Here is a 57,671-nt window from a genome sequence, read left to right as displayed (position 1 = left end):
ATATGCAATAACAATCCAATTTGCATCCCAAGTATCTTCCTCATCGGTTACAAGGGAGTTTCCATCAGTGTCAATGCTATATCCTACTTGAAATTCATCTAATTGTTCAAAAGGAAATATATCAAAATTTACATATTCTCTAATTTTTTCATATTCTAAGTTAATAAGTTCTAAATTCCTCTTAATTTCTACTTTTTGTTGATAAGAATTAAATTTTATCATTGTCATTTTTACTACATCCCTATTCATACTTTATATTTATTCTTTTTTATCTGGTTTTTACTAAAAATCTAAGACAAGAATATTAATAATTGATATTGTTATTTTTTCTTTGCCTCATATAAAGATTCTGTATTTGGAAAATGTTTTTTAAACACTTTCACAATTTTATTATCACAAAGATATATCTTTGCTATATTCCCTATAGCTATTGGATTACCTAGGTTCAATTATTTTCTCTACTTAAAATAAATTACAATAATGCCCTATACTTTACCTAATAAATTCGATGTAATTATTGTAAAATCCTTTTGCTACTAAACTGCCCCTTTAGTTAAATAAAAAAGATCCTGTAAAACAGGATCTAAACAAACTTTAGAACATCGCAACATTCTTTAAAACGTAGCGACTTTATTATAAACATCGTATCTTTTTTAGAAACACTGTGACTTTATTTCAAATCGACATTAGAATCCATTCTATTAATGGTTATTTCAGTATTAGTTCTTTAAACCAATCATTTATGTAATCTACTGCGTCTTTGAATCTCATCTCATGTATAGGTATCGACTAGAACTTGTTGCACCATCTACTTTCCCCTCTCACCTATTTCCATTCATCTCTACTTGCAATACGGAGTGATTCTTCGATGTGTTCTGGGTTAAATTTTCTTCCTGAACCAGCAATTTTATTTAGTAATTCAAGTTTTTGTTCTGTCGTAAGTTCTTTTTCTTCTTCCTGTTGAGGATTTTCTTTTATACGATGTGGTTTAAAGTGAGATTGACTTCCTAAACGTTTCTTGTTCATAAATTCCCCACCTTCTGTTCGTATTTAGTAACATCTTAACACAAAAATTCTAATAATGAAGGTACTTATCGTAGTAAGAAAAGCACAAGACCAGCTCTAAAGAGAGATGGTCTTTTTCACTGAAATTCTTCCTCTATAAATGTTCCTATAGGTTTGATAACACATGATTCCTATTGAGGGTTTCATTTCGAAAAAGTTGATTTAACAATTTTTTTATTAACCTTTTCTTAAGTTCATTCTCATATTGTAAAATAAAGCAGCTATATTATTGGAGGATATGGCAATGAATATAAAATTCAGCTTATGAAGCAATGAATATAAGTTAATCCAAATATACAACTTTAAAGAAAATTGTTTTGCGAAGCAAAGGGGTTTATGTTAGAATTACAGAAGATTCAAGAGGAAAATGCAAGCAAAGAGCTTAAATATCAAGAGAAGATTCACAAAATGTGCATGAAAGAAGTTCGTGCAAAGAATGAGAAATCTTCATCTTCTGCTCAAATGTCTAAAGGTCAGAATGCTCCTTCAATGCCTGCATTTTAATCGGACGTTTATCTGCTAGGGAATCCTTCAGATTCTGTGGCAGTTAGGATTGTCTGATTAACAATCCATTCCTTGATTTGGTGTATGGGATACACAAAAACTATCCCAAAGTTTGGTTTTAGGATATCTTCGGATATCCTATTTTTTTATGTTTTTATTATTTATTTTCATAAAAAATATTTCTTATAAACACTAAAGATAGGATAAAACGCCCCCTAAATAGTTAGGCATTTAGAAGGCATTGCTTATTATCTTTTTTCTTGTAATTCTGTAAAAGCTTCTCTTAAAAAATGTGAAATTCCAACTACTTTTCCACGTATGTTTTTTGGTGAATACACATGCAAGTATTCTTTTGCACGAGTTATTACGACCTATGTGGTAATGTACCTTCACATTTATATGTAAACTTTCTCTAATTCTCTGTACTCTTACAATAATTTCAGTTGCACAAATCCATCATCGGTTTCTTTACTATCGTTCGTAGTATTCTTGGCTGCTTGCTTCATTCTTTCCTTACTTTCACGTTTGATGGCATTTATTTCTTTCTCTTCAATCTTAAGCTTTCTTTTCATGATCCGCTGCGGCAAACCTAATGGGAATAGTTCTCTCTCAAATGCTGTACGACTTTTTATATCCATTTGCATAACAGTACTCACAAAGCGTTCTGCAACATCATCAATCTCTTTCTTTGAAAATTGACTCGATTCATTGTAATCCTTCGTCAAAATGTCCATGTGGGAATACCAGTAATCTATTTTATTACGACGTATCCTTTCTTCTTCCCTATCTTTCAATAACTTTTCTTCATAACGAATTCGCTCTATTCGTTTTCTTTCCTCTGCTTCAGCTTTTCTCTTTTCTTCCATTTTGTGTTCATATTTATGAAGTAACCGTTCCAAAAACATTACTTGTTCTATATCAGTTCCATGCTCTTCATTCTTGTTATTTGAATGATAGCGTAGTTCTTCTATAAATTCATCTATCTCTCTGCTTTCAATCCATTCCTGATACAGCTCTTTTTCCATCGTATAATACTCTTCAAAATCATTTTTTTCTCTCAAATAACTATCTGGAAATCCATTATATAAATCGATTACGAATGCAGACCACTGTTTCTCTTCCATGCTCAATAACTTGAACCAAGCATACCAATCACTGATCGATTGTAACTGTAAATTCTTTTTCTCGTTTTCTAATCGCTTCAACAACAAAGAAAATGATGCAACATATTTCTTATGAAGTTCTCCTAAAAAATCATTTAACATTTGTTGAGCTAGTATTTCTTCTTTTCGTCGTTCTTCTTGTTGCTTTTCCAATTGTAGCTCCATAAATTTTTGTTTATATGCTTTTTGTAGCTCTTCTCGGGTCTGTCTAGCCAATGTTACACTATCAAGCGTATCTGTTATTTCTTGAGCCTTATCAAATTCAATACTTGAGTCAAAAAGTTCCTTCTTATGATAATCGCTTATATGTATTTGTCCTTTAAATTCCTCGTCTTCCTGGTTTCCATGATTTGAGTGTTTCTCATTTTCTTTGTATTGAGCAAACAATAGTTCTGTCTCCAGTAAAACAGGTACAATGTTTGACTCTGCTACTCGGCTTACCTTAAATTTATCGTCTTGTGTAGAATGCGGCCGATTCTCCAGCATCGCCTCAATTCTTAACCTTGCACTTTCCTTAGTTCGACGTATCAAGAATACATGTCCAATATGGTCTACCGCTAAAACTACGTGATATTGGTCCATTAAATAGTTAAAAGCTTTATTATCAGATCCAGTTACAAAAAAATACTCCTCTTTTCTAGTCGAGATGTATTCGTAATCATAAGCATTCGTCTCCGGATTAAAATTACTAACCCTTGTACCACTATAACCATCTATAACGATTTTATCGCCATTAAGTTCCTTTTCTTTTGGAGGAAAAAAACTATCTAAAATTAGAACCCATGCGGTAGGCACTTTTTCTTCGAAATATGTATTGATTCTCCGTGCAATATCCCCGATTCGAATGTTTGAAGCCTGGACTTCAATTGCTAATTTTAATTCTTCCTTTCCTTCTGCTAATTGCAACACTGCTACATCTGCTCGAACAAGGTTACTATGTCTTCTCTCTTCCTTTACAATATAACCTGCTTTTTCAAATAGATTATAGAGATATTTTTTAGTATGACCATGTGCTAATGATTCATAGGAAAAACACTCGCGATTTGGATGAAAGAAAAATGGTTTTCTGGCAAATGCATTATCCCTAACAGTTCCTTTGTTAAATGAGAGCCTTTCTTGGCATACAGGACATACTGCTGTATAAATTGCTTTTTTTCCCCTAATAAATTGGGCTTCTAGGTCTGTATCTATAATTGTGGAATCTAATTCAATATATTTATTGTTCTGAAACTCAATTTCATTACCACTTGGAAAAATATCTTTCCACCCTTCGAATGATTCTATATAGGCATACTGCATTTGAATGTCGCTCCTTTCTACTAATGTAATCTTATTTATCCCGACTAACAGGCAAAATGGCTTGCGTTTTATCCCACAACTTCCGATATACTTTATTAGTAGCTAACTTCTCTTCATGTTTTTTATTACGTTCATTTCTTTTGATAAATTGTTTTTCTAGATCCTCAAGTATTTCTTTTTCTTCTTCAGGATTTAATCCTCTTTCCTTAACTTCTTTAATTACTGATTCAGGGATATTTTTCACTTCCATTCACTCCATTTTATAAATTTTTAAAAACGTTTCTTGAAAATTACAAACTTTATTTTAAATCTATATCTATTCTAATTCTGTTCTGTATATATGTATCCACCGCATACTTCCGCATTCGTGCAAATGATGCTGTCTTAGAGCGAAATTCCTCATACTTCTCTACAAACATCCAACCTTGTTCAAACTCAGCTACATAGCCAATCAGCTGCCCTTTATATAAGACTTCATAACAGTTCTTTTTTGCTGCAGGTGGTGCTTGCTCCCGTTTTACATATGATATATATGCTTGGTTCGTACGACAGCCTGTGCGAAATATTCGATATGCAAGCTTTTGCTTTTCAATTATTTCTGCATCCTCAAGCAAGTCGCTATGCTGCTTACCTAATATCTTTAAAAAATGGCGCGCCTGCACTGCCGTATCAATCGACATATCTAAAAATTCTTGTTTATTCTCATACATGTCCTATCTCCCTTTCAGTAGTTTAGAAGCCTTTACAACTGGTTCCATTGCAGCGGCAATTTCTTCTAGCATATTTAAATAGCGTTTTATTTCTATTCCCTTATTCCCAGCAGCTTCACGTTCAACAGCAAAGTAGCACATATTATCAGTTTGGAATATACCTTGTGGTGGCTCCCTATACCCCTCTTTATATAAACTGACATAATCCACTGGATCTTTAAATTCCTTATCAATTAGATATTCTGGTGCAGGAAGTTGGATAGGAAGAATTACAACTTGGTTTGTTGAAATGATACGGATTAATGTTAAAGCTGAATCTTTCACGTTTTTTATGTTTTCATCTCGAAATACAACACGCGTGGTGTCTCGTTCTCCTCCAAAATTTAAGCGTACTGTCTCTGCACATTTCATCATTCTTGTGAACGAGGTATCGCTTTTATTTATCAATTGCTGAAGTGTTAGCTTTGAGTGTAATTGAACGGTTCCTATTACGATATCATCTATCAAGCCCTGTATTTGCTCTTGGGTCCTTTCATGTTCCAAAAAGCAAACAAACGGTTTGTTTTCAATTATTTCACCATTACGATTAAAATGATCATCAATACCTGCTTCAACCGTATTAGCACGTAACCGTATATGGCTCGACTTTATAATATTGAATAAGAGTGCTCTTAAATCCTTTTGGTGAACCACCATCTTTAGATTGGAATCATTTTGTTTTTCCCACTCCTCTTTTTTAAGCGTGCCATTAGGAGCAAAAAAATAATTGATTTTATATGTTCGTAACTCCCCTGTTACTAGAAATCTCTCAATGGTTTTTCGATTCAATTTTAATAATTTTGCTATATCATCAATTGTAAAAAAAGCTGGTTTATTATGTTTTATAAATTCTCTAATCATGGTTAACTTTGTAACCCTCTTTTTGCGACTTTTTTCTAATGGAATACTATATATCGCAAAGTCTATTACTCTATCTTCATCGTCGATTGTAAATAGATAGGCCATCATAAAACCTCCTGAGATTATCAATGTATATCTCTATTACTACACTAACTATCAAATCCCTCTTTGAAATTTCGTTATTCTATTTGGCTGGATACAATATATTAAATATAAATTTCTACAATCATATAGAAAGTGTGTTTACCATAATAACATTCTAGTAAGCCCACTTCGACAATAAATCAAAATTTCTATATTAACAGAATCAGTAAAATGCTTCCTGTAGCTTTGAATTCCTGTAAGTCTTATTTGATATACACATGGTATCGCTTTAACCATCTTTGCAATTCGGAGCGATCCGCTAATTCGACACCAGTACTTTCAGCAAGCCTCTTTGCAGAATCAGTAAAGTAACTATTTGTAACCACCATTGCAGCATGGCATCCATAATATGCTTTTGCACTATACACTTCTTGTACCGCCTTATTTCCAACATTTCCTTTATATCGTTTTGCTTGCACCGCATATTTTTTTTCGTTCATCCATACGATTACATCAGCACCTTGATCATTACTTGCAGTAGTTAATTTTGTCTTGTGCCCCATCAATTCAAATAATTCTTTCAAGTAGTATTCAAAAGTTCTACCGGTCATCCCATCACAGTGCGCGATTGTTAAGATGTTATGTATAGAACTAGGATTTTGCTTTTGATATGTATCTGATGCTTTTTTTAAGGAATTACTTAGCTTTTCTAACAAATCAAATGCATATTTGATAGCTCCTCTGACTTTAAGCAGAAAATCTCCTAATTTTGTTCCTTCAAGGAACCATAACCAGATGAATACCCAAACACCTAGCCCAGCCAAGAATCCCAAAATACACGCTATTACAAAGTGATGTGGGAACAAAATGAATGTGAGTATACAAAACACCATCACAACTATTAATGCCCAAATAGTACCAGGGTATTTGTTGTGTTTTTCTTCAATGAAGTGCAGAATTTTGCTTGTCATGTTGATGATAGCTCCTCTTTTTTAAATCGAATTAGACTGAATTCGATGATTAAAATATTTTCCATGTTAGCAACACTATACAACAATCAGGAGCTACATAGATGGATTGAAGAAGGAGCTGAATGGTTTTATGATGAATCACAACCAAAAACTGGGATTTAAAAAAGCAACTAGCTAATATTAATGTTACAATTTAAATTTTAACTTTCAATCATTCTAGATATATTGCTTTTATTAATTTTTTGAATGGGATTGTAACCAAAGGACTCCCTATCATTTTGAGGGTGGGGAGTTATTACGGTTACATAATATAGGATTAATATATCGATGGTATATTTGTTGGTCCATGTTCTGAAAATCTTATAATTTTAGCTGAAGAGACAATGGGTTTAAAATTTCCTTCTACTTATAGGGTTTTTTCAGAAAACCTTAGAGTTGGAGATTCATTCCCCAGTCTATTTTTTGTTGGGTCAATTCAGTACTTGGTTATTTTGATTGTAGATTACAATTGTATAAGAATCGGACTTCACCAAGTTTTTCAGTTTCCCTTCACTAAGAAACCTCTTTATCTCCTGCTCGACTTTTTTGGCGAAATCCTGTGCTTCTGCATCGGAACTGTTTAGGTGTGTATGAATACCTAGCGTAACAAGTTGATTCTGATTGTTAGTGGTAAGTTGAGTTGTAAATCCGTTATAGCCTTTCTCTTGGAATCCTTGAAACAGATTACCTTGAATGGTTTCCCATCTTTGGTCTTTTTGTACCTGTACCATGTTTTTCTGACTAATATTAACTGTATACGGTTGAATGCCTTGATGTTTTAACTGTTTGTTAATTTCCTTTCTTACTGTACTTGCCTTTTCTGTATCTGCTATTTCTAAATCAACCACCTTTGTTGGTTCATCTACAGAAGCACCGATAAAATCCTGTTTATCTACTACATGGAGAACTGCATTCATGACTTTTGCTTCCTCTCTACGAAAATCCTTCCTATCACTCTGTTGGCAGGTAGACAGTATACCGCTAAATAAAAGAAGTCCAACTAGCCCTGCTTTCATGTACATCTTAATTTACTCCTCCTTCTTTTCTGTTTAAGTTTTTGGTGAAACGATAGACTACGATAGGGTTAGAGATTCCCCATTTCGCTGAAAATACCCCCTTATTTTTTGTAAATAATTTCCAAAACCATTACCTTTGATATAAAACACGCTACAAACAATGCTAGAACCCATGCCTATCAACTTAAGAAATTGATTCTTCCCCAAAACGAAAAAAATGAGCTTTTTTGTTACAAGTTAGTACAAAATTTTGTTCTGGGAGGTACTATAAAACTTTAGCTTGATAGCGATGGGGCAACCTGTTCTGTTAGGTTGATGGACATGGGGTACAGACCGCAAATCGGAAAAACCCCACGTTAAGCAAATTTCAGCATAAAATGCTGGCGGTACAGTTATTAGAACGTGTGATTGAAGTTGATGCACTATCTGAAAGCTTACGAATGTTATTATTGAAGAGACTTTATAAATAAGAAGAGGTGTAGTATAGCATGTTAAATAAAAGATTATTATCAACATTAGCATTAACAACATTGTTGTTGGGGTTCGGTGCAGGTTGTACAAACCAACATGTAAGTAAAGAAACAAGTACGGTAAAAGTAGTAGAACAGAGTCAAAAGAAACAAGAATCTAATCAGACTCAAAATAAGACTGGTCTTACCCCTGTCAAGTGGACAGATTCAAAAAAGACTATGCAATCAGTGTGTTCCGATATTCGATTGGAGCACACTGATTCAGTTTTTTCTGAAATCGTTCATGATTATAGAACCAAATATAATCCTCAATGGCTCGATAGAGATCGTTTTCTGTTTTACATCCAGAAAAATACATATTCTCTGTTTTGACATGTGAAAAGAAGGATTCAATGCATGCATTATCTAGACAGTTTCCCTTGCGAGAATGACTACCTATTATCCCGAATGTTTTAATTTGATCATTGTATGTTTTAGATGTATACTGGAAACCCTGGTCTGAATGAAGGATTGCTCCTTGTACTTCTCTTGTTGTAGCCAGTTTTTTGACAGTATCACTCACCAGCTTCAAATCATTTCGTTTGGATAGCTCCCACGCGACGATTTCATTATTAAAAAGATCTTGGATGGCAGACAGGTAATAGAAACGATCTCCAAGATCTAGATAGGTTATATCTGTAACATAAAGACGGTTCGGTTTATTCGTTTTAAATACACGATTGAGTCGATTCGGTTGTATGATAGAGACCTTCCGCCCAAAGAAACGGCGTTTCTTTCGAATTACAGACCGAATATTCAGCTCTTTCATTAACCTATACACACGTTTATGATTCACATGAAACCCTTCTTTTTTCAGTGCTATTTGCAAGCGGGGACATCCATAAAAAGGACGTGTATGATGGATAGCCATTAAATGTTTCTTCAAGAGTTGTTCATATTGGTACCTTTTTCTTCGAACTTTCTCCGTTTCTCTCCATTTATAGTAGCCAGATCGGGAAACACCCGCAATCGTTACGATCCAGGTAATAGGATAATTCTTGTGTAATTCGTGAATGATTTCAAAACGTTTTACTTTTGGAACCCATCCTTCCCATGTAGATTTGGATACTGCTTTTTTAAGTATTCAACCTGCGCTTTTAAATAATCTCTTTCTTCCTCGATACTTATAAATGTTGTTTTAGATAAGCGATGAAAGGGATTGAGTTCTCTTGATTCTCCCCCTCGTTGATCAGCCAAAGGCTCACCCTGCTTATGCTTCTTTACCCAATCTTTCAATTGAGTAGGACTTCTAAGCCCTAGTTCATTTGCCAGAATCTGATAACTCTTTTCTCCATTTACATACAGCATGACTGCCTTACGTTTGAATTCTTCTGTATACGGTTGAAATGTTTGTCCTTTTTTAGCCAAAGAAAATCCCCTCCAAATAGAGTGTAACACTTACTTATCAAAAACAGTCTTTTTACACTGTCTACTCAAAAGGGATAATACCAGACTTCTAACGACCAAAAACAGTCTTATAACATAGAGGACATTGCAAAGAACTACAAAGGTCAAAAAGTAGTAGAAGTAAACGGAAATAAAGCTGATTTTACACAAGATCAATTAGATAAAGTACAGTTGAAGAATACAAATCCTACATGGCAAGAGTATTCAGATTTAGATAGTATGAACCGTGTAGGTACAGCAACAGCATTGTTAGGCAAACAAAAACCAACCAACAGAGAAAAGAGATGACCGTTTAAATACGAAACCTACAGGTTGGCATCAGAAGAAGTTGAATGATGGTAGTTACTTATATAACAGAAGTCACTTAATCGGATTCCAGTTGTCCGGACAGAATGATAACCCTAAAAACTTAATGACGGGTACAAAAGACTTCAATCAAAAGAGCATGGTAAAGTATGAAAACATGGTAGACAAAGAAGTAGAAAAAGGAAGCTATGTATTATATGAAGTAAAACCTGTTTTTATTGGTAGTGAAAAGGTTGCTCGTGGGGTACAGATGAAAGCGAAGTCTATGAACAATCAAAACTTAGAATTCAACGTCTTTTGTTACAATGTACAAGACGGTGTAGAGATTAACTATGAAGATGGTACTTCTAAACTAGTGGGTAAACAATAAGTATTCATTGGGATCCCGCCAGCATTTCGGAAAAAAACCACGCTAAGAGCATGCAAGATTTTATACAGTTTTTCGGCTAATCCAGTAACAAACGAGAACCCTAAAACCTACGCCAGGATAGGAATGTATAAAAAAATACATAAATCCATAGAACAAAAAAGAGGATCCCTTGTGAGAGTAGGGATCCTCTTTTTACTTGCTACTGATAATGAGACGTTATGTTAACCGAGCATGAATATTCTATTCATTAATTTTTTAGTACTCACCATAAATTTAATACAGCAAAATGGGGATATGAGGAAATATCAATAAGGTATGTAGAAGGATTCGATGAGACAAATAAAATTCCTGTTTGTTTTAAGTAATACTAACAAAAAAATTATGAAATGAATGCAATATAACAACCGACCATAATGAACCTGTCTTTTTAAACACAAATCCAAAAATTAATCCAAGAAGAAAAACATATATTTGACTCCATAAATTAAAAAAATCCCCGCTATAAATCCAGATTGGATAGTGTATTGCTAAAAATAAGAAGGATGTAATAAGATTGGCGTTCCAAAAAGGTAATCTTTTACTTATCTCTTGCAGAATTAATCCTCTAAACACAATCTCTTCTGTAATTCCTACTAAAAGAATAGCATTAAGGTAGTTGTCGAAAGATAATGTGAGGTTAAATGTTTGATTATTAAGCATATAAGTTTCAAGGACAAAATATAAACCGAGTAACAATGAAAGAACTACTCCCAAAAAAAGTCCTTTTTTCACATTAATATTTATTTTTAGGTAACCAATTGGATTAGTCTTTAAATAATATTTTATGTATAACCAAACTGGAACAATCCAAATTGAAATCTTAATTAATGCAGTCAAAAAAGCTGCAGTAGTATCCCCAAATAAATGAATATATTTTGCTAACCATAATTCTTTAAAAGTCCAAACAAGATAAAATATGAAAAGATACAATATAATTGGTTTTATATCACTAATTTTGTTTTCACTTTTTACACTTAATTTTGTTTCCATTTGTCCCCTCCTAAAATTCGATGTGTTTAAAATTTCCCGCCAATTAAATTTATTAAAAATCTTGTTCTACTAAGCTTCTTCATTATTTCAAGTACAACATTCCACAATCTGTATATTCATTTTAACATAAAATTTCCATTTTCTTCCGAAAAATAAGTTCGCTCAATATTAAGCAAACTATCTTAAATATATTATTTTTTTTAAATCAAGCTACCCCTTATAAAAACAACTTCCAATAACGAATTTTAAGTCAACTAGCTTCTTTTGTAGAGGCTAGTTTTTTTGCTTAGTGTGTTTTTTTTCAAAAATGCTGGCGATGCCCCTTATATAAAAGGAGGGAACAATAGATGGAAGACGTACAATTTCCCTTTTTACAAATTTGTAAAGAGGCTCTTATTATGATTGTAAGTTTTTAGTTCATCATGTTTTTAATCTTTGGGAGGAGTTTGTTACAATAAAAGAAACATAGGGTATCGTGTGTGGGCTATAAATAAAGATATAAAAGGGAGAGGCCAAATGAAATCAACAGGTATAACTAGAAAAGTAGACGAGTTAGGACGGGTGGTAATACCAAAAGAGTTAAGGGATATATTAGAAATTAGAGAGAAGGCACCATTAGAGATTTATGTAGATGGAGAGAAAATTATCTTAAAAAAATATGAAGCTGATGGTGCCTGTGCCATAACCGGTGAAGTATCGAATCGAAATGTCTCTTTAGCAAATGGGAAGATTAATTTAAGCCCAGAGGGAATTAAGCTTTTAATGAACGAATTGCAACAGTACTTAGTGAAATAAGAAATGGTTCATATGAAAAAGAAGAGAGATTAGAATCCCTCTTCTTTTTATGTATGTTAATCTATTTTACAGCCTCTTTTAGGATTTTCCCCGCTTTAAATGCAGGTGTTTTTCCTCCCGGAATGAACATTTCTTCTCCTGTTTGAGGATTACGTCCTGTACGTGCAGAGCGTTCACGTACCTCAAATGTACCGAATCCAATTAATTGTACAGAGTTTCCTTTTGCTAGGGCTTGTGTAATTTGATCCAGAACGGCTTGCACAGATGCAGTTGCATCTTTTTGTGTTAAGTTTACTTCCTGGGCAACTTGTTTGATAAGTTCTGTTTTATTCATATGTATACCTCCAGGTAATGATTCATTCAGGATGCTATTATAACGTTTTTACTAGAAATGTACAAATGCTCATTTTGCTTGCGGAATCCTTTTTGGTTCTGGTGCAAAAAACATTTGATAGAGACATAGAACTTATATGGACTGTTCAATGACAGTTTATGATGCAATTCCAAACAATTTATGTATGAATCTAAATTCATTTTGGGCAGACTTCACCTGTGGGTGAAGTTGTCCTTTTTTCAGCATATGCATGGCTTCAACACCACTCAATATAGAAGTGGTTGTTTTATACGACTTGAATCCTAATATAAAACACACACGTTTCTTAATGAAACGGTGATCCTGTTCCACTATATTATTGAGATATTTAACTTACCTTATTTGTATGCCTTCAGGCATACGTTTCTCTTTTTTTAACCCTTGAATCGCTACGGGATAGGCTGGATTCTTGTCTACTGTTATAACACGAGGTTTACAAATTTGAGAAGCAGCTAAGGCTTTCTTAAAAAAGCGCTTTGCAGCTTTCTGGTCTCTTGTTTTGCTTAGGTAAAAATCGATTGTATTTCCTCTCGAATCAACAGCACGATACAGGTATATCCATTGACCTTTTACTTTGATATATGTTTCATCGACTCTCCAGGTGTCATTTGTTTGTTGGAGATGACGACGGATTCTTTTGTCCAATTCAGGACCGTACTGATGAACCCAACGCATAATCATTGTATGAGAAATGGATAAGCCTCGTTCCTCCATCATTTCCACTAAATCACGAAAACTGAGGTTGTATCGTAGGTACCATCTTACCGTTAACAAAATAATATCAGGCTGATAATGCTTCCATTTGAACCCATTTTCCTTTTCCATACTAATCACGCACCTTTTTTAGAGTAATAGTATCAGTATGTCCAAGATTTAGAGATTATTTGCAATTACCTTGAAATTTTTGCACCAGAACCATGTACCTAGAAGTCTATAAAAAATCCCAAGAATATGGAGTTTTCTGATGGATAACTTCTTCCTTCAACAACGTAAGAACATGGTCGCTCAGCGACCATGTTCTTAGATTCTATCAACTTATTACATTGATTTACTTCGGATTGGATTGGATCCAATCAGCTATATCGTTGATCACATATTCGGGGATGTTCGTTGGAATAAAATATTCTTCAGGTCTGCTCATCGTACCATCGCCCTCCGTGAAGAAATGGTTGAGCTTAGGGTAAATCCGATAATCTACATTGTTTCGATTCGCAAGCTGTTCTTTCCAAATGGGAATTTCAAAATTTGATACTACTTGATAATCACGTTGCCCCTGGATGATAAGAAGTGGATCCGTTTGTTCCTTCGCCATTTCTGCAGCTTTGATTTTACGGATGGAATTCCAGAACACCGCCTGTCCCAGCTGGAATCCTACAGGAGGATTTTCACCGGAGAAATTAGGATCATTTAGAAGCTCAAACTGTCCTTTCATAAACGTATGTAACTCAGGTGTCAATTGTCCGATGGAAAGGAGATAATCGAATTGATCCATGACAACATCCTGAATAGTGCGGGCAGGGCCACCCATGACAATTGCGCCGGCAATGTTTTGCCTCTCGTCTTTATTGAGCATTTGAGGAACCATCATGCCTCCTTGGCTGTGGCCGAGAATGTAGATTCGGCTATTATCTATCTTCTTTTCGCTTTGTAGAAAGCGTACCGCAAGCAGAGCATCATCAGTCGTTTCTTTATCAACGGTATGATTGAGATCTGTCATCGTTTTTACAGAATGCTCGAACGTCCGCTTATTATAGCGAAGAACAGCAATTCCTTTGGAAGCGAGGCCTTGTGCCAAATCACGGAAGGGCTTCAAGGCATAGGCTGTTTCATCTTTGTCACTAGCGCCTGATCCTTGGACAAGAACGACTGTCGGAAAAGGTCCCTTTCCTTTAGGGACAGACAGTGTTCCAGGCAACGCGAAGGGGCCTTCTCCTATCACAATTTCCTTTTCAGTAAATGAGTTGGGATGACTGTATGAAGGTTCTCCTGCAACCGTGGGACTCAATTGGATGTTTACTAAAAAATCATCTACTTTTCCTGATGGATCAAGTCTGACCATTATTGGAACGGTTGCTTTTTCAAAAATGAGCCCAATTTCCACATTTGTATGAACTGGATTTGATTTCTTTAGTTCCACTGCCCCGAAACCAATGAAAGAACCGGCATTTAATTGCAGTGGAAGTGTGTTCCAATAAGCCTCTATCCACTGTTCAGATATTCCTTTCTGTAAAGCGCTCGAAGTTGATTGGAGAGCACTTTGATAATTGCCCATTTGCATATCCCGTACAAACTTAAAGGCCGTCAATACAGATCGATTCTTCCGTTTTGTAATTTCTGTAAGAGGATCCTTTATGCCCTGGTTTGAGCTGTTTGTCATTTCCGTCGCAGCGGCAAGCTTGCGGTCCAGGGAAGTTCCGCACTGATTGATGAGCAAGTCAGGAGAGTGAAGCGTTCTCACTGCATCGGTCTTTTTTATCGCATCCAATTTCTGACAAACTAAATCATCTGATTGAGAATTTGCTTCTTTCCCAAATGCACTAGCGGGAATACTTAATATACATATTAGCCATACAAGCAATAGTTTCTTTCCAATTTGATTTTTCAACCTCATATTTTCCACTTTTCTCCTTTGTTATCATATTTCTAAAAACCTATGCTAAGTTTAGAAACATTCGATGCAAAAGCAGCCTTCTCAAACCTGAGAACGGTTAATCTAAGATATTGGATAGAAGATTTTTACTCCTTTAAGTGATTTTTACTCCTTTCATCTCTCCTTCCGCAAAAAAGAACCATATTTTTACATTCTATAATAACTCCTCTTAATCCTTTGTGAGAGATAGGAAATGGTATTAATGCCTTATTTCCTTTTCTCTTTTGGATTCAATCTGGAAACGCTGATCCGCCCCTAATTTTGCCCGCTTCTTTTAGACAAATGCTAAATTGTTAAAATTCCTTATTTTAATCCCGGGCATTGCCGCCAGGAATTAAAATAAAAGCCAGAGAATGAATGTATTACCCTGTTTAATTTTGTAGAGCACCCTACATCCATCAACTTAAGAAAAGTAAACAACCCAAAAACAAAAAAAGAGCTGACTTCTCCAAATAACTAACTGTAGAAAAAGGAAATTTTCATTTTGGGGGTACTTCAAAATATTAGCTTGATAGCGATATGGCGGGACCCCTACTGTAAAAAAACAACTAGCTCCCCGCAAGAGATGCTAGTTGACGTAAAATTCGATTGTAGAAGTTGAATTTTGTTCTATTTTTCTTTTTATCATATTCTTTTATTAACTACGACTTATTCTCTTTTATTTTAATTATCTTTCCCCCATACCAAAAGCAAGTAATAAAATACACCCGATTATACAAATTGCAATAATGTTAAGTATTATTAGTAGCCACTTCATTGAACCTTTTTTTGCTTTTAGTCCCAAAAAGGTTCCTAATAAGGGGAACAGAAACATTGCAATAATAAATGGTTTACCTAATGTTCCTAACGACACACCACTCCATATTGTATAAAACAAAATAATGAAGATTATTAAAGTAGTAAGTGAAAAAACACTATATTTATTCATATGGGTTCACTTCCCAAAAGTTAGTTGTTATTTTCAATGTATAATATTCAAATCCTTATACAATTATTATTTAATTCCTTCTATAATGCCATTTAGTGGAACAATATTCTTTTTAACTGCTTATTTTATGTCGAAATTTTCTTAGCGTACGAAATTCGCTTTTTGTTGGTGCTATCCCAACAAGCACAAACGCCTACTTTGAAGGAGATCAAACGTGAGTTGAATGAAAACAACAAAGATGCCATCATAGATTCTTTGAAACGTCGAATCAAGAAGTTGGAAGGAGAAAATAAGGAATTGCGTGAGCAATTAAAAGTTGCGTACGTGGATGTATACAAAAAGATTTAGGGGATGAGGAGAACGCTGTTCTCCTTTCTTATTTCACTAACAAGCAGGTTAATTGAATTAATAACCATTTTTCTCTTTTTTTCTTGTTATTATTGAACCTATAATTCCTAAAATTGATAGGGCTAGAGAAATTAAACCTAAAATAGTAGTTTTATTAATTGGTGGTGTACCATTTGTTGTTTCAAGTGCTGCTCCCATGTCATTAACATATCCAATTAATAATACAAATAAAGAACATATAATACCCAAAATGCTACCAATTATACCTAAAATAAATCCGATTTTCTTTTTCATATAAATTCATCCTTTGTAAAAAAAGTTTTATATGTATTTATATAGTATATTATATTAAAAAACGGAAAAAGAAAGATAATTTCGAGTGAATTGTATAAATAAATGAGATTTTTGATGATTGAGGAGATGTTTGAAATTCAAAAAAATATTAATGTTAATTGCCTTCGCTGGGTCTTTACCTTCAAGTTTATATTTACTAATGACCCCTAGTATATTTCTTTTGTTTGGAATCACTAGTTTTTTCTATTTGTTCAGTTATATCCTAATGCGAAAAGAACTTAACTTTAGAGAAAATCCTTAATAAAATAAAGGCTATGTTGAAGAACAAAAACTGAAAACGCTTGGAGATATCTCCAAGCGTTTTTATGTGCTAAATTTATAGCGAATTCTAATTTGATTATTGTTTATTTAGAGAAATCGCAAACTATCTAAGGATATCTGATTACCACAAGCACAACGATTGAAAAATAATTCGCAATAGTAAAAAGGCTATCACATGTTGATCATGACTAATATGTGATAGCCTTTATCTTTTATGAATTTTTATAATTTAGGTCTTGATAACTTTTAGATAGGAGTAATTGTGTTTACATAAATTTCGTTAGCGGAAGTAAGACAAACCCTTCCCTTCATTTTGGAGAGAGAGATAAGTCTCTACTTGTTGCGATTCTGTTGCAATTTATATCCTACTACTCTTGCCAAGTAAAAAAATGCAAAAGACAGGAGACCCAACAGAAGCAAATTAGGTACTGTATGCTTCGCAAAAGAATAGACGATAAATACCCCTGCTACCAAACATAACGCATCATTCTTGGTAGCTAAGTCCCAGTAATACTCCAAGAGGACTTATGAAATAAAAAGATGAATATATATTTAAATACAAATTCTATCTAAAGAAAGGTGATAAGAAGAAATGGAACATCTAACAATCCCTGAGCTTTTTTTCTTACTAACTGTAGATGATGATACTCAAACTATACAACCACCTGTTCAATCCAATATAGAAATGTTCATTACAATAAACATCTTACTAGAACTTTACCTTCAAAAATATATTTATATAGATCATGAATTTATTATATATAGGACTAGCAAGTCATCTGATATCCCTTATTTACAACATACCTTAGATTTAACACAACATTTAGGCAACAATCACAATATAAGAATGTGGATACTAACAATTTGCGGAAAACAACAATCAAGTCACAAGCTATATAATTCTGTTTTAGATTGTATACAGCGAAAAAAACAAATAAAAGTAATTGAAAAACGAATACTAGGTTTATCATTTCAAAAACGTTACATATGTCTTCAAACTAAAGAGCAAATTCTTATCTCTTTACGAAAAAGTGCTTTAAAAGGTGGAAGACAATACTTATCTATATTAACCCTTTTCCTAGCCATAAATTTGAATGGACTTTTACAAGATAAAATGTTTCAACATGATTATGAATATCTAATTAACTTAGAAGAATACAACAAACAATTACCTGAGGTTAAATTCATACAAAAACTAATAGCAAACATAAAAAAAACTTTACCTACCCTCTTAATATGGAAGCATGCCCCATTTTCAAGTATGTAAAAAAAGGTAATCCTCTGATTATCTAAAATCAGGGGATTTTTATGGTTCATATAATTCTCGTTCTCAGAAACTATAATATGTTTTACTCAGAATCCTCTTCTTGATTATATCGAGTAACAATTCCTTTAATTTCTGCAACTCTTTGTAGAGTAATTCCTTCTCTCTGTTCAACTGCTAAAGGATGATCAGTCGGTTCCAATTCGATAAAGGGTCTTATACCAATGGATCTTGTATGGACATGTGTTTTCAAATTTAATGTTTCAGGATAACCAGGGATTAATGTAGAAAGCCATCCGAAGTAAGGTTCTTCTGTTTCTCTTTCTTTCACTTTCCATAATTCCATTGTTTTGTTGAAGTTTTCTTCGCTTAAAGATACCCATATATTCCAAATAAATATTTCGTTACTATCTATAATCGGAATTTCTATACAACCTCTAACAAAGTAATATTCTTCATCCATAATGCAGATATCAGAATTTATCTCAAAGCGTTTTGGTCTTTCCATTTCAGGAACATTGTAATAATAAATAGGAGCATCACTTCCATAGCTCATTGGTAGTTCCTGTTCGGAATGAGTACAACGAAATTTTTCATAGCTAATTTCTTTCTTATTTGTTCTTCCATACGATCTTCTTCTACGCATTTGATTATATGCTCCTTATTTCATTGTTTATCTTAAATTATATATGAGAATTAATATGTATATCGTATACATACTCTGTTAACATAACGCATCATTATCGGGATTCAATGTGTCTAGGAGTCTATAAAAGTACCCTCCAGCAAGCAATCTGGAGGGTATTCATGTTCACGTAATTATCGTTATTGGAAGTTGTAATGTGGTCTCTTGTTTTAAACGGTTAACTAACTTTAAATTTTTTCCATTTTGACGACATGCTCAACGTCGCGAAAAAATAAGTTTATTTTCTGTTCCTGAAAGTAGCCTTTTTATATTTTCTCTATGCTTGAAAATAACTATAAACGTCATTAGGAAAGCAAATATATAAAAATATATAGTATTACCAAAAACCGGAATAAATGAAATAGCTGCAAAAAGCATTGTAGCGCATATTGTGCCTAAAGAAACATAACGGGTAAAAACTACTATCATCACAAAAAAACAAATGCATAAAATGGCCATAATCCAGTTGATCATAAACATCACAGCTACTCCCGTAAGTGCTCCTTTGCCCCCTTTAAAACCAAAATATATCGGCCAGTTATGCCCTATAATCGCTCCTGCGCCTGCCGCTAAAAGGCTTACGCAATCTTTAGCTTCTCCTGAATAAAAGTAAACGCTAAGGAACAATCCTATAAAACAGGCAATTATCCCTTTTAATATATCCCCAGCAAGAACAAATACTGCAGCAGATTTACCAAGTACCCTCAGGGTATTGGTAAGCCCGGCGCTTTGGCTTCCATGGTTTCTTATGTCCTTTCTGTATATTTTCCCTACAATCACCGCTGTATTTAGGCTGCCTAAAAAGTAGCCCAAAGCTAAGGCCGCAAAAATTTTAAAAATATCAATCATCACTCTTCTCCCTTTGAATTATTCTAATTTTCTTTCATTTCATTTTATCAGAATGTAGTATGTAGCAAACTATGAATATCGTATACATGCTTGGTTAACATAACGTCCTATTATCAGTAGTCAATAATGAGACAAGTGAAATATCTCAATAATATCGTAGAACAAGATCATCGTTTCATTAAGAAAAGAGTATGCTCTATGCTGGGATTCAAAACGTATGAAACTGCTACTTCAATAGTACGTGGCATTGAAGCCATGCATATGATGAAAAAAGGGCAAGTTCACCAAGGGGTGAAGTCTGCCCAAAATCGAAAAGAATTCATTGATAAACTGTTTGGCATTGCAGCATAATTCGTAAGTTAATAGGAAATTCATGTCCTATGTTTTTTTGAAATCATCTTTGCACCACAACCAAATTTTGCACCAGAACCTTTTTCAACTTTTATTATTACATTTAACAAAGTATACAAGCGAGTAATAGCCATCTTCATCAGGATATAGATTTTCAAATACAAATTCGTTCGCCTGAAAACATTTTAAACAAGCTTTATTATCAGCCTCAATTCCTGCAAACCATTTCCTGACGTGACTCATTTCATCCAATAATAGCGTACTTTTTATTAAGGATTTACCAATCCCCCTTCCACGTAAAGACGGATTCGTTAATATAGCAATACTTCCTGTGTGATCTTCATCTACTTCAACCATAGTAATTCCTACGACTTTATTTCCGTTTTTAGCCATCCATACTACGTAATTTTCATTTTCTTTGACAAATTTGTACCAATCGTTTAAAGGTAGAATCCCTCCCAGTCTTTGGTAAGTCTCAGCATCCTGAAACCAAGATTCCATGACATCAATATCTTCTTTTTGAAAGCAAACTAGTTTGTCTATCTTACTCATTTCCTCTCTCCCATTCAAACATACTTTTTAACTTGCAACTTATATAGTTCGGTATATTTAGATTGTCTCGCTATTAATTCGTCATGAGTACCTGTTTCTACTACCTTTCCCTTTTCTAAAAATATAATATTATCAGTCTTTGCAGAAAAAGAGCGTATTGATATTAAACAACGTCAAGCCGAAGGAATTGCTCTTGCTAGAAAACAAGGAAAACACTTAGGGCGTCCTCCTGTCGAAATAACAGAAGAATTTATTGCAGCTTATAAGGAATGGAAATCCGGTTCGATTACTGCAGTAGGAGCCATGAAAAAGTATGGCATCAAACGTTCTTCATTTTATAAACTTGCCAAACATTATGAAGAAAGAATCAAAAATTAGAGAGGTGAAAATTCAATGGATTGTGTTGCTCCCCCATGTCTATCAAACACGTCACAGAATTACATACTATTTCATCCATGTTTAACCAGAAATACAAAAAGAACTTGTAGAAATCACTACAAGTTCTTTTTAGGGTAGGGTAAATCATAGAGCTACACAAACAATCTCATAAGACATACTAACCTAAGGAGAACTGTCTTAATAATTTTATTATATAACAAATATTACCAGTTAAAGATTATAATTTTGAAATTTATGTGAACTATGAAAACGAATTGTACCTTTAGTTATTTAAGAAGTCAGCTTTTTTTCGTTTTTGGGGTGTTTACTTTTCTTAAGTTGATAGGTATGTGGTGCTACCCCATCGCTATCAACCTAACGAAATTAAATACCCCCAAAACGAAAATTTTCAATTTCTACAGTTAATAAATTCTCTATAATAGCAAACCATAATACTTAAATACAGGACTCTTTTTTCGCTACAACTGTAAAAAATATTCATTTAGATAACTGTTTTTTCTTCCATAACTTTATTTTTATCTACCAATTTTAAGTAAAAATGCGATACTGTTGTAGTGTAATATGGATAAATCCAAAGGTATGCGATACCAAATGTAAAGGTTCCTAAAATAAACCATCCGATAAAGCTTAACGATAGTATGAATAAATCTAATTTATGTCCTTTCATCATTTCCCGGCTCTTTTTAATTGCTTCACTCGCCGTATATTCTGGATGATCCATTAATATATAGTAGGTAATAGAATAAGAGAAGGCCTTTATAATACCTGGTACAATTAACAATAAACTCCATAATAATGTGTATACAGCCATTAAAAAAGCCGCCTTTATAGATCTAAACACATTCTTTTTTCGAAACCCTTCAAATAACCCATCAATGGTAGTAGATTCCCTTTTTGCTAAACTCAATGTCAAATTATAATAGCCATAATTCATAATGCCTTGTACAGTTATCGAAACAATAAACATAATAATCCATAAAAAAGCATAAGTAACTAACATAATAATCATGAGTGTTACATTTATCTCAGCTTCCCCTGTAACTGAATAATATACAAAATTAGGGGCTATCATTCCTGCTAATAAGCTCCACAAAAGAAACATGGGGACTCCAATAGTACCCACACCCAACATAGAAATGACATAATTCAGAACCGATGCTCCCGCTCCTAATCCCCATCTACCCTTTAATGAAGATAATGCTGCTTTTTTTAAGTCACTAATCATTTTGATTCTACCTTTCAATTCATTTGTTCCCCCTTATATGAATTACCTTTACATAAGGAATAATAACATTTTTTTACAAAATCAACATTATATATATGAATTTTTATTAATATCCAAATAAAAAACGCTCTGCAGTCTACACTACAGAGCACTCTTCATCCGAAATCATTACAGCAGAACATAGAGATCTGTTCACACCAACATTTATTATTATGAAATTGTTACGATTGGATTTCCTATAACCCTTGGTCGACCATCGCCACAACTCGGGCAAACAACATACCATTTTCTACGATTTTCTACTTGTAGATGGTAGTTATGCATATGCTTAATAAGCTTATGATGATTGGATCGACAATGTACTTTCACCCAAAACCCGTTACAAGATTTGCATGTATAATAGTATTTTGGGTAACCAGCCTGAGTTAGAAGTTGACGCTCTTGCACTTCATTCGCCTCTCCGCAGTACCAGCATACCTTATGCTCTCCTAAATGGTATTCCATAATCAAACGGAACCAGTTTTTAAAGACATGAGTCATAGAAGGAATCATATAAATTGATCCATATTTATGTGCCTCTTCTTTACATAAATCAGTTTTAAATAACGCTTCGTTATACAGCACATGATACGGGTTGTACATATCCTCGGCGTTCTCTGAAATCACTACATCTGAATGCAAAATACAAGACGCCAGGATGGGCTCTTTCCATTTTGGCTCAATCGGTTGCATATGACCGTATTTTTTAATTGCAATATCAACAACGTCCTTCTTCCACTGGTCAGTTCCCTGAGACTCGTAATTACGATATTTCGCATCTAATATGACAAGCCCCATAGTCTGGTCATGCATCTTAAATTTCAAGACAAGGTCTGGTGTAAGATAACGTCTAGGTGTAAGATGAATTTTCGGTTCATAATAAAGTTCCACCTGACAGTGTTGCCAGCTAAGTATAGCCGAAAAGTTTTGGAGTCCTTGTGTGCTTCCCTCCATCATGTACTGATCAAGACATAATGTTATATCCTTATAACCATCAATTTGCCAGCCCATTTCTTTCGTTAGGATATGTATGATTTTATAAAGCGTCCATACCTCAAAAATTTGTTCCACCTTTCCAGTACTAATCTGTCGTTGGTGCTGTTGTACAAATAATGAAGCAGATAGTTCATGCTTAATGCGCTGCAGTGCCTGCCACGCTACGCGGTAGGACGGATTATGCAGAAACACTTGTGTTGGCTTTACTGGAAGACGTTCTTTTAATACAAGAGATGAAAATAACGGTAGCTCGAGTAGGGCCTGTGCAGCTTCCTTTAACTCATCATATTTCTCAGCATCGCTATGAATGTTCTCCTTCTGTTTTGTTAGTACTTGTAACTGTTCAAGCTGCTTTAAGCGCATAAACGCTGCCTCACTTTGCTCTGCACCTTGCATCTTGACTGGTAACTCTTTATCTAAAAAGGCAAGGAGCTCACTCTTATCTGAAGGAACATGTATTTCATTACCATCCACTCGAATGCTCGAAATATACACAAAGTTAAACAAATAATTATTTTGCGGTTTTGACGTAGGCGTAATCCAAATGGTGAAAAGAAGAAGCTGTCTGTTGTACGTGATGATATCTCTTTATCTTTAGCTCAAGAGGAAGAAGATTAGGATCTTTCAGAACTACTGATGCATTACCCGAAGTTGTAAAAAGACAATAAAGTTATTTAATCTTAAAACCTAAAACAAGCATAACCCCGTTCTAAATTTAGGGCGGGGTTAATATAAAGTTATTTAATTTTCGATATAAGGTACTTCACTGTACTCAAAAATATCGCACGATTGTTGAAAATTAAAGTGTATTATTATGTTAAATTTAACCACATGCTTGTTGATTAAATTGTTTTTGATAGTCTTTTTAAAGAACTTATATCGACCTCATATTTATTTCCATATGTTCTGGGTGATGGGATTTCTTCTTTTGGCCCATAAAATAACAGTTTCAAGTCATCATCTTTGTACTGAACTACGAAGAAGTCATCGAATTGGTCGAATGTATTTTGATTGATTGTAATAAAACTATTATCTTGGGCAGTTGTTTTAACACTTATTCTTCTTCCGTCTTTTATGACATCATATCCATGTTGATTAGTCACTTTAGCTAGCTCTCCATTCGTGTAAAGAACACAAAAGAATTCACCTAGACGACCTATAAGATGCCTTAATTCAGTTGCCTTGCATCCAAGGACATTCATTTCAAATCGTAACATTTCAAAGTATTCTTCATATAACTTTTTTATTTGTGAGATTCCTATTGTACCTTTTTTAATAGTTTGATCCTTATAGAGAAGAAGTTGCCCATTATTCCACTCACCTACAACAGATTCATACTCTGCACCTTTAGGTTTGTGATAAACTCGTCCAGTATAAGGATAATTTTCACCTACATATCTATATGTATTTCTGTTTATATATATAAACAGATGTTTATTAAAAGGTATTCCGTTGTTGTAACGGTTATAACAATAATCGGAAAGAATAATACTACTTGGATTTGTATTAAATTTTGTTATTAATCTGTCTCTTATCTCTATGGATGTTAAAGTATCACCTATTTTTTCTTTAAGAACCTCTATTATTTGCTCATAAATAGTCAACGGAATCCTCTCCTCATGATTATCGATTAACGTCTGGATTGTTATAGATGTTTTTTAGTCATAGTACAACCTTTACTCAACTGTTAAAAATACAATTTAACAGTTGTATTATTCTGTCAATGACTTTCGGAAAGGGACAATTCAGTACCACAATATGTACATTTATGATTATCTCTCTCAAAGACTTCCTTTCTAATTTTAGGTAAAATCATTTTTTATACCTCCTCCATGTAAATAATACCATTTGTATAAGATTAATACCTTATTTACTTAATTCTCCTTTAAAATATCTAAAAATACTCTCAGAATTACTCAACAATTTGGCCCGATTGTTGAGTAATTCTGAGAGTATTTTAAACAACTTTATTATGTTTTAAACGACTTTATTGTAAATTAAACAACTTTATTATCTCTGTACAGAAATAGAGAGAAAGATGAAGTGAAAATTCAATTTCACTCCATATTATAAATTATCATTTTGTTCACTACTGCTTACTATTTTAAATACTTTTTGTTTTAACTTCGATTTTTTGGTTACCATTACCTTAGTACCATTTACCTCCATTTCAACTTTTTCTTGCTCATTTAATGCTGCTACTTTCTCCAAAAGCTCTTTTTCCATTTTTTCTTTTTCTTCCTTCTTCTTGGTTGCTATCGGACCTATTACAAACAAAATTAAAAATATACTAACCATTACGATAAACGTAGTCACTAAAAACATATCCCCCTTTTACCTTGCCATCATTAGAAATTTAATCTTTTTTATTAAACTAAGGTGGCTCTGGGTATGTAAAAAAGCATAATTTTTTATTAATTAAACAAACTTATTAACCAAAACCTTTTTTCAGTTCTAGATGTATAAAAAGTACAACGTACTATAATGTCTTTAAAGCTATAATCTATTCCATAAAGAAAAGGACACTTTTCTAATTCATGATTGTAATGAACACAACTATTCTTATAATCTCTATTTTCATTTGAAATTAATTCAATCAATCCTCTTCTTCCATCTATCCTTGACTCGTTTTTATAAATGACGTAAAAGCACGGGTACTAACAGTGTCATTATAAAAATAAAAATTGAACTATACTTTAAACTTGAACTCCATTTCCCATATTTGGGATGTTCAAATTTTTTATAAAGCATACCTAATGCTAAAGAGATTAAAAACATTAAAACAGCTGTTCCTAAAATGATAGATGTAATTAGGCCTATCATATTGCTCATAAATGTTTGGAAATCAAATGAACGAGTCGTTAAAATTAACACGGGTATAATTCTAATTAAAAGTATTAAAATGAACGAGCCTACTCCAAAATAAATTGATCTTTTCTTCCACTTAATATGTTTGAACCATAGTGAAGCTCCAAATACCAATAATGAAATCAAAATTACTATAGAGAGGATAACAAAGATAAAATCAAAGAATGCAGGTACACTGGCATGAACTGCACCATCTATTTTACCGCCTCCCCCCTTCACCACATCGCTACTTCCTTTAAATAATGAACCGAACCAGTCTGTGAACCAATCTGTCATCCATGAAATATCAAATGGCAAATCTTCTTTCTTTGTTTGTGCAGAAGCAGCTGTATACAAAACCTCCAAAGTATCATCTCCCTCTTATAAAATAGTTCTACCTACTTTAAGTATTTGAACTACCCGCCACTTAACGCCCTTGCGGACTGTTTGAAGTGGGAGATTCCTACGAACACCAAAGTATCCTTTAGTTATCTTAGTAGGCTAACCCCGTAGTTCCTACGGTTAGAAGTCTTATGGCTTCGTTTTTAAGGTTTTGTCCTGCGTTAATATCTCTGTCATGATGTGCGCCACAAGAAGGGCAATCCCATTCACGAAGATTTAGATTCTTAACGTCTTTGTTTTGGTAACCACAACAAGAACAAAGCTGACTGGAAGCGAATGTTTTAGACACAGCAACGACCTGTTTGTCATACCATTTGGCTTTGTATTCGAGCATGGTTCTAAATTGTGACCAAGATACTTCACTTATTGCTTTCGCTAATTTATGATTTTTTAGCATATTTGACACTCGCAAATCTTCAATACCAATGATGTCGTGGTTTTTGACAATTTCGGTAGATATTTTTTGCAAGTAGTCTGTTCTTGCATTGGTGATACGTTCGTGGATTCTTGCAACTTTAATACGTTGCTTGTTCCAATTCGAAGAACCCTTCACGCGCTTGGAAAGGATACGCTGTGCGGTCGCTAATTTTTCTTCAAGTTTACGAAACCATTTGGGATTAGAGAATACTTCGCCTGTACTCAAAATAGCAAAGTCTTTTAATCCAACATCAACACCAACAGAAGAACCTGTTTTTTCTAATGGTTGCACTTCTGTTTCAACAAGAATTGAAACAAAGTATTTCCCGCTTGGATTACGTCTAACGGTAGCGTTTAAAATACGCCCTTCTACTTCTCTTGATTTAGCAAAACGAACAAGACCTAATTTCGGTAATTTTATTTTATTTCCTGCAATCGTAATATTTCCGTTTGTATATTTTGTTGTATAGGATTGTACTTTATTCTTTTTGGACTTGAATCGTGGTGCATCATTTTGTTTCTTAAAGAAACGGTCAAACGCATCTGCAAGATTTCTGACAGATGATTGCATGGCGATACTATCTACTTCTTTTAACCAAACAAATTCTTTCTTCAGCTTAGGAAGTTCTGCCGAACATGTTCCATATGATAAACTCTTTCTTGTTTCCGTGTATGTATCGTTCCATTTAGAAAGGAAATGATTAAATACAAAGCGAGAACAGCCAATTGTTTTATTGATTAATGTTTCTTGTTCTTGATTGGGATACAAACGAAATTTATAAGCCTTGTTGACTATCGTTGATTTCCACCCCTCTTTATAAGTTACTACATACATTTTATACCATTTAATATATTTTTTGTATGACGAAAAATTTAAGAATAGAAAAAAATCCATTGCATTAAGAACGCCGAAAAAACGAATTGAAAGAGTAGACCATTACAAAAAGAAGAATGGTTTTGGCACTCGTACGCAAGCTATTTTTTTATTTATTATAAATGACGCTCGAACAGTCGGACAATCGAGATGGTAAGTAAGCTATCCCTTGTCCGAAGGCGATTCCCCCTCCCTACTCTAGGCTTATAGGCTATACCCTTCACATTCCTTGAGGAAGGGGTATTCTCGCCTATTTTAGATAAAAAGCAACCAGAATATTATTACTCTGATTGCTTTTTCATTAATTAAAATTCATATAGCCTTTATTTTTTAAACTGATAAATTTATTGTCTGCTATGATAACGTGATCTAATAAAGAAATGCCTAAAATTTCTCCACTTTTCGCCAATCTTCCAGTTACTTCTAAATCTTCCCTTGATGGTTCCACATGACTAGATGGATGATTATGAAAACATATGATTGATGCTGCATTATTTAATATAGCTGTCCGAAAGTAGGGTAAGAACCCAGCGCCTTTCCTTATTTCTAAGGTAGGTTTCCAAGAACTCCCCTCCGAACCGTACGTACTCCTCTCAAAGTATACGGCTCTCCATTTATCAATCTAGCTTACCATTGTGTAAATTGTGGTGGCATTTTTCACACATCGCAAGTGTCTTCCGTTTTCTTGCAATCATCTTTTGTTCCCATCTTTTTTTACCTTTTAAATCTTTTAGCTTATGGACATGATGCATTTCAAGTGGTATTCCTGTTGCTCCGCACCATTCACATATATTTGCTAAAAGTCTATCGATGAGATTTGTCCTACCACTGTATTTGAGCGTTACTGGTTCGTTATCTATTTCTTTGTTATCGATGTTCATATTTTTTTCCATGCGTTGGTCAGTGAAATATAAAATTCGCGAGCCACTAGAAGTACTATAACGAATGCCTATCTTACCATTGATTGACATTTTATCAATCATCTTGCTCATTGTTGTCTTGTACTTGTTAGCATATGTTTTCATCATGCTATATTTCATGTTTTGTCGAAATGATTGTAAGACATGGACATTCGTTGCTAAACGGTAGTAGTTGTATAACCCCCGAATTTCTGCATTGTACGTAAGCATAATTTCTACGTCATCATTCGATAGCAAATAAGGTCGCTGTAATACTTTCCACTTATTGTTCTTTCCAAGTGTAATGGCTCCTAGTTGAATGAGCTTATTGATGTACTTCTCGTGCGGTACATATAACCTTACTTGAAAATTAAATTTCCGTTTTTTTGTACCTTTTTTCGTTTTCATTGTCTGCTGGTCACGAGCGACTTTTATATCGTATCCGAGGAATCTAGCCTTCTTCGTTGTGTGCGTTATCAACGTTTTCTCTTCACTGAGTTCTAATTTTAATTTCTCTATTAAGAACAAAGTAATATCCCGCTTTATTTGCTGCACTTCATCTTTACTCGCTATCACACCTATTAAGAAATCATCTGCATACCTCACATACTTCATTCGACGATAGTTTGGATCAAACAGATCTTTGCTATCATGGTTAAGAAGTTCCTTATACAGTTGCTTCATTTCACTGGCTCTTTGTAAACGGGTTTCTTTATCTAACGTTTCCCATTCTTTTTGATTCTTTGCCTTTCCATGCACAATTTTATTTGCAATTTTGTGATAGGTCGGGTTATATTTTCGTTTATCTCCTTTATTAAACAAATCCATGTATTCTTCCATATACTTGTCTAATTCATTTAGGTAAATATTTGATAATATTGGACTAATAATGCCGCCCTGTGGTGTTCCACTGTACGTTTTATGAAAGGTCCAATCTTCTATATAACCGGCCCGCAGAAACTTCCAGATTAAATCAAGAAATTTCTCATCATTTATTCTTTTTCGCAAGGTGTGAATCAAAATATGATGATTGATATGGTCAAAAAAACCTTTTATATCGCCTTCTATAAACCAGCGACAACCAGTGAATGTATTTTTGATTTCTTTAAGGGCTGTATGGCAGCTTAGATTCGGTCGAAATGCATGTGAGTGAGGTGAAAAACTTTCTTCATAGATGCCTTCAATTAAACATCTTACTACTTCCTGAACTAGTTTATCTTCAAAAGAGGGAATCCCAAGCGGACGTAACTTTCCTTTACTCTTTGGAATGTATACTCGCCTTACCGGGTTAGGTTGATAACTACAATCCTTTAGTTTCGAGATTAAACGGTTTATACGACTTATACTCATTCCATCAATAGTTTCTTCTGTTGAGCCTTTCGTATTACTTCCTTTATTTGTATAAATTTTCCCATATGCTTCTAGGAAAAATTCAATATTATATAAATTTCGATATAATCGCTCAAATTTATAATTTACATCTTTTGCTTTAGAGGCTAGATTATTTAATACTACTTTTGGACTTCTCATAGAGCCTCGCGCTCCTTCCCAATTTTGTATTAAATACTGATAAACTGCTCCCCTTCGCCATGTAATGGGCTTTCCCCATCTCGAACTACTACGAGAGCTCCGTTGCCATATTGGATATTCAAGCGCATTCGCTATAGCCATCTCTTGGCAGTCCAACTTAGGCAATCCCCATTTAGATAAGAAGGAACATCGCTTATTACGGTAGCGGATGTGACTTTCGCTCGTTACATTCCATATAGAAAGTGGTTGAAATGGTATCACATCATGTTTCTCGAAACGTATAAGAAACACGCACATTTCACACAGCGTTTATCGTTACCTCCCGCTGTAGGTCCACGTAGTCCCCCTTGAGCTATCCTTCAAGCAGTTTAGCTTTCATCCTTATCCGTAATATTTCATCTCACCGTTCAGTCGTGATTTGGTAACTAATCAACTTACGGTTTTTCCAACATGCTACACTCCCTGTCCGGTTTCCCTTTCAGATAAGTTGGCTGATGATAGAGTATTATTTTGTGATATTACTCTACTGCTTTGCGAAAGCAGATTTCCTACATACCCTTATGGGCGCACCGTTTCGCGCGGGTGAACTATCGAAGCATTAAGTACACCTTGCGAAACAATACTACATCCGATAATTTCATTTTTGCTATTTAGATTAAATACTCCGAAAACCTCGTGTGGCATAGAATCAGCTTTTAATACGATTCTAGCAAGACGACATACATCTTCAGGACTAGTAATTCTTTTCTTTTCTACATCATAAATCTTATTACTTTCTTTAACCAGTTTTACTGATTGTATCATAATGGTTTTTCCCATTTTTCTATCCCCTTTGATTAGAATTTTCATAGAAAATAAAGTTCTAAATTCAAAAGACCTTTAAAAGCATGTCCTCTGCAGTAACAAACTCTGTTATTCATAGACAATCCTCTTTTTCTATCTTTTTAAAAATCGTTTCTAAATGACTCAAAAGTTCCCTAGCTTCATTCGAAACTACTTTCATATTCATTCTCTCACTTGATAATTACTTTCGTATAAAACATTGCCCTTAATTCAATATGCCTATTCATATTGGAATTGTATAATCACATCACTCCTTGTTAGTCTTCACTAACTCCATTCCTAAAACACAAAAAAGCCCTTCAGGAATACATTAATATCACAGATGTGCATAGTAATTACGCTACACTGTAATAAAAAGTAAACCCGAAAGGCTTAGATTCATTATGGAATAGTGAAAAATATAAAAAGTATACATTACTATTATATATCAAATCGAATTTTCTGACAAATGTTTTCTAGTTACAATTATTTATCAGATACTATTTTCCCTAATGGTCGATTTTACAATTAAATAGTGTTTCAACTTTACATGGGAATATTAATTCAACACATCTATTCCATTCCTTCAAATGAATCACCTTATAAAACTCCTTTTTCTCTTTAAATATGATAGATTATACTGATTTAAGCACGAAAAGCTGCTTCAGTTTTTTATCTGAAGCAGCTCGTGTTATTTCAAAAATGGTAATGGTGCCTGCTGAATTCCATTTTGAGTTGCAATATAAAATGCTTTAGGAAATCCTTCATTATGAATACATTCATCAATTAAAAGCATAATGGGAATCCTACGTAAATCCAACATAAGCTCTTTTCGAACATATTCTGCTAAAGAAAGATTCGATATAGATAAAATAAAAATCCCCGGTAAGTTTTTAGTATTTTCAAAATGTAATAACCCATTGGAACTATTCTCAATTTGCTCTTCCCAAATTTTTAGCCTTGATTTCAAATGCTTGGAGAATTGTTGGCCCTGCTGAACACGCTCAAATATGAAGTTTTGTTCTCCAATAGGTGTTTTTACTTCAGCGACTGCAATGGGATTGTATCCTTTACCAGTGCCTTTTAATTTTGGATACCAGCACCAATTTTTTAATAATCTCTGACCAACAGCAAACTCATATTTAATTTGATTCATGGTGACAAATCGTTGCACCCCTGCCACCCCTAATTTTAACCATTGTTCCGGCTTCAATGAGTAATTTGTATTCCGATTATGATATGCCCACATCATTAAGTGTCCAGCGGTATTAAGAGTGATTGGAGCAGAAGTCTTAGGTTGGTCTGGAAACAATCCTGATTTAACTTCCCATCGACTAACAAACCCATATAGAACTAACTTTTTTAGGGATTCTGAGACTTGGGATCTACTAATTTTAGATTCTACAAAATTCTTTATTTGAGCTTCAGTTATTGCTAATGAATCCCAAATAAGTTTTAAAATAAGATTATCCTTTTCATTTATAAATCCAGAATTAATTCTATCGTAAATACTTCTCAGATCAGTTAATGGTTTAAATTTGTCTGGAAGAATAGGCCCTCCCTGTAAAGAGGGATCATCCCATAATGATAAAGTTTCATCCCTATTAAGCCAATATTGAATTGCCTTTCCACTCTCTTGTACAGAAACCTGTGGTGTACTCATTAGCTATATAAAAAGGACGTTGGGTCATTAACTTTTTTACGCCCGAATGGGAACTTAAAGATAACACCCGAACCCCTCTCTTTTTCTACATCTACACTAACAATTCTCAGACTAACAACTTCATCCAATACTGGCTGTTCGATTGTTTTAGGGACAATACCTTTAATTGTGCAGCCTTGATCTAATTCAACAAATACCCCAAATCTTGGATCAACATTTACAACCCTGCCTACAATTGTGTCACCTTCTGTTAAATCCACTAATAACTGATAAGGGTTTTCTACGGCAGCTTTTCTTGAAACATGGATTAAACGTTGCTCCGGGCTAAACTGAAGAACTTTCACTGGTATACGCTCTCCTATTGGCGCATAGCGATCTACTGCATTCTTATACACTCTTCCATAATTTAATTCATGTAGCTTCATAAAGCACTCTGCACCATTAATGCGTAAGAATATTGTTGGAACTTGAGCATTCATATTATATCCAGTTACCTCTGCTTCATAGGTAGGTTCTTGGAGTCTATCTTCTTGTTCTAATTCAATTAATTCGCGAATAAAGGTATCTGCTGCCCTATGGCTGGCCTCTTTTACAGATACTTGAACTTTATTTACTTCTATTTCATCAGACATTTGGGTAATAATTACATTAAAAATATTCCCGGTGAATTGTGTAATACTTCTGAACGCGTAATCAGAAAAATCTTCTTTTGTACAAATACCGATTACTTTTCCATTTTCAAGTGCAAATTCAGCATACTCTGTATCTGGATTCTCCTTATCCTTACGTTTAACTGTTCGTAGTACTGCTGGAATCGGTTCTTTATACCTACGTAATGTCTGTAGCTTTTCAAATGTTTTAGAATCCATATAAATTTCTCCTCTCCCTTACTATAGATTGCTTAAAGATTCGAGAAGTGATACCTCTACTTTAAGTATGTTTACTTTATTTTCGAAAACTAAGGGGTTTAAGAAATTTTTTTATCGAAAAATTGGCAAGAAAACTCCATCTTCAAAACGTGTAGGGCATAGTCCAGTTTAAGGTGGAGATGAATTACCATCGCACTTGTAAAAATATTTTGCACCATGGCGAATGTACGTTCTTTCCGACTGTTTTGTAGTATCATGAAGGGGAGAAGGAGGTGAACATGATGACAAAAGAAAAAGAATATGCAACCTATCAAATTTGGATCAAGAAAGGTCATAAGTTATACCCTTACTTCCTAGAAATGTGTAAAAACGCAAAAAATCAAATGTAATCTGTTTGCATTCCCGACAAAAGAGAAATCGTTCTTATCGTATCACTTCCTAGATTGTCTGTTTAAAACAATGAAGTAACAAGACTATATGAGTTTGCCAGCGCAAACGAATCAAGCAGTTATGAAAAAGTTATATCAAAACTGGAAATCATTATTTGCATCCATCAAGGCATACAAGAAACATCCTTCCACTTTTACGGGCAGACCTCGCATTCCAAAATATATCAAATCATCTATTTAAAAGTACGATTAAATCATATAAATTCATTTTAATATTTCAACCTATATTAATTTTCTAAATCCGACAAACGAGAAAATAGATACTCACTTGAGTACCTATTTTTGTGGCTATTTACCTTACACATAAAAAATAATAGACAATCATCACAATCTATTTAATTTAATAATTCTTTATACAATTTTTCAGCTTTATATAACTCTCCTAATATAGGATTTTCATAATCACTATAACTATCTAGATATGCTTTTATACCACCAATAATAACAATTCTAGCGATATCTTTATCATTCTCAAGTATCTCTAATGCATTTTTATATCTTATGTATATAAGTTGTAGAACTCCTCCCCTTTGTATTTCTTTATAATACTTTTCTTCAAGGCTAGTTATCACAATTTTTATTTGTTCAATTAACTGTTTTCTTTCATCTATTATGTTTTTACTCTCCAATTTACTTGGAACCTTTCCTCTTAATAAAATATTTAGAAGGCCTAACATTTGTCTCTTGTCGCGCCTCCCCATATACTTCGGAAAAGCCTATTTTATTCTCTTTAGGGTTTTCTATGTTTGCTAACTTACTCCAGCTTCGTTTCAGTTTATCATTCTTTTGAAATAGCCCTTGGTCTACTTCACCTTGCACGACAGGAGCCATATAATCAAATTCTCCACCTTTTAGGAAGTATGTAAGTGCATCTCTATAAATCTATCCTTATTTTTCACCTGGATTGTGGAATGGAAAAATATTATGTAATTCAGGTAACGGTCGCCCTGTACGTTCTACATTGAATGTCCTTTCATTATAAGATTCAATGTATTCCTCTAACCTCCAAATTGGTAGCCCCTCTCCCTCGTTAGGTAAATCATAATCTCCACCACATGGATCAGATAAACGATAAAGAACTCCATTAATAGCTGACCTAGCAATCCAATAAGCAAACAATCCTATTTGTTCCGGTGAAATCCCTGCGCTTATCATTTCTCTTAAAATCACATCTTCTGGATTGGGATTCTTTTGTTCACTGGTACGTTCAATAGAATGTTGCACCCATCTCTCATTGTCGTATAAATACTTATCTAGGGTTGCTTGTAATGGTCTTAAAAAACGAAAAGCAGCAAGGACTGCTTCGTTACCTTTTATCTCATCCTCAGCCCAATATTCAGGAGATTGTACACCAAATTCTTTTAATATTTGCGTTACTTTTTCTTTAGTAGGTTTCTTTTTAAAGTCTTCTAAAATGGAGATGAATTCTTTATTCATATAATCCATACGCTCTCTCCTTTATTTATTATTTCCTGTTAATACTAAGTTTATCATAATATTGGAAAATACAAAGCTAATTAAGACAATCGATAAACTCCAACTTAAAAGGTTTATCCTGCATTAACGGACAAAGAAGCATGTTACTAGTTAAATATGATTCGTCTTTCATGATAAAATTGGAATATATATGAAGGGGGTTAAATAAATGGGATATTTCGATGATTTTGATTTTAACTATTTTTGGAAGGAAAGTGAATATGCAAGAAAGGAGTATATTTCTGAACACCCTACAGAAGAAATAATTTTTAATTTAGAAACTGAATTAGGATATAAGCTACCACCATCCTATATTTGGTTAATGAAAAAACACAATGGAGGAATTCCAATAAATAATTGTTTCCCTACAAATACTTCCACAAGTTGGGCTGAAGATCATATTGCCATAACTGGTATTTATGGTATTGGATATAAAAAAAGTTCTTCGCTGGGAGGAGAATGCGGTAGTCAATTTTGGATTGAAGAATGGGAATATCCCCAAATAGGAATAGCCATTTGTGACTGTCCCTCAGCTGGTCATGATATGGTATTTCTTGATTATAGAGAATGCGGACCACAAGGAGAACCTTGTGTTGTACATGTAGATCAAGAAGCTGATTATAAAATTACGTGGTTAGCAAAAGATTTTGAAAGCTTTATTAGAGGACTCGTAAACGAGGAAGTCTATGATAATAGCGAACAAATGTATTAAGTATTATACTAAACTAATTATATAAAGTATGTCGTTCCCAAAGTACGTATTTACACCGATAGGCATTCTTTTGCATAAAGGTTAATTGTTTTACTTCAATTATAATTTTGGTAATTGTAATTGAGAATTTCCGAACCAAGTAACATCAAAAAAGCTTCCTTTCTCAATAGAGTATAGATAACTAGCAACATCATACGAGCATAATGATCTCTAATTGCCATTATCTTATTTAGTATATTTTCAAACATATCGAATTCTATAAATAAGAAAGATAGTTCCACCTCCTTTTGTAATATCATGGAAATTAAGTACATTTAACGAGACATTTGTTTCCTAAAAAATGAAATTCTCCCCTAAAAAAAACGCCCTGGAGGGCGCCTTCATTAATAGGGTATAGTTATTAGAATGTTAATATGTTTTTATTTTTTATCAACCACCAGTATTACCATGCGAATATTGAACAGTTTGACTATTCGATACTTGAATTTCTTTTGATCCTTGAGTAATTCCAAATGTTAGAGTAAGGGCTGTAATGATGCCCATAAGACCAGCTATCATTTTTTTCATTTTCATACCTCCTTCTTATGATTTTCTTTTCGCACTTGCGAACTTAAATAAAAATATTTACTTGCCTTTGAATCATTACCTTCTTGATAAAACTTTAATGCTAACTTTTCAGTATATTCATCAACATACTCATATAAATTTTCTTTTTCAAAGTACTTATTTCCTGCTAAAATTGCTGCTTCCAGTTGTTCTCCTGGAACCTCTTCATTTATCGCTTTTAAAATTTTGAAATGATGCTGATACTCTTCAATCTTTAACTCATTACTAATATTTAAACCCTTTTCAAAAAGACTTAATGCAACATCTTTCTTCCCTAATTTTTCATATTCACAAGCTTCCAATAAAATCGCTCTATAATTGCCAGGTTCATTTTCAGATACCTCCGACAAATGACGAATTGCCAATTCTGATAAATTTTGATTAGCATACATAAAACCTAAATTATGACGTACATATAGTGTCGCGTGTTCATCTTTTTGTTTGCTAAATGTATCTAATGCGGAAATAAGATATTCTTCCGCCAATTCATATTCCTTTAAATGCACGCAAACTAACCCCGCAACGTTGTTGCAATAACCTATATTTAGTTCATTACCCTCATAATTATTCGCAAAAAGCTCTCTCGCTCTGGATACTTGTTTTAAAGCTAAAACATAGCGTTGGGTATGACAACTAAATGTAGAAAGCTTGAAATGGAATTCTGCACTTTCCAACCGATCTGAAAGTTTGTGAAGCTTTTTCTCTGCTTCCTCATAATGTTTTTTCGCTAAATTATAGTCTCCCATTATCGTCAAATACATTGCTTTAAAAAAGTAATAATAGTATGATAATTTCTCATCATCTGGTTTATCAAATGATTCTATTTTATTGAAGCTATCCTTACCGATACTTAAATGTTCTGTCAAATATTGATAGCGAAATTCTAATAAAGCATGATAAAAAAGTAAATTTTCATCTTCTACACTAGAAATTTTTCGATCAATTTCATTTTTAATTTGTTTTGCTTTCTCTGAATTTCTTTTGCGAATCACAACATACCAATTATCTAACAATCCTATAATTTGCTCGCTCCCCTTCGTTTGAATGTTCACACATTTTCCCCCTTTTTCCTCAAATGTATATTATTTCTATAATATCATGTTTGGATAAGAAAGAATTTTTTAAAAAGTTGAGAAATTTTTTTCTGAATTTTCTTTTGTGTGAATTTTTTCAAACCTCTTAACTCGCTATCCTTCTTATTTATAAATCAGAAATCGATAAATTCATATCAAAAGCGCCACCCTTTCTGTATATTTCTACAAAATGAATAGCGTTTTTTCGTTTTATGGATACAATTTTTTAGCTTGATGGCGCTGGTCGGATACCCGGTTATTAAAAAATTTAAACCACGCTACCGCCATTTGAAATTGTTATAATTAAAATGTATTTAATGTTTAAATAATGGAGGGTTAGAGAATGAAAATTGCAATAGTCTGTTTCGATAACTTTACTGATATAGATGTTTTTTTACCATGGGATTTATTAAATCGTGTACGTTTAGTTGGCGGTATTTCTGATTGGAATGTCCAACTATTAGGAACGGAAAAAACTCATATATCCATGTCTGGCTTACGTATTCCCATGACAGGAAGCATATCTGATATTCCTTCTGCTGACGCTGTAATATTTGGAAGTGGTAAGGGTGTACAAGATTTATATAAAAATCAAGAATATCTTAATAACATTCATGTAGATCCTCAAAGACAATTAATAGGCTCTATGTGTTCTGGTTCACTACTACTAGGAGCTAAAAAATTGTTAACTGGCAAAAAAGCAACTACATATCCATCCGTAGTAGAACAGCTAAAAGAATTTGATGTAGACGTTATTGAACAAAGTTTCGTAAACGAAGGAAATATCTCGACAGCTGCAGGTTGTTTTGCTGCTCAAGATCTCTCAGCTTGGATTATAAGAACCCTAATTAATGAAGACATGGTTGATACTGTGTTAGAAACTGTTCAGCCGGTGGGCAAAGGTTTATATTTTTAATTTCAAATCAAGTTAAGAAATTGGTTGTTCCCCCATACAAAACAAATGAGTTAATTTCTCATAAAAAACTGTAAAATAATAAAATTTTCGTCTTGGGGATACTTCAAAATCTTAGCTTGATGGGCATGGGGTACCGCCAGCATTTCGGAAAAAAAACCCACGCTAAGCAAAAAATACAAAAAAACCGTCCATCAGGCTGGCTTTACTTTTTACATAATTCTCGTTATTGGAAGTAAAACAATAAGCTTTCATCTAGGAAAAAATAAGCCATACATTGAAATGTATATACTAGGAGAATTTCTATATTTTATTTTGCTTATTTTTTTGCATGTTGTAAACTTGGTTCAGAAACAATCATGTATTTTAAACTAGATATAAAAAGGAGATTAACCATGGATCCTTTACTTATGGCTGTTATGGGATTACCGTTAACAATTGTTATCTTAGTGATAATTGGCTTCTATAAATTATTTATTAAAAAGAAAAATATAACCTCTTTCTATACTCCATTCGATAATATTACCGGTCAAGCAATTTCAGAATTTCATGAGGAACAGAAAGTTTTAGTAGCTGAAGATGAAGACGGGGATGGGAAGAAGAAAAAATAACAAAAAAAATAGTCCTCCAGATTGTTTAACTGGAGGACTTTAGTGTTCACATAATGATTGTTAGCGGAAGTCAATGTATTTATTAGTATTGGGAATCAATAATTGTATAATACCGTGTGAAATATCTGTAAGAAACACTCTCTGTTATATTTCCTTTTTGGAAAGTTAGAGAATTTGCGTATATATCTCTTTTTAAAAATTTCCATCCATCTTTCTCTCTCATTTCAATATAGGGCTCTAGTTTCCCTCGTTTTACTAAGTGGGTGTAGGGAATATCGTCAGTTTGTACTTTCATTATATTTTTATCTGCAAGGATCATCTTTGACATAGCAATTGCAAATGGTATTGGATTTCCTTCTTGAAAAATAACATTCCTTTTTTGTATAAAGAATACGCATGTAACACTAAGTATTACAGATAAAACAATGAAAGATAACCTTAATTTCATCAAACCCCAACCTTCCTTTTTATTCCATTTTAACACAAACATCTTACTATAAGATTACTGTTCTTTCTTGTATATTCTATACAAGTTCAGTTAACATAACGTAACATTATGGGGATTCAATGTATTTAGAAAACTATTAAAAGTCCTCCAGATTGTTTAACTGGGGGACTTTTGTGTTCATATAATTCTTGTTAGCGGAAGTTAAATAGGTATGTTGGCGTCTCTTGTTTTTCTGCTAAATCGGTTTTTAATTTTGCACCATAGAAGGTAACAAACAATACCTACCACAGCACTTATAGTATTTAAGATTACGTCATCAATGTCTGCACTTCTACCTTCGCCTAATCCAAATAAAGCTGATATACAAGTCTGTATGAATTGAATGAATTCAATAGCCACTGTACAAAGGAATGAGTACCAGATAGCTTGTCTGATACTTATTACCCACTTAAAATACAGCATAGCAAATGTAAAAGGAGCAAGCATAATTCCATTTCCGAAGACTTGATAAAAAGCAGAAGGATTATGTTGGAATATATCTATAATTCCTTTGAATGGTATCAGATTGACTGATAATGTAAGCATTCTTTTTATTTCCTCTGTTGTGTGATTCAGTTGAGAGTAAAAGAGACTGATTTTAATTGTCTTCATATACAGGAAACAAAAATATATAGAGAAACAACTACCAATGATCCAATCAAAAATATTTTGAAGTATTGTACGTTTTAAAAGAATAGCCAGCAGAATCAAAACAATTATCATGTTCAATACAATTTGAAAATTGAAATACGACAATAAGTCCCAGCTGAAAAGAATAAGAGGTATACTTAATAATCCATACTTCTTCATAGTATTCATCTAAACTCCTTATGTTCATTTCTACAACCTACCCTTATTCAAGAGAAGGAGAAGATTACCTGTTTCGATATCCTATATTATCCTATATTTACATTATAATCCATGTTTTTTAGATAAAAATGACTTAAGAAGTTTTTTGCATGCTGTATTCATATCCGGTTAACATAACGTAACATTATCGGGAGTCAATGTATTTAGGAAACTATTAAAAGCCCTCCAGTTTAAGTAATCTGAAGGGACCTTATGTCACATAATGATCGTTATTAGAAGTTGACTATTTATTATTTAAACAAACTGATGATATTTCGGGCATATGTATCGTTTACTTCATAAGCTGTACCATACTGTTCATTGGTATTCTCTATAAACATAACTTGTCTATTGTTTCCTTCTAACCACACAAAAAATTCTTTTTTATCCCCATCCCTATATTTTATTGTCATTATAGCATTCATATTATCTCGAGCTTGTTTATCTACGGGCACATTTTCTCTTTTTCTTGCATTTTGGAGACCATCAACAAAGGTTTGCATGGTAGCCTCACTATCTATTTTTTTAATATTGTTCGTCTTTGCGTCTTTTAATTCAATAAATGTTATGTCCTTGTTCTCAAACTTCACAACTTTTGTTGGAGTGGTTGTAGATGCTGTACTAGCCCCTGTTTTTTTATCAAATTGGCTTGAACACCCAACAAAAGTTAACATGAACACAGAAATTAAACAAATAACAATGAATTTTTTCAAAATATTTACCTCCTTTTTTAAAAATTTTACCATATGGTGATTATTTGAAGTGAGAAAGATTAGTTGTATATCATATTCATATGAGGTTAACATAACGTACTATTATCAGCAGTCAATCTATCTAGAAACCTAGAAAAAGTCCCTTCAGATCTTCTTCTGAAGGGACTTTTAGTTCAGTCGGGTAAGCGAGGGGCATCACTGCCCCTAACTCCCCTAAGAACCGGACTGGAACCTTTCAATTCATCCGGCTCAAGCCTCCCATTGCAGTTCCACTTGTTGTCGTATCTTCTTCACAATCCTGATGGATAAGTTAAGCGTACGCCGACGATCCGTTTGGAGGTATACATAACAGTACGCTTCTTTCGTCAGAAAATAACCACAATCTTATGTTCCTGCGAGAGACCAACGAGAAGTGGGCTCCCTTTCGGGTCTGTCATGGGTTTGTCCGTTGGGACGACAGTATCTATCCAGTTATACAGTCTTATGCTTTCCTGTTCCCTTTCGAGATGATGGCATTCGCTTTCTCTCGTATCCTTTACCCTCTGCCACATCGTTTGACCTTACGATCTCCCTACTGTTTACACAGATGACATAGGGCTTACCAAGTTTCGCATCCTATAGATACGACGAGGTTAGGTGGGTTCTTTACTCCGGACAAGATGCGGGACGCAGCGCAGCAGCATTATGAATCTACTTTTCCTCTTGCCAATACCCGAGTGGAGCTACGTACTATCTCGAGCTAACATTTACGAAGCTTACAAACCTTTACTTTCGTTCACCATACTCATCTTCCCTTAGCGGTGTTCCGGGTTGTACGCAAACCCTCTGTTTCCGCATTTCCTCATGCAACCCACGTATCCGTTACCAGATACGCAGTTTCGGATAGGGATAGTCTTTGCGTCTAAACCAGTGGCGTAAGCCACACTATATGAAAGCGACATCTTGTCGCACCATAATTTTTGTTATCGGAAGTTTTTTTATAAACAATCAGAGGAGAATTGGTAGTATGTGTTCCTACTAATGTTGTAGATGCCTCATTTGTGCGTTTGTCGTTGCGTGTTATATATTTAAATGGGAGTAAATAAGATAGATAGAGAATAGGAGGGAAATACATGCAATCTCAAAATTATAAGAACCATACTCGTATGCATCCTGTGTATCATTATGTATTGACACTTTTAGTTTTAGGAACGTTGGTAGGTGCAATTACAAATATGGTCCGCGCTATTAATGCGGGAACTAATATTCTTCAAGCTGTTATTCTTGTATTAATTATGATTATTATCGTTATCGTTGCAGCGCTTGTAAGAATCTATGCACTAAAGGCGCAAGACCGGGCAATTCGAGCAGAGGAAGGCCTTCGTTATTATGTACTAACCGGAAAGTTGCTCGATCCCGCCCTCAGTATGGGTCAAATTGTCGCGTTACGATTCGCTAGCGACAATGAGTTTGCAGATTTGTGTAAAAAAGCCTCTGCCGAAGGGCTAAAGCCGGATGACATTAAGAAAGCTATCAAGGATTGGAAGCCTGACCATAATCGCATTTAACTAGAGAAAAAACACGTTAGCATCAGGTTTCTAACGTGTTTTTTAGTGTTAGAATGATTTTTCCACCAAGTTTATCCCATAGTAAACTTCAGTTGATATTCAATCAAGTGAATACACGTAAAACGTACCTAACGAACATTAAGGGGTCCCGCCCCATCGCCATCAAGCTAACAAAACAGGTTGCCCCATGCCCATCAAGCTAATATTTTGAAGTGTCCCCAAAACGAAGTTTATATTATTTTGCAGTTATTTATGAGAATGCAACTCGTTTTTTCGTTTTGGGGAGAACCAAATCCTTAAGTTGATGGATGTGTGGCGGTACCCCAAGTAAACGATTCTTATACTTCGATTTTTTCACTTTTTTTAAGGACAACCAGAAACAAAACGATTAGTGTAAGGCAGCCAATAGAATATTGTAGAGGAGAGAGCGGATTTGATCCGACCATGATTGGATAGAAATACCCGGGAAAATTCTCAATCAACTCTGAAAGAAACTCGTTATGGCTCATTCCTTGGATATTAGCCAAGGTGTTTGGGAAAAACAACAGTATGGCTGTTAAGATTCCATAAACCGCACCACTACGAACGCCATATAAGAATAGAAGATACCCAAATAAGAAATATGTCATTACCAAGAGAAAGACATTCACAGAGAATCCAGCCAAGAAAGAGAGCTTTAAGTCACCAGAAACACCAAGTGTTTTCGTAACTAGAAGTAGTACAATACCTAGCACCGTATAAAGTAAACTTACCGAAAGAGCGATGATACCATTAGCGAAAACATAGTTTCTTCTATTCTGCACTGAGTTATTAATCAGAGAAATCGTTTTAGTCGAGTAGTCTCTATTGATAAAGTAAAGCGGCATTAAAACTGCCGCGAGCATACCCAGCATACAATAAAAATTTGAAACATGTTTGATGTTAAAGGGCGTGATCTTGTTAAGGATAAAGTAAGTCATAACGACTGCGGGTACACAAGCACCCAACAAACCAACAATTAGATAACCATTTTTAAGCAGTTCTTTCAGGTTGTAAACCACATATTTGTTAATACTCAGTGTCATGATAATCACCTCTGAATTTGTTCATATAGACACTACGCAGGGTTTTCTTCTCCGCAGTAAAATCAATTAGTCGGACGCCTAGTCGATTTACCATTTCGAAAATCTCAGCGTTTTCCACAGCTGTTTCAATCTGAATATCTTTGTCACCCGAGTGGATTACGCTCCCAAAGTGTTGTTTCGAAGCGAATGTAGCTAAATCAACCGAATTATCAAAGACTAGCGTGAGAGTTCGTTGCTCATTTTTTAAAAAGTGCTGTTCACCAGCAATTGTGCCATCTTCTAAGAATAAAACTCGATTGCAAATAGCTTCAATATCCTCTAGCTTATGGCTAGAAATCAAAATACCGACATTTCGTTCATCAGCCATTCTTCTCAATTCCTGCAAAACCTCAAAAGACGTTTCCACATCCATGCCGTTAGTAGGTTCATCTAATACAATGTAGCTTGGATTATTTAGTAGGCTAATGACGATTCCTAACTTCTGCCGCATTCCTAAAGAATATTCCTTCACCTTTTTATACAACACATCGAATAAATGCAGGTTCCGTAAGAGCCCCTCGTATTCATTTAGTTTGAAAGTGTTTCCGTAAATTCCTGAAAAATAAGTTAAGTGGAATAGTCCCGTCTTATTACTGAATAGTTTTGGTTCCTCTATCAAGTATCCAACCTGATGATTGTCTGTAACTGATCCATCATAGGTTTGAATAGTTTGCGCTATAACCTTCATCAGGGTACTTTTTCCAGCGCCGTTTCTTCCAATTAGACCAACGATTTCTCCTTGGTTGAAATCTAAAGAGAGATCGTTTAAAACTATTGAACTTCCATATCGCTTAGTTAGCATATTTATCAACATTGTCTAATCCTCCATCCTTGGTTGAGTCTCGCTCCCCGACCTTTCCTTATGAAAAATCCTTTTTATATTGGACGGCTAGGTAAATCCCACCAGCTAAAAATGCCAGCGTATATTTGAACAAGAAAAAGATGGTCCACATATCGTCTTTAGGAAAAATCATGTCACATAGAATAATTGCCAACAGCATATAGGAACTGCTTTTCAAAAAGATTTTATTTGTCCGTTCGTCGTCTGGCCCAATCTTCTTATAAAATACATAACCAAAAATCGCACTACCCATGAGCAGTAAAAAACCAACTCCAATGAGAATATTCCAATTTCCCGTAGATTGTTCAGCCCAGGACTTTAAAGGAGAAAAAATTGCGTTATGGATATCTGAGATAGGCTTAGTTATCATTTTGATCATTTCCTTTCACATAAGTAAAAATATCGTTTACATCAACACTAAAAAATTCGGCAATTCGAAAAGCTAACATCAGAGTCGGAACATAATTTCCTTTTTCCATTACGAAGATGGTTTGTTTGGAAACCCCGACTTTCTCTGCTAATTCTTGCTGAGACATTCTGGCAAGTACACGATATTCATAAACCTTATTTGATATCGAATCACCAAAATTTTTCTTCATGACTACCACCTCTTGAACCAAATTATAAATCCAACTTTTATAAAAGTAAAGTAAACTTATACAAAAATATAAAATACCTTTATGTTCACTTAGATTACTTTGATTTAACAAGAGCCAGAATGCAGAAAGAACCTGACGAAATTCATGATTCCGTCAGGTTCACATATCGATTTGGTGTAATTTATGGTTTTGGATGGTACAATCGGGTGATAATATTCATTAGATCAATGTTATTTAGTCTAAAACGTTTTTTAAAATGAACATGAACGAAATCTTCATGTGTTAAAAGAAATTAATAATCTATAAAACAAAAAATAAGATGGAATTTTTGTTTTGGGGGTACTTCAAAATATTAGCTTGATGGCGATGTGGCGGTACCCCATGCCCATCAACTTAAGATCACATAATACTCCTATAATGAAAATTTTGTGCATTTTGCCGTTTTTATTGTTTTGGGGATATTTTAAAACTTTAGCTGGTTGGGCACGTGGCGGGACCCACTATAAGTTTCACTGAATATCCAAGCGTTTTTAAAAAGCGTATGTCTAAAATTTTAAATGCCTTTATTTTAATATCAATCTCTCAAAGGACCGCCAATAATTTTTTCAGTTTCCATCTCTACATATACACCTAAATCTCCTAAAATGTGACTCTTTTTTGATTTGAAATTAATTAAGTAAACTTCTTTATTTAAATATGACTTATCTTTTATACCTAACATCTTTTTTTCAGTTAAAACTACCTTGTGTACCTCTGCTTTTCTCCATCCTCCTATTACTTCATTTTTTTGAGATTCAGTTAATTGATCCCATACTGATTTTTTAAATTGCATTTCACTATCACTCGTATCAACATTACATCCAGATAAAATAAATAGCATTGTCCCTAAAACTAAAAACATAAATTTCAATTGTTCCATTTATATCTTCCTTTCTTTTACTTCACTCTTAATCTACATTTTAATTTTAACTGGCCCTCTATAAAAAATAAGAAAATTCTTCTGAAATTTCCCTAATGCAGTGTTAGCTTGATGGGCATGGGGTACCGCCAGCATTTCGGAAAAAAACCACGCTAAGCAAAAAAACTAGCCTCTACAAAAGAAGCTAGTTGACGTAAAATTCGTTATTAGAAGTTCTTTGATTTCTATTGTTGTTACGGCATAGACCTTACAATTGATTCTATTAGTAATGACAAAATAGCTAAAAGAACAGTCATGGATGTGGAAACAAAGATTACTTTTCTGTTTATGCTTAGAACTTTTTCATTGGATTTACGGTGTATCAAATATAACCATATTCCCACAAGGATAGAACTACCCCAAATGACTAATCCTGTTTGTGTCACGATCTTTTGCCAATCAACAATCCAGAAATAGAGAATACCCATTTGCATAATGAGTAGGACAGATGTAATAGATGTTGTTATATATTTCTGCATATGTAGCACTCCAATATGTCAGTATATTTTTAAATTACAGCAAACCCCTCCTCAAAAAGAAGAAACTCACAGCATTTCTTATGTACAACAATATGTCGCCTTATCAAACGCATCTTCAGGAATATAGACTTTATTGTCCTTGATTTTATATGGTATATCGTTTCTTTCCAGCTTATCTATGTCAACGCTTTCCGCAGTGTCGCCCCATTGTACATATTCACCGTTGTAGTTTTGACAAGCCGAGAATCCCAAAATAATCACTAAACATACAAATAAGTTTCCAAAATTCTTTTTCCTCATAACACCCCTCCTCTTCCTTAATGGTACCATTTGGAAGAGGAGGGGTGTTATAAATATTGAATGTATATTGTATACATGCTCGGTTAACATAACGTATCATTATCAGCAGTAATCAAATTCCAGAAATCCATTCATACCAAGAGTTTGCCAGCCTTCTGTTCCCTCCACTGTATGTAAGATTTCATACAGCCCTGTCACAACAGCATTTGGCAGTTCTAATCGTTCTCGTAGTCTGCATGAAATCCTGCATATCCTTGGCGTTTAAAATCCGCGTTTTGTTGGCGAGGCCTCAAAAGGAAGCGCGAAGCGCACTTCTTTTCTTTGTAATCACTACACATCACATTGCTGATGCTTCACTCGTTTTTTCAAAAAACAAACAGATGCACCTCGCTTTAAGTCTAAAAAGAATAAGGTTCAATCCTATACCATAAAACAAACAAACGGAAATATTGCGATTGCAGGAAATAAAATAGAATTACCGAAATTAGGCCTTGTTCGTTTTGCGAAATCAAGAGAAGTAGAAGGGCGTATTTTAAACGCTACCGTTAGACGTAATCCAAGTGGGAAATACTTTGTTTCAATTCTTGTTGAAACAGAAGTGCAACCATTAGAAAAAACAGGTTCTTCTGTTGGTGTTGATGTTGGATTAAAAGACTTTGCTATCCTTTCAACTGGTGAAGTATTTGGAAATCCTAAGTGGGTTCGTATATTGGAAAAGAAGTTGGCTGATGCACAGCGTATTCTTTCCAAACGTGTAAAAGGCTCTTCAAATTGGAATAAACAGCGTGTCAAAGTCGCTCGCATTCATGAACGAATCACCAACGCAAGAACAGGCTACTTGCAAAAAATCTCTACCGGAATTGTCAAAAACCACGATATTATTGGTATTGAGGATTTGCAAGTGTCAAATATGCTAAAAAATCATAAATTAGCGAAAGCAATAAGTAAAGTATCTTGGTCACAATTTAGAACCATGCTCGAATACAAAGCTAAATGGTATGGCAAACAAGTCATCGCTGTGTCTAAAACATTCGCTTCCAGTCAGCTTTGTTCTTGTTGTGGTTACCAAAACAAAGACGTAAAGAATCTAAATCTTCGTGAATGGGATTACCCTTCTTGTGGCACGCATCATGACAGAGATATTAACGCAGTACAAAACCTTAAAAATGAAGCCGTAAGACTTCTAACCGTAGGAATCCCCCACTTCAAATAGTCCACAAGAACGTTAAGTGGCGGGTAGTTCAAACTAAGGCATCCGATCACGTAAATCTGCTAAAGGAATTACTTTATCAATAAGCCATAAGTTCTTATTCCCATCATAAATCAAATTGATTTGCATTAATGACATATTATCTGATGAAACACCATTAATAATCATTTTACTTTTTACCTTAGCAAGAACATTTGCCTTTGTTGTATCAATAAAAGCATAATACAATTCTCCGTCTACGTACTCGGATTTAAAAGCTACCTTTTTCTTATCTTTTTCATCAACTTGATTCGCCACTGATTTATTAGGTTCACCTGGCGGTGTTAGTTCCTTTTTGGCATTTGGTGTTATATAAGCTTCAACATTAGAAATATATGATTCTCCTTTACCTGAATCATAGGTACGAAAGGCTTTTAGAAACCGTTCTGCTGCTTCTTTAACTTGCTGTTGATTATTACTTTTTAAAGCTTGTAATTCCTTTTTTGTATCATTATACTGATATTCTACTTTTTCTACTTTTTCTACTTTTTTAGTTAACTTATTGTTTTCAACCTCTAGTTTTTTATTATCTGAATTGAGTTTTAAAGATAATCCTATACTACAAATTAGTAAAATTAATAATACAATAGAAAATTTTTTCATCTAAAATCGGCAAGGATACCCCTACTTCAATCGTGTGCAGGGCGTATCCCAACGATAAGTGGGGGAGGAATTGCCGTCAGATACGGTATGGTACGTTAAAAATCGTAAGATTTTGTACCATATTAAGTATCTGAAACTTCCATCTTGCCTCCTCCTTCCTCCTATTTAGGTTATTTAATTTCACTAAAATTTCGTTATAATATATTTAGTGAAAGGCGGTGAGAATAATGTCTACAATTACTGCGAAAATACAAATCTATGTTTCTGGAAATCAAGCTGAAAGCCTAAAGATAACAACTAACGCTTATCGTAAAGCTTGTAATTGGCTATCAAAGCATATCTTTGAAACAAAAAATCTAAATCAAGTAAACTTGAATAACTTGTATTATTCTAACTTACGAAATCAGTTTGGACTAAAAAGTCAAATGGCTCAATCTGTTATGAAAACAGTGATTGCTCGATACAAGTCAGCTAAATCAAATGGACATGAATGGTCTTTAATTGAATTTAAACTTCCAGAATATGACCTTGTTTGGAATCGTGACTACTCATTAACTCAGAGCCAATTTAGTGTAAATACACTTGATGGTCGTCTTAAATTGAATTATGAACGCAAGGCTATGAAAAAATACTTTAATAATACTTGGAAGTTTGGAACTGCTAAACTTGTGCATAAACATAAAAAATGGTTCTTACACATTCCAATGACAAAAGAATTTGCTGAATTAGATTACGCAGATGTAAACAATATTGTCGGTATTGACTTAGGAATCAATTTTCTTGCTACCACTTATGATAGTCAGGGTAAAACTATTTTCTACAACGGAAATGTTGTTAAGCATAAGCGTGGTAAGTTTAAAGCCACTCGTAAACAATTGCAAATGCGACAAACACCGTCTGCTCGTAAAAAACTAAAACAAATTGGTTCAAGAGAAAACCGTTATGTAACTGATGTAAACCATCAAATTACAAAGGCACTCGTTGATAAATACCCTAGAGGTACTATGTTTGTTTTAGAGGACTTAACAGGTGTTCGTTCCGCAATTGAAAAAGTACGAGTGAAAGACCGCTATGTTTCCGTCTCTTGGGCTTTTTACCAGTTCCGTCAGATGCTGGAATATAAAGCAGAAATGAACGGACATAAGGTAATTGTCGTAGACCCAAAGTATACTTCTCAAACCTGCCCGAAATGTGGGCATATCAAGAAAGAAAACCGTAATAAGAAATTACACACATTCTGTTGTAAAAACTGTCAATACAAGTCAAATGATGACCGTATTGGTGCTATGAATCTACACCGTAAAGGGATTGAACATATTGGTGTAGTTACTACAGGAGTATAGCTCTTGTAGTAAGGGCGAAGTCAACCGTCCTTATGTTCCACCACACCAAGGTAGGAGAGCGTTGCTCGTTCGCACTACTGAGTAGGAATAAGCGTAGTTGCTCTCTATGAGGATAGAAGCACTGTCGAACTCTGACAGACGCAAGCCCCCACTTCAAACGACCCGTAAGGGTGTTAAGTGGCGGGTTGTTGACATCCGCCCTCCTTAATGGATTATCATTAAAAAGTTCAATTTTGATGGACTAAATATATGCCAATCCGATTGTAACCCTACACTTATCGTACGACACGTCCATATCCTGCAAAATGTTGTTGAAAATAGTCTTTGTTTAAATCTGCATATCCAATTGGATCTCCTGCATGATACATTCTATTGTTTCCCACATATATGCCAACATGAGTAATATAACTACCTGAATTATATGTGCTATGAAAAAACACTAGGTCCCCAGGTTTGGGATCACTTACACGTTGAGTTTTATCCCATTGCGTCTGAGCTGTACCAAATAAATTAATTCCAGCCTTAGAATACGTATACTCAACAATCCCACTACAATCAAAAGATGTATTCGGATTACGCCCACCAAATACATACGGCCATCCTTGATATTTCAATGCTTCAGTCATAATAACTTGAAATACATCATCACCTAATGCACTACCTCCTGCTATTCCTCCAGCACCTGGATTATAATACCTCATTACGTGCGGAACATAGTCCGGATCCCCGTAACACCAATTATTCGCTACTGCTTCAGGACTTCGCCAAGAGCCACATTTATAACCGTTTTTCCTACTTTGATCTGCTGAGAATGCTCGTGCATTCTCATGTGTATATCCTCCATTTTGAAGGGCATATGATGCGTAACCAGTTCCATATAGTGATAGGTAAGGTTTTGAAGTTATCTCTACCTTTTCCCCCACTTCACACCGTACGTGAGAGTTTCCCCTCATACAGCGTTCCATCTGATTCAATTGACCTAACTTTTATATTAAAGAAAAGACAGGAGTTCGGTTCGCAAGTACCCTTAGCTTATCGAACATTTTCTTCTTTTCTTCTTTTCTTCTTCTATTTCATAGTTGGCTAAGATGGATTTTACCTTATCCGCGTTGTCATGATGAATTGCCACATGTATATCCTCGAGTACAATTACCAAGTTTTCATAATCGTCTTTTCCGCCGAATTCCAACGGAATTTTGTGGTGACAGTGCCAACCAATTAGACCTAATTCTTGTTTAGTAATTGCACATCTTCCATACTGTGCTACAAATTTCGAAATACGGTTGTCATTGTATTCTACAGTCCGATGATTCATATAGAATCGTTGTACATGCCTGAGTATTTCTCTATCTATAGCTTTCAAGGTATCGTGAATTTTCTCTCTACCTTCTTCCGTGTAGTTTGAAATGGATTGGGTAAAGTTTCTTGCCGATTTATGCTTTTGGGCATGAATCGGAATTAGTACAATATCCTGGACTTTATAAAGCTTAGGATTATAGTTCCGATACCTTTTTCTCAGAGTAGGTGACATATCATGCTTAGTGGCTCTTTTCCAATCTCGCCTCAATCGGTTATAAAGTGTTCTTATGAGATGGCAACTCATGTGATCTAAATCATAGTTAATATGGGTTGCAGCGGCATAATAATTTTGTATGCCCATTACAACAGTGTTGTAATGCCATACCGCCTCTGGTGTTTGCTTTTTACTTATCTTTTTGATGGCTTCCTTCAATTTGAGATAAGCATTCTCTCTAGCCTTTTTGCACATTCTGCTATGAGCAACATGACGATTCCTCTTTTTGCGTGCCTTAATAGTAAAGCCCAAAAAGTCACTGGACTTCTTTTGTAAATTAACAATTTGAGATTTCTCATTGCTAATTTCAAGCTGTAGACGTGTTTTGAGGAAATCTTTTGTTGCCTCAAACATTTTGAGTGCTGTTGGATAGTTGCGACATAATATTTTGAAGTCATCAGCATATCTAACTAAAAAGCATTCTTTTAGGTTACTTTTCTTTAGTGCTTTATATTTGTCATTCCTCGCTCCATATGGATGTCTGGTTTCTATAGTTTCCCATTGGTCACTAATCCACCAATCTAATTCATTTAAAACTATATTGGAGAGAAGAGGACTTAAGATACCTCCTTGCGGAGTTCCCTTTTTAGGAAAACCTTCATTAATGATTTCCGCTTTTAACAGACTCGAAATGATAGAAAGTAGCTTCTTATCCCGTATCCCTATGCTCCATAGCTGTTTTATGAGTTTTCCATGATTTACATTGTCAAAGAAACCTTTAATGTCTATATCCACGCAGTAATGAAATCCCTTACCTTGACTGTTTACCAATGATTTCATTCGTGCTAATGCATGATGTGTGCTTCGATTAGGACGAAAACCATAACTATGCGCATGAAATTTCGCTTCGCATATAGGTTCGAGTATTTGTAATATGCATTGTTGAAACAATCTATCCCATATCGTTGGTATTCCAAGGGGTCTCTTTTTCCCATTAGGTTTAGGTATAAAAACTCGTCTAACAGCTTGCGGTTGATACCAAGAAAACATCGATTTAATCTTATCTATCATTTCATCTGTGGAAAGTGATTTTATATCATTAATGGTCATGCTATCTACACCTGCGGTCATGCTCCCCATATTCCTTTTAATGTTTCGATACGCCAATCTAATATTTTCATCCATCGTCATAAGTTTTATTAATTTATAAAAGTTATCTCCATTCTGACTTTGCTGATACAAACCGTCCAAAATGGACTGCATATCATAGTATTCAGCATGTCTAAGCTTCACAGTTTTCTTTATAAGTCGGTGCTCCTTTCAGAGTTTACCTTTTTTAGTCTCACAAGAACCTTATAACCTGACTGTGTTGCATTATAAAATGGTTGGTCAATCTTTTATCAGACTAATGGCTATCCCTCCATCATGTTTCCATGATTTCATAGGTACTATGCCATCACTCTCACCACCATAAATAAAGGTTATATGCGTGTTAATTTCACAGGCATTTTCCCTTTAAACATTTCTTCGAAGATAAGTCCTCCATGTTGGTGGCTTTCCACGTTCCACTATTTCTATCTGTTCATGACACTTTTAGGGCTCTCCTTTAAGCCTGTTGACTGGATGCCGCCTGTAACGACATATGGACTTTCATAACAACTATTCTTACTCGCCCACATCAACGCCACGCTCGTGGCACACACATTTCTATGTGTTAAGCGTTCTAGACCCGTACATTCGGAGATTCGTCAGATTCTGCCTACCCGTTGGTTTTGTGAATCCATTCTACCCATGAGTGTTTTATAGACTCCCGGCCTATAGGCTACATCATCCACCTCTGGACAACTTTCGTGGTATTTAGATACCTTACGGTAACTCTCAGCCGACTTCACCGAGCTTCATACACTTACAGTTCTTATCCACTGCATCATGCATGTCGGAGTATCAGAGGAAGCCCTTCCAGGCGTTACCCTGTCATTTGACTTCTCGAAATAGTAGTTCTTCTGATTTTATATCAGCGCTTAACCTTTTCAGTTAAGAACGTGTCGCACAGTTATAACTTTGCAGGGTAATATTTTGATCACCATTTGACTTTTGATAACAATCTGCAAAATGCATCATCCCATACTTTATACTCTCCTCAGGATCTGTAATAAATCCTGGAGGCCATCCTTGTGACTCTGAACTTTGCATTACATCTAACTGGGTTCCACCACTTTCTTGTTGTATTAATGCAAGGATTAACGGGGTCATTGCCTCTATTCCATGCATGGCAGCATATTTACGTACTAAGGGTTCCCATCTCATAACTTCAGGGCTTACATTTGCAGTACCTGGTGCAAATGGCCCCCCTTTTAGTTCATCTTCTCCAGATGATGTTAATAAGAATACAATGAGAACTAAACCTAGTACTGCAGTTGAGAATATACCTACAGCAATGAGTACTGGTTTTGCTATTGCAGCAGTTGCTGCCTTCTGCGCTACTTTAACTGCAACTTGTTTGCCAACTTTTGCGACCGCTTTTCCTGCTACTTTAGTGCCTTTGCCAGCTGCTTTCCCCAAAGAATTGCCTGCCTTTTTCAAGGCAGGCTTAGCATTCTCCAGTTCAGCTTCAGGATGATGTTCATTATCAAAGTCGCGATTTGGTTCCGCACTCAATTTATAAACCCTCCTTTAGTAGCTGAATTATTTGGGTTGTATTGTCCCTTTTGATTTAGCATTTTTTAAAGCATCATGTTGTGCTTTTGCATCAGTTAAAACTTTCTTTATTCCATTACCTTCTTTATGTGGTTCTGTTTTTGGTGTATTGATACTTTGCGGCTGAGAAATTGGTTTTACTTCCACTTGTTTTGGTTCACTTACTGATGTACCTGGTTGTGCTGCTGTAACTGGTTTAACATCTACTTGCTTTGGTTGAATTATTGACGTTTCTGACTGTGGCGTTGTAATCGGTTTACTTTCCATTGGTTTCGGTGAACTTACTTGTGTACTGGGCTGTGGTGTGGCTACTGGCTTACTTTCTATTGGTTTTGACGAACTTGTTGGTGTCTCTGATTGTGGTGTTGTAATTCCCCTACCTTCCAATGGTTTCGGTGGACTTGTTGGCGCCCCTGACTGTGGTGTTTCAATTCCCTTACTTTCCATTGGTTTCGGTGGACTTGTTGGCGTCCCTGACTGTGGTGTTTCAATTCCCTTACCTTCCAATGGTTTTGGTGGACTTGTTGGCGTCCCTGATTGTGGTGTTTCAATTCCCTTACTTTCCATTGGTTTCGGTGGACTTGTTGGCGTCCCTGACTGTGGTGTTTCAATTCCCTTACCTTCCAATGGTTTCGGTGGGCTTGTTGGTGTCTCTGATTGTGGTGTCCCTGACTGTGGTGCCGTAATTCCCTTACCTTCCAATGGCTTCGGCGGAATTGTTGGTATTTCTGACTGTGGTGTCGTAATTCCCTTATCTTCCAATGGCTTCGGCGGAATTGTTGGTGTCTCTGATTGTGGTGTCGTAATTCCCTTACCTTCCAATGGCTTCGGCGGAATTGTTGGTATTTCTGACTGTGGTGTTTCAATTCCCTTACCATTTAATGGTTTCACTTCTGCTTTTACGTCTTCCTCTTTACGCTTAACCTCATCTTGTTGTTTGTCTATGTCATGGTATTTACCTCTAACAGCTAGATCTTGATCTTCTTTAGAAGCAGCAACTTCATCCTTAATTTGTTCTTGTTCTTTATCATTTTTCTTGTCACGAACAGCTAAGTTATCATCTTTTCTTAACTGTTTAATATTCTGTTCTTTTTCAGCTTGCAATTGCTCTTTTTCTCTACGCTTACCTTCCGCTGCTTTTTCCTTCCTATCAGCATGGTTTTCTTTTAACTGTTTATATTTGCCAAGTCCTGCTTTACTTACAGCAGCTGTACCAGCGGCTACAACCGCTGCAGTTCTTCCAATCTTTCTAGAACCGCGTTTTACATCATGATATTTATCTCTTATATTAGTCATTGCTTCTGATGCACGAGCTACTCCTGCATTAGCTGGTGTAGTTGTAATTGCATCAAAGATTGTTTTCCGATATAACCAAACACCTAAAAATGAAAGAATTTGTAATGCAGCAACTACTAGATATCCATATTTATCAGTTGCGCTATAAAGGATTGAAGAAACCCAAAACATTAGAGTTAATAGAAAACCAATCGCAACTTTCATAAGCAGTGTTCTAAACAATTCAGCCAAGAACTTCTTAGCTGTTCCAACCCAAGCTGGTACTAATGCCATTAATAACATTACAGGAGACATTAAAGCAACAATGATGAACATTAACTGGTAGAAAAGCATTGCCATACTACATAAGAGTAAGACAACCCATAATGGTGCATTAATTAAAAATAGTAATAATACTAATGCACCACGTTCAAAAGTAGCGTCTAAGGTTAAAGTGTTGTTTTTCTTTACTTCAACTTCATCTTTTAAAAGTTTTTGTCTATCATCAGTATTAGTTGTTGTTAACATTTTCTTTATTCTTTCGTCACCGATTTTCTTCATATCTGTTGTTCCAAATTGTAATAGAGTATAAGGTTGCTTGATTAATAAAGAATGGGTTAAATCGGTAATCGCATCAACACCGCTTGAATGGCCTTCTTTTGTTCCTGCAATACTTTGCGTTGCATTTAAAACTGTTTTATTTGTTTGTTCAGAAAATGCGTTCAATCCTTTAATGATAAAACTGGAATTTGCGAAAAAACCTAATGTAAAAACTAAAATACCTAGAGCCTTTATAAATCCACCTAACATATCTGACTGACGTCGTTGAACATATCCTACCCATATCATCCAACATACTAGTAGGGCTAATAAAAGACCAATTAGCTCACTATATATTCCAGTTCCCCAAGAGCCATTAAAACCTGCAGCTGTAGAAATTACATCTCCTAATTTATCTCCTACGTCTTCAACTATATTTAGACTCATAGATTGACCGACCATACTTGTTACGAAAGTACTAATTCCTAAATTAATGGTCCACCCAATACTTATAAGGCTAAATAGAACTGCGACCATTTGTTCTTTTACTTTATCTCCCCATTTCCAGAACTTCAGAGATTCACCAAATCCTCCTTCTGGAACATAAATATCAATACCATAACTACTAGGGGGATACTCTTCATACTTTAGTTTTTCTTTATTCTTAGGGATAATATCATCTAAAAGCGACGGTCTGGGTTCTTCTTCTGCATAAACAGGAGCAGCTTTAAAAAGTAAATTAAAAGCCAATATACATGTGTAAGCTAATAACAACAGGGTAATAAACTTTTTCATTTCATGTTACTCCCTTTTTTTTATGAAAAACGCTAATCCTTTGAACTAAACTCACTTGTAGGTTTAGTATTTGCTACTTCATCAATTTCATTTCTATAAGGAGCAGCATAACTACGCACTTTAAAACCATCGTCTGTTCGAACTACTCTTATCCACTTTTCTGCTTTATCTAGGTT

General features: G+C 34.6%; 53 protein-coding genes and 11 pseudogenes (2 of these 64 running past the window's edge). 14 read left to right on the top strand and 50 right to left on the bottom strand.

Annotated features, from left to right (window positions below; all coding sequences use genetic code 11):
- From AB1284_RS25790 to AB1284_RS25780, 3 genes and pseudogenes are all read right to left on the bottom strand, one after another.
- Nucleotides 1-228, bottom strand: the 5' end (the start) of a protein-coding gene (locus tag AB1284_RS25790; protein WP_429762025.1) for an SMI1/KNR4 family protein. It extends 429 nt beyond the left edge of the window; only the first 228 of its 657 coding nucleotides appear in the window; the start codon lies at nucleotides 226-228; the stop codon falls past the left edge of the window.
- A 95-nt stretch (nucleotides 229-323) separates the two neighbouring features.
- Nucleotides 324-449 (bottom strand): annotated as a pseudogene (locus AB1284_RS25785) (aminoglycoside phosphotransferase family protein); the annotation flags it as partial.
- Nucleotides 450-825: 376 nt separating this feature from the next.
- Nucleotides 826-1,026, bottom strand: coding sequence for a hypothetical protein (locus AB1284_RS25780; protein ID WP_429762024.1), 201 nt, complete (start codon nucleotides 1,024-1,026; stop codon nucleotides 826-828).
- 375 nt (nucleotides 1,027-1,401) lie between these two features.
- Between AB1284_RS25780 and AB1284_RS25775 the strand changes: the two genes are divergently transcribed.
- Entirely contained in the window at nucleotides 1,402-1,569 is a 168-nt protein-coding gene (locus AB1284_RS25775; protein WP_429762023.1) for a hypothetical protein, read from the top strand.
- A gap of 428 nt (nucleotides 1,570-1,997) precedes the next feature.
- Here the strand turns inward: AB1284_RS25775 and AB1284_RS25770 are convergent, their stop codons facing one another.
- The 7 genes from AB1284_RS25770 to AB1284_RS25740 all read right to left on the bottom strand — a co-directional run bounded on the left by AB1284_RS25770 (nucleotide 1,998) and on the right by AB1284_RS25740 (nucleotide 9,628).
- Entirely contained in the window at nucleotides 1,998-4,031 is a 2,034-nt protein-coding gene (locus AB1284_RS25770) for a hypothetical protein (protein WP_429762022.1), read from the bottom strand.
- 31 nt (nucleotides 4,032-4,062) lie between these two features.
- Nucleotides 4,063-4,275 (bottom strand): hypothetical protein, encoded by a 213-nt coding sequence (locus AB1284_RS25765; protein WP_429762021.1) that lies wholly within the window; start codon nucleotides 4,273-4,275, stop codon nucleotides 4,063-4,065.
- A gap of 55 nt (nucleotides 4,276-4,330) precedes the next feature.
- On the bottom strand, nucleotides 4,331-4,741 hold the full coding sequence (locus AB1284_RS25760; RefSeq protein ID WP_429762020.1) for a hypothetical protein: 411 nt from the start codon (nucleotides 4,739-4,741) through the stop codon (nucleotides 4,331-4,333).
- A gap of 3 nt (nucleotides 4,742-4,744) precedes the next feature.
- Nucleotides 4,745-5,746: a hypothetical protein gene (locus AB1284_RS25755; protein WP_429762019.1), complete on the bottom strand. Its 1,002-nt coding sequence runs from the start codon at nucleotides 5,744-5,746 to the stop codon at nucleotides 4,745-4,747.
- Nucleotides 5,747-5,988: 242 nt separating this feature from the next.
- A complete protein-coding gene (locus AB1284_RS25750; protein WP_429762018.1) occupies nucleotides 5,989-6,696 on the bottom strand; it encodes a restriction endonuclease in 708 nt (235 codons plus the stop codon).
- A gap of 470 nt (nucleotides 6,697-7,166) precedes the next feature.
- On the bottom strand, nucleotides 7,167-7,757 hold the full coding sequence (locus AB1284_RS25745) for a DUF4030 domain-containing protein (RefSeq protein WP_429762017.1): 591 nt from the start codon (nucleotides 7,755-7,757) through the stop codon (nucleotides 7,167-7,169).
- A 681-nt stretch (nucleotides 7,758-8,438) separates the two neighbouring features.
- A protein-coding gene (locus AB1284_RS25740; RefSeq protein WP_429762016.1) for an IS3 family transposase occupies nucleotides 8,439-9,628 on the bottom strand; the annotation gives its coding sequence in 2 pieces (ribosomal slippage) (nucleotides 8,439-9,328 and nucleotides 9,328-9,628; 1,191 coding nt in all).
- A 367-nt stretch (nucleotides 9,629-9,995) separates the two neighbouring features.
- On the opposite strand from AB1284_RS25740, the gene AB1284_RS25735 reads away from it, so the two are divergent.
- Nucleotides 9,996-10,343 carry a DNA/RNA non-specific endonuclease gene (locus tag AB1284_RS25735; protein WP_429762015.1) on the top strand — a complete coding sequence of 116 codons (348 nt, stop codon included), beginning with the start codon at nucleotides 9,996-9,998 and terminating at the stop codon, nucleotides 10,341-10,343.
- A 357-nt stretch (nucleotides 10,344-10,700) separates the two neighbouring features.
- Here AB1284_RS25735 and AB1284_RS25730 read toward each other — a convergent pair whose 3' ends face one another.
- The gene (locus AB1284_RS25730; protein WP_429762014.1) at nucleotides 10,701-11,372 is read right to left on the bottom strand and encodes a CPBP family intramembrane glutamic endopeptidase; all 672 of its coding nucleotides are present in this window, start codon (nucleotides 11,370-11,372) and stop codon (nucleotides 10,701-10,703) included.
- A gap of 516 nt (nucleotides 11,373-11,888) precedes the next feature.
- On the opposite strand from AB1284_RS25730, the gene AB1284_RS25725 reads away from it, so the two are divergent.
- The gene (locus tag AB1284_RS25725) at nucleotides 11,889-12,167 is read left to right on the top strand and encodes an AbrB/MazE/SpoVT family DNA-binding domain-containing protein (protein WP_377882723.1); all 279 of its coding nucleotides are present in this window, start codon (nucleotides 11,889-11,891) and stop codon (nucleotides 12,165-12,167) included.
- A gap of 61 nt (nucleotides 12,168-12,228) precedes the next feature.
- On the opposite strand, the gene AB1284_RS25720 is transcribed toward AB1284_RS25725, so the two are convergent.
- The 4 genes and pseudogenes from AB1284_RS25720 to AB1284_RS25705 all read right to left on the bottom strand — a co-directional run bounded on the left by AB1284_RS25720 (nucleotide 12,229) and on the right by AB1284_RS25705 (nucleotide 16,118).
- Nucleotides 12,229-12,501: an HU family DNA-binding protein gene (locus AB1284_RS25720; RefSeq protein WP_429762013.1), complete on the bottom strand. Its 273-nt coding sequence runs from the start codon at nucleotides 12,499-12,501 to the stop codon at nucleotides 12,229-12,231.
- 156 nt (nucleotides 12,502-12,657) lie between these two features.
- Nucleotides 12,658-13,365, bottom strand: a pseudogene (locus tag AB1284_RS25715) (IS6 family transposase).
- Nucleotides 13,366-13,588: 223 nt separating this feature from the next.
- Nucleotides 13,589-15,151, bottom strand: a complete 1,563-nt coding sequence (locus AB1284_RS25710; protein ID WP_429762012.1) for an alpha/beta fold hydrolase — start codon at nucleotides 15,149-15,151, stop codon at nucleotides 13,589-13,591.
- Between the two features lie 706 nt (nucleotides 15,152-15,857).
- Nucleotides 15,858-16,118: a hypothetical protein gene (locus AB1284_RS25705; protein ID WP_429762011.1), complete on the bottom strand. Its 261-nt coding sequence runs from the start codon at nucleotides 16,116-16,118 to the stop codon at nucleotides 15,858-15,860.
- A 177-nt stretch (nucleotides 16,119-16,295) separates the two neighbouring features.
- On the opposite strand from AB1284_RS25705, the pseudogene AB1284_RS25700 reads away from it, so the two are divergent.
- A pseudogene (locus AB1284_RS25700) lies at nucleotides 16,296-16,466 on the top strand (DUF6262 family protein); the annotation flags it as partial.
- A gap of 57 nt (nucleotides 16,467-16,523) precedes the next feature.
- Here the strand turns inward: AB1284_RS25700 and AB1284_RS25695 are convergent.
- Entirely contained in the window at nucleotides 16,524-16,760 is a 237-nt protein-coding gene (locus tag AB1284_RS25695; RefSeq protein ID WP_429762010.1) for a hypothetical protein, read from the bottom strand.
- 913 nt (nucleotides 16,761-17,673) lie between these two features.
- On the opposite strand from AB1284_RS25695, the gene AB1284_RS25690 reads away from it, so the two are divergent.
- The gene (locus AB1284_RS25690) at nucleotides 17,674-18,348 is read left to right on the top strand and encodes a hypothetical protein (RefSeq protein ID WP_429762009.1); all 675 of its coding nucleotides are present in this window, start codon (nucleotides 17,674-17,676) and stop codon (nucleotides 18,346-18,348) included.
- Nucleotides 18,349-18,430: 82 nt separating this feature from the next.
- Here the strand turns inward: AB1284_RS25690 and AB1284_RS25685 are convergent, their stop codons facing one another.
- Both AB1284_RS25685 and plsY read right to left on the bottom strand, forming a co-directional pair.
- Nucleotides 18,431-18,991, bottom strand: coding sequence for a DUF2199 domain-containing protein (locus AB1284_RS25685; protein ID WP_429762008.1), 561 nt, complete (start codon nucleotides 18,989-18,991; stop codon nucleotides 18,431-18,433).
- A gap of 255 nt (nucleotides 18,992-19,246) precedes the next feature.
- Nucleotides 19,247-19,879, bottom strand: coding sequence for a glycerol-3-phosphate 1-O-acyltransferase PlsY (gene plsY, locus AB1284_RS25680; RefSeq protein ID WP_429762007.1), 633 nt, complete (start codon nucleotides 19,877-19,879; stop codon nucleotides 19,247-19,249).
- 126 nt (nucleotides 19,880-20,005) lie between these two features.
- Between plsY and AB1284_RS25675 the strand changes: the two are divergent.
- Nucleotides 20,006-20,230: pseudogene (locus AB1284_RS25675) on the top strand (DDE-type integrase/transposase/recombinase); the annotation flags it as partial.
- Nucleotides 20,231-20,314: 84 nt separating this feature from the next.
- Here AB1284_RS25675 and AB1284_RS25670 read toward each other — a convergent pair.
- On the bottom strand, nucleotides 20,315-20,782 hold the full coding sequence (locus AB1284_RS25670) for a GNAT family N-acetyltransferase (protein WP_429762006.1): 468 nt from the start codon (nucleotides 20,780-20,782) through the stop codon (nucleotides 20,315-20,317).
- Between the two features lie 126 nt (nucleotides 20,783-20,908).
- Here AB1284_RS25670 and AB1284_RS25665 point away from each other — a divergent pair.
- Nucleotides 20,909-21,160 (top strand): annotated as a pseudogene (locus AB1284_RS25665) (recombinase family protein); the annotation flags it as partial.
- A gap of 502 nt (nucleotides 21,161-21,662) precedes the next feature.
- On the opposite strand, the gene AB1284_RS25660 reads toward AB1284_RS25665, so the two are convergent.
- The 11 genes and pseudogenes from AB1284_RS25660 to AB1284_RS25610 all read right to left on the bottom strand — a co-directional run bounded on the left by AB1284_RS25660 (nucleotide 21,663) and on the right by AB1284_RS25610 (nucleotide 33,764).
- A complete protein-coding gene (locus AB1284_RS25660) occupies nucleotides 21,663-22,406 on the bottom strand; it encodes a DUF975 family protein (RefSeq protein WP_429762114.1) in 744 nt (247 codons plus the stop codon).
- Nucleotides 22,407-22,616: 210 nt separating this feature from the next.
- Nucleotides 22,617-23,915 carry a nuclease domain-containing protein gene (locus AB1284_RS25655; protein ID WP_429762005.1) on the bottom strand — a complete coding sequence of 433 codons (1,299 nt, stop codon included), beginning with the start codon at nucleotides 23,913-23,915 and terminating at the stop codon, nucleotides 22,617-22,619.
- 368 nt (nucleotides 23,916-24,283) lie between these two features.
- Complete coding sequence (locus tag AB1284_RS25650; RefSeq protein WP_429762004.1) at nucleotides 24,284-25,045, bottom strand: DUF7225 domain-containing protein; 762 nt, start codon at nucleotides 25,043-25,045, stop codon at nucleotides 24,284-24,286.
- Nucleotides 25,046-25,508: 463 nt separating this feature from the next.
- Nucleotides 25,509-25,757 carry a hypothetical protein gene (locus AB1284_RS25645; protein WP_429762003.1) on the bottom strand — a complete coding sequence of 83 codons (249 nt, stop codon included), beginning with the start codon at nucleotides 25,755-25,757 and terminating at the stop codon, nucleotides 25,509-25,511.
- Nucleotides 25,758-26,072: 315 nt separating this feature from the next.
- The gene (locus AB1284_RS25640; protein WP_429762002.1) at nucleotides 26,073-26,654 is read right to left on the bottom strand and encodes a hypothetical protein; all 582 of its coding nucleotides are present in this window, start codon (nucleotides 26,652-26,654) and stop codon (nucleotides 26,073-26,075) included.
- Nucleotides 26,655-26,781: 127 nt separating this feature from the next.
- Nucleotides 26,782-27,942 (bottom strand): IS200/IS605 family element RNA-guided endonuclease TnpB, encoded by a 1,161-nt coding sequence (tnpB, locus tag AB1284_RS25635; protein WP_429762001.1) that lies wholly within the window; start codon nucleotides 27,940-27,942, stop codon nucleotides 26,782-26,784.
- Nucleotides 27,943-28,282: 340 nt separating this feature from the next.
- Nucleotides 28,283-28,495: pseudogene (locus AB1284_RS25630) on the bottom strand (JAB domain-containing protein); the annotation flags it as partial.
- A gap of 103 nt (nucleotides 28,496-28,598) precedes the next feature.
- Nucleotides 28,599-30,410, bottom strand: coding sequence for a reverse transcriptase domain-containing protein (locus AB1284_RS25625; RefSeq protein WP_429762000.1), 1,812 nt, complete (start codon nucleotides 30,408-30,410; stop codon nucleotides 28,599-28,601).
- 564 nt (nucleotides 30,411-30,974) lie between these two features.
- Nucleotides 30,975-31,229, bottom strand: a pseudogene (locus AB1284_RS25620) (JAB domain-containing protein); the annotation flags it as partial.
- 694 nt (nucleotides 31,230-31,923) lie between these two features.
- Nucleotides 31,924-32,895, bottom strand: coding sequence for a hypothetical protein (locus AB1284_RS25615; protein ID WP_429761999.1), 972 nt, complete (start codon nucleotides 32,893-32,895; stop codon nucleotides 31,924-31,926).
- Nucleotides 32,895-33,764 carry an RNA-binding protein gene (locus tag AB1284_RS25610; RefSeq protein ID WP_429761998.1) on the bottom strand — a complete coding sequence of 290 codons (870 nt, stop codon included), beginning with the start codon at nucleotides 33,762-33,764 and terminating at the stop codon, nucleotides 32,895-32,897. Before AB1284_RS25610 ends, AB1284_RS25615 begins: the two co-directional genes overlap by 1 nt.
- 281 nt (nucleotides 33,765-34,045) lie before the next feature.
- Here AB1284_RS25610 and AB1284_RS25605 point away from each other — a divergent pair.
- Nucleotides 34,046-34,388, top strand: a pseudogene (locus AB1284_RS25605) (hypothetical protein); the annotation flags it as partial.
- Between the two features lie 160 nt (nucleotides 34,389-34,548).
- Here the strand turns inward: AB1284_RS25605 and AB1284_RS25600 are convergent.
- Nucleotides 34,549-34,824 carry a hypothetical protein gene (locus AB1284_RS25600; protein WP_429762113.1) on the bottom strand — a complete coding sequence of 92 codons (276 nt, stop codon included), beginning with the start codon at nucleotides 34,822-34,824 and terminating at the stop codon, nucleotides 34,549-34,551.
- A gap of 277 nt (nucleotides 34,825-35,101) precedes the next feature.
- A complete protein-coding gene (locus tag AB1284_RS25595) occupies nucleotides 35,102-35,659 on the bottom strand; it encodes a hypothetical protein (protein WP_429761997.1) in 558 nt (185 codons plus the stop codon).
- 199 nt (nucleotides 35,660-35,858) lie between these two features.
- On the opposite strand from AB1284_RS25595, the gene AB1284_RS25590 reads away from it, so the two are divergent.
- Nucleotides 35,859-36,401, top strand: coding sequence for an SMI1/KNR4 family protein (locus tag AB1284_RS25590; protein WP_429761996.1), 543 nt, complete (start codon nucleotides 35,859-35,861; stop codon nucleotides 36,399-36,401).
- A 429-nt stretch (nucleotides 36,402-36,830) separates the two neighbouring features.
- Here AB1284_RS25590 and AB1284_RS25585 read toward each other — a convergent pair whose 3' ends face one another.
- Together AB1284_RS25585 and AB1284_RS25580 are read right to left on the bottom strand one after the other, a co-directional pair.
- The gene (locus AB1284_RS25585) at nucleotides 36,831-36,968 is read right to left on the bottom strand and encodes a hypothetical protein (RefSeq protein ID WP_429761995.1); all 138 of its coding nucleotides are present in this window, start codon (nucleotides 36,966-36,968) and stop codon (nucleotides 36,831-36,833) included.
- Between the two features lie 2 nt (nucleotides 36,969-36,970).
- Complete coding sequence (locus AB1284_RS25580; protein WP_429761994.1) at nucleotides 36,971-38,059, bottom strand: tetratricopeptide repeat protein; 1,089 nt, start codon at nucleotides 38,057-38,059, stop codon at nucleotides 36,971-36,973.
- Nucleotides 38,060-38,423: 364 nt separating this feature from the next.
- On the opposite strand from AB1284_RS25580, the gene AB1284_RS25575 reads away from it, so the two are divergent.
- Nucleotides 38,424-38,996, top strand: coding sequence for a DJ-1/PfpI family protein (locus tag AB1284_RS25575; protein ID WP_429761993.1), 573 nt, complete (start codon nucleotides 38,424-38,426; stop codon nucleotides 38,994-38,996).
- Nucleotides 38,997-39,388: 392 nt separating this feature from the next.
- Nucleotides 39,389-39,604: a DUF3951 domain-containing protein gene (locus AB1284_RS25570; protein ID WP_429761992.1), complete on the top strand. Its 216-nt coding sequence runs from the start codon at nucleotides 39,389-39,391 to the stop codon at nucleotides 39,602-39,604.
- An 82-nt stretch (nucleotides 39,605-39,686) separates the two neighbouring features.
- On the opposite strand, the gene AB1284_RS25565 is transcribed toward AB1284_RS25570, so the two are convergent.
- The 3 genes from AB1284_RS25565 to AB1284_RS25555 all read right to left on the bottom strand — a co-directional run bounded on the left by AB1284_RS25565 (nucleotide 39,687) and on the right by AB1284_RS25555 (nucleotide 41,653).
- Nucleotides 39,687-40,052 carry a hypothetical protein gene (locus AB1284_RS25565; protein ID WP_429762112.1) on the bottom strand — a complete coding sequence of 122 codons (366 nt, stop codon included), beginning with the start codon at nucleotides 40,050-40,052 and terminating at the stop codon, nucleotides 39,687-39,689.
- 201 nt (nucleotides 40,053-40,253) lie between these two features.
- The gene (locus tag AB1284_RS25560; RefSeq protein ID WP_429761991.1) at nucleotides 40,254-40,910 is read right to left on the bottom strand and encodes a VanZ family protein; all 657 of its coding nucleotides are present in this window, start codon (nucleotides 40,908-40,910) and stop codon (nucleotides 40,254-40,256) included.
- Between the two features lie 281 nt (nucleotides 40,911-41,191).
- Complete coding sequence (locus AB1284_RS25555) at nucleotides 41,192-41,653, bottom strand: hypothetical protein (protein ID WP_429761990.1); 462 nt, start codon at nucleotides 41,651-41,653, stop codon at nucleotides 41,192-41,194.
- A 1,112-nt stretch (nucleotides 41,654-42,765) separates the two neighbouring features.
- Between AB1284_RS25555 and AB1284_RS25550 the strand changes: the two genes are divergently transcribed.
- The gene (locus AB1284_RS25550; protein WP_429761989.1) at nucleotides 42,766-43,200 is read left to right on the top strand and encodes a DUF6526 family protein; all 435 of its coding nucleotides are present in this window, start codon (nucleotides 42,766-42,768) and stop codon (nucleotides 43,198-43,200) included.
- 338 nt (nucleotides 43,201-43,538) lie between these two features.
- On the opposite strand, the gene AB1284_RS25545 is transcribed toward AB1284_RS25550, so the two are convergent.
- From AB1284_RS25545 to AB1284_RS25515, 7 genes are all read right to left on the bottom strand, one after another.
- A complete protein-coding gene (locus tag AB1284_RS25545; RefSeq protein ID WP_429761988.1) occupies nucleotides 43,539-44,264 on the bottom strand; it encodes an ABC transporter permease in 726 nt (241 codons plus the stop codon).
- Nucleotides 44,248-45,117, bottom strand: a complete 870-nt coding sequence (locus AB1284_RS25540) for an ABC transporter ATP-binding protein (RefSeq protein WP_429761987.1) — start codon at nucleotides 45,115-45,117, stop codon at nucleotides 44,248-44,250. The genes AB1284_RS25545 and AB1284_RS25540 overlap by 17 nt, the downstream gene beginning before the upstream one ends.
- Nucleotides 45,118-45,163: 46 nt before the next feature.
- Nucleotides 45,164-45,514 carry a DUF2178 domain-containing protein gene (locus tag AB1284_RS25535; protein ID WP_429761986.1) on the bottom strand — a complete coding sequence of 117 codons (351 nt, stop codon included), beginning with the start codon at nucleotides 45,512-45,514 and terminating at the stop codon, nucleotides 45,164-45,166.
- Nucleotides 45,504-45,743: a helix-turn-helix transcriptional regulator gene (locus AB1284_RS25530; protein ID WP_429761985.1), complete on the bottom strand. Its 240-nt coding sequence runs from the start codon at nucleotides 45,741-45,743 to the stop codon at nucleotides 45,504-45,506. Before AB1284_RS25530 ends, AB1284_RS25535 begins: the two co-directional genes overlap by 11 nt.
- A gap of 574 nt (nucleotides 45,744-46,317) precedes the next feature.
- The gene (locus tag AB1284_RS25525) at nucleotides 46,318-46,662 is read right to left on the bottom strand and encodes a hypothetical protein (RefSeq protein ID WP_429761984.1); all 345 of its coding nucleotides are present in this window, start codon (nucleotides 46,660-46,662) and stop codon (nucleotides 46,318-46,320) included.
- Between the two features lie 233 nt (nucleotides 46,663-46,895).
- Entirely contained in the window at nucleotides 46,896-47,180 is a 285-nt protein-coding gene (locus AB1284_RS25520) for a hypothetical protein (RefSeq protein WP_429761983.1), read from the bottom strand.
- 78 nt (nucleotides 47,181-47,258) lie between these two features.
- Nucleotides 47,259-47,480: a hypothetical protein gene (locus AB1284_RS25515; protein ID WP_429761982.1), complete on the bottom strand. Its 222-nt coding sequence runs from the start codon at nucleotides 47,478-47,480 to the stop codon at nucleotides 47,259-47,261.
- 352 nt (nucleotides 47,481-47,832) lie between these two features.
- On the opposite strand from AB1284_RS25515, the pseudogene tnpB (AB1284_RS25510) reads away from it, so the two are divergent.
- Nucleotides 47,833-48,693, top strand: a pseudogene (gene tnpB / locus AB1284_RS25510) (IS200/IS605 family element RNA-guided endonuclease TnpB); the annotation flags it as partial.
- Between the two features lie 33 nt (nucleotides 48,694-48,726).
- Here tnpB (AB1284_RS25510) and AB1284_RS25505 read toward each other — a convergent pair.
- A complete protein-coding gene (locus tag AB1284_RS25505; protein ID WP_429761981.1) occupies nucleotides 48,727-49,332 on the bottom strand; it encodes a hypothetical protein in 606 nt (201 codons plus the stop codon).
- A gap of 227 nt (nucleotides 49,333-49,559) precedes the next feature.
- On the opposite strand from AB1284_RS25505, the gene AB1284_RS25500 reads away from it, so the two are divergent.
- Nucleotides 49,560-50,675, top strand: a complete 1,116-nt coding sequence (locus AB1284_RS25500) for an RNA-guided endonuclease InsQ/TnpB family protein (RefSeq protein WP_429761980.1) — start codon at nucleotides 49,560-49,562, stop codon at nucleotides 50,673-50,675.
- 275 nt (nucleotides 50,676-50,950) lie between these two features.
- Here the strand turns inward: AB1284_RS25500 and AB1284_RS25495 are convergent.
- The 5 genes and pseudogenes from AB1284_RS25495 to AB1284_RS25475 all read right to left on the bottom strand — a co-directional run.
- Nucleotides 50,951-51,553 (bottom strand): annotated as a pseudogene (locus AB1284_RS25495) (NlpC/P60 family protein); the annotation flags it as partial.
- A 149-nt stretch (nucleotides 51,554-51,702) separates the two neighbouring features.
- Nucleotides 51,703-53,451 carry a group II intron reverse transcriptase/maturase gene (gene ltrA, locus AB1284_RS25490; protein WP_429762111.1) on the bottom strand — a complete coding sequence of 583 codons (1,749 nt, stop codon included), beginning with the start codon at nucleotides 53,449-53,451 and terminating at the stop codon, nucleotides 51,703-51,705.
- 780 nt (nucleotides 53,452-54,231) lie between these two features.
- Nucleotides 54,232-54,846: pseudogene (locus AB1284_RS25485) on the bottom strand (lysozyme family protein); the annotation flags it as partial.
- A 27-nt stretch (nucleotides 54,847-54,873) separates the two neighbouring features.
- Entirely contained in the window at nucleotides 54,874-57,495 is a 2,622-nt protein-coding gene (locus AB1284_RS25480; protein WP_429761979.1) for a CD3337/EF1877 family mobilome membrane protein, read from the bottom strand.
- Between the two features lie 32 nt (nucleotides 57,496-57,527).
- Nucleotides 57,528-57,671: the 3' portion of a hypothetical protein gene (locus tag AB1284_RS25475; RefSeq protein ID WP_429761978.1), read on the bottom strand. Its footprint extends 339 nt past the window's final position; only the last 144 of its 483 coding nucleotides appear in the window; its start codon lies beyond the right edge, outside the window; its stop codon occupies nucleotides 57,528-57,530.

The sequence above is a fragment of the Bacillus sp. S2(2024) genome (assembly GCF_050474045.1).
Taxonomy (GTDB): Bacteria; Bacillota; Bacilli; order Bacillales; family Bacillaceae_G; genus Bacillus_A; species Bacillus_A yunxiaonensis.
This window is presented reverse-complemented; position numbering and strand designations above follow the sequence as displayed.

What these genes read in the sequence shown, in the direction of transcription:
- AB1284_RS25730 (WP_429762014.1), bottom strand. Translation starts at nt 11,372, where the DNA reads ATGGAAACAAAATTAAGTGTAAAAAGTGAAAACAAAATTAGTGATATA.
- AB1284_RS25745 (WP_429762017.1), bottom strand. Translation starts at nt 7,757, where the DNA reads ATGTACATGAAAGCAGGGCTAGTTGGACTTCTTTTATTTAGCGGTATA.
- AB1284_RS25520 (WP_429761983.1), bottom strand. Translation starts at nt 47,180, where the DNA reads ATGCAGAAATATATAACAACATCTATTACATCTGTCCTACTCATTATG.
- AB1284_RS25695 (WP_429762010.1), bottom strand. Translation starts at nt 16,760, where the DNA reads ATGAAAAAGAAAATCGGATTTATTTTAGGTATAATTGGTAGCATTTTG.
- AB1284_RS25590 (WP_429761996.1), top strand. Translation starts at nt 35,859, where the DNA reads ATGGGATATTTCGATGATTTTGATTTTAACTATTTTTGGAAGGAAAGT.
- AB1284_RS25660 (WP_429762114.1), bottom strand. Translation starts at nt 22,406, where the DNA reads ATGATTAGTGACTTAAAAAAAGCAGCATTATCTTCATTAAAGGGTAGA.
- AB1284_RS25720 (WP_429762013.1), bottom strand. Translation starts at nt 12,501, where the DNA reads ATGAATAAAACAGAACTTATCAAACAAGTTGCCCAGGAAGTAAACTTA.
- AB1284_RS25530 (WP_429761985.1), bottom strand. Translation starts at nt 45,743, where the DNA reads ATGAAGAAAAATTTTGGTGATTCGATATCAAATAAGGTTTATGAATAT.
- AB1284_RS25770 (WP_429762022.1), bottom strand. Translation starts at nt 4,031, where the DNA reads ATGCAGTATGCCTATATAGAATCATTCGAAGGGTGGAAAGATATTTTT.
- AB1284_RS25525 (WP_429761984.1), bottom strand. Translation starts at nt 46,662, where the DNA reads ATGGAACAATTGAAATTTATGTTTTTAGTTTTAGGGACAATGCTATTT.
- AB1284_RS25540 (WP_429761987.1), bottom strand. Translation starts at nt 45,117, where the DNA reads ATGTTGATAAATATGCTAACTAAGCGATATGGAAGTTCAATAGTTTTA.
- AB1284_RS25755 (WP_429762019.1), bottom strand. Translation starts at nt 5,746, where the DNA reads ATGGCCTATCTATTTACAATCGACGATGAAGATAGAGTAATAGACTTT.
- AB1284_RS25575 (WP_429761993.1), top strand. Translation starts at nt 38,424, where the DNA reads ATGAAAATTGCAATAGTCTGTTTCGATAACTTTACTGATATAGATGTT.
- AB1284_RS25550 (WP_429761989.1), top strand. Translation starts at nt 42,766, where the DNA reads ATGCAATCTCAAAATTATAAGAACCATACTCGTATGCATCCTGTGTAT.
- AB1284_RS25780 (WP_429762024.1), bottom strand. Translation starts at nt 1,026, where the DNA reads ATGAACAAGAAACGTTTAGGAAGTCAATCTCACTTTAAACCACATCGT.
- AB1284_RS25500 (WP_429761980.1), top strand. Translation starts at nt 49,560, where the DNA reads ATGTCTACAATTACTGCGAAAATACAAATCTATGTTTCTGGAAATCAA.
- AB1284_RS25625 (WP_429762000.1), bottom strand. Translation starts at nt 30,410, where the DNA reads ATGAGAAGTCCAAAAGTAGTATTAAATAATCTAGCCTCTAAAGCAAAA.
- AB1284_RS25705 (WP_429762011.1), bottom strand. Translation starts at nt 16,118, where the DNA reads ATGAATAAATATAGTGTTTTTTCACTTACTACTTTAATAATCTTCATT.
- AB1284_RS25570 (WP_429761992.1), top strand. Translation starts at nt 39,389, where the DNA reads ATGGATCCTTTACTTATGGCTGTTATGGGATTACCGTTAACAATTGTT.
- AB1284_RS25610 (WP_429761998.1), bottom strand. Translation starts at nt 33,764, where the DNA reads ATGGATTCTAAAACATTTGAAAAGCTACAGACATTACGTAGGTATAAA.
- AB1284_RS25615 (WP_429761999.1), bottom strand. Translation starts at nt 32,895, where the DNA reads ATGAGTACACCACAGGTTTCTGTACAAGAGAGTGGAAAGGCAATTCAA.
- AB1284_RS25535 (WP_429761986.1), bottom strand. Translation starts at nt 45,514, where the DNA reads ATGATAACTAAGCCTATCTCAGATATCCATAACGCAATTTTTTCTCCT.
- AB1284_RS25760 (WP_429762020.1), bottom strand. Translation starts at nt 4,741, where the DNA reads ATGTATGAGAATAAACAAGAATTTTTAGATATGTCGATTGATACGGCA.
- AB1284_RS25690 (WP_429762009.1), top strand. Translation starts at nt 17,674, where the DNA reads ATGGAACATCTAACAATCCCTGAGCTTTTTTTCTTACTAACTGTAGAT.
- tnpB (WP_429762001.1), bottom strand. Translation starts at nt 27,942, where the DNA reads ATGTATGTAGTAACTTATAAAGAGGGGTGGAAATCAACGATAGTCAAC.
- AB1284_RS25670 (WP_429762006.1), bottom strand. Translation starts at nt 20,782, where the DNA reads ATGAGTAAGATAGACAAACTAGTTTGCTTTCAAAAAGAAGATATTGAT.
- AB1284_RS25545 (WP_429761988.1), bottom strand. Translation starts at nt 44,264, where the DNA reads ATGACACTGAGTATTAACAAATATGTGGTTTACAACCTGAAAGAACTG.
- AB1284_RS25685 (WP_429762008.1), bottom strand. Translation starts at nt 18,991, where the DNA reads ATGCGTAGAAGAAGATCGTATGGAAGAACAAATAAGAAAGAAATTAGC.
- AB1284_RS25710 (WP_429762012.1), bottom strand. Translation starts at nt 15,151, where the DNA reads ATGAGGTTGAAAAATCAAATTGGAAAGAAACTATTGCTTGTATGGCTA.
- AB1284_RS25725 (WP_377882723.1), top strand. Translation starts at nt 11,889, where the DNA reads ATGAAATCAACAGGTATAACTAGAAAAGTAGACGAGTTAGGACGGGTG.
- AB1284_RS25565 (WP_429762112.1), bottom strand. Translation starts at nt 40,052, where the DNA reads ATGAAATTAAGGTTATCTTTCATTGTTTTATCTGTAATACTTAGTGTT.
- ltrA (WP_429762111.1), bottom strand. Translation starts at nt 53,451, where the DNA reads ATGCAGTCCATTTTGGACGGTTTGTATCAGCAAAGTCAGAATGGAGAT.
- plsY (WP_429762007.1), bottom strand. Translation starts at nt 19,879, where the DNA reads ATGATTGATATTTTTAAAATTTTTGCGGCCTTAGCTTTGGGCTACTTT.
- AB1284_RS25775 (WP_429762023.1), top strand. Translation starts at nt 1,402, where the DNA reads ATGTTAGAATTACAGAAGATTCAAGAGGAAAATGCAAGCAAAGAGCTT.
- AB1284_RS25750 (WP_429762018.1), bottom strand. Translation starts at nt 6,696, where the DNA reads ATGACAAGCAAAATTCTGCACTTCATTGAAGAAAAACACAACAAATAC.
- AB1284_RS25560 (WP_429761991.1), bottom strand. Translation starts at nt 40,910, where the DNA reads ATGAATACTATGAAGAAGTATGGATTATTAAGTATACCTCTTATTCTT.
- AB1284_RS25505 (WP_429761981.1), bottom strand. Translation starts at nt 49,332, where the DNA reads ATGAAAAAATTTTCTATTGTATTATTAATTTTACTAATTTGTAGTATA.
- AB1284_RS25585 (WP_429761995.1), bottom strand. Translation starts at nt 36,968, where the DNA reads ATGAAAAAAATGATAGCTGGTCTTATGGGCATCATTACAGCCCTTACT.
- AB1284_RS25595 (WP_429761997.1), bottom strand. Translation starts at nt 35,659, where the DNA reads ATGGATTATATGAATAAAGAATTCATCTCCATTTTAGAAGACTTTAAA.
- AB1284_RS25515 (WP_429761982.1), bottom strand. Translation starts at nt 47,480, where the DNA reads ATGAGGAAAAAGAATTTTGGAAACTTATTTGTATGTTTAGTGATTATT.
- AB1284_RS25480 (WP_429761979.1), bottom strand. Translation starts at nt 57,495, where the DNA reads ATGAAAAAGTTTATTACCCTGTTGTTATTAGCTTACACATGTATATTG.